Consider the following 56,856-nt stretch of genomic DNA (forward strand, 5'->3'; position numbering starts at 1 on the left):
CCCGCATCATCTTCCTCGACGAACCCACCACCGGCCTCGACCCCCGCTCACGCCACAACATGTGGCAGATCATCCGCCGCCTCGTCTCCGACGGCGTCACCGTCCTGCTCACCACCCAGTACCTCGACGAAGCCGACGAACTCGCCGACCGCATCGCCGTACTGCACAACGGAAAGATCGCCGCCGAAGGCACCGCCGAAGAACTCAAACGCATCGTCCCCGGCGGACACGTCCGGCTCCGCTTCACCGACCCCGCCACCTACCGGTCCGCCACCGCCGCCCTGCGCGAGGCCACCCCCGACGACGAGGCCCTCTCCCTGCACATCCCCAGCGGCGGCACCCAGCGCGAACTGCGCGCCATCCTCGACTGGCTCGACACCGCCGGCATCGAGGCCGACGAACTGACCGTGCACACCCCCGACCTCGACGACGTGTTCTTCGCCCTGACCAGCGCCGCCACCCTGCCGAGCCAGACCGACCAGCCCAAGGAGACAGCCCGATGAGCGCCCTCGCCCTCGCCGTCCGCGACTCGTCCACGATGCTGCGCCGCAATCTCCTGCACGCCCGGCGCTACCCCTCGATGACCCTGAACCTGCTCCTCACACCGATCATGCTGCTCCTGCTCTTCGTCTACATCTTCGGCGACGTCATGAGCGCCGGCATCGGCGGCGGAAGTGCCGACCGGTCCGCCTACATCGCCTACATCGTCCCCGGTCTCCTGCTCATGACCATCGGCAGCACCACCATCGGCACCGCCGTCTCCGTCTCCAACGACATGACCGAAGGCATCATCGCCCGCTTCCGCACGATGGCCATCCACCGCGCCTCCGTACTCATCGGGCACGTCGTCGGCAGCGTCCTGCAATGTGTGGCCAGCGTGGTCCTCGTCGGCGCCGTCGGCGTGGCCATCGGCTTCCGGTCCACGGACGCCACCGCCCTGGAGTGGCTCGCCGCGTTCGGGCTGCTCGTCCTCTTCGCCACCGCATTCACCTGGATCGCCGTCGGTATGGGCCTCATCAGCCCCAACGCCGAAGCCGCCAGCAACAACGCACTGCCCATGATCCTGCTGCCGCTCCTGTCCAGTGCCTTCATCCCCGTCGACACCATGCCGGGCTGGTTCCGGCCGATCGCCGAGTACCAGCCCTTCACCCCCGCCATCGAAACCCTCCGGGGCCTGCTCCTCGGCACCGAGATCGGCAACAACGGGTGGATCGCCATCGGCTGGTGCCTGGGCCTCACCGTCCTCGGCTACTTCTGGTCGGTCTCGAAGTTCAACAGCGACCCGAGCTGACGACGCGGGCACCCACGACCGGATCACCCTGCCGGCAGGTCACGGTGGGTGGTCACGCTGATGGGAGGCCGCCGTTGGTCCCCGGCGCCTCCGGCACGGCTCCGCGGCGCTACTCGGTCTCTCGTTGCGGTTCCTCCACGGGGAAGTGGATCGGGCTCAGCAGATACTGCGCCCGCTCGGGGTTCGGCCGGTTGAACAGTTTCGGGGCGATGGCCGCGCGCAGCTCGGCGATCAGTTCGTCGAGCTCCCCCGGGCTGAGCCAGAGAGCATGCTGCCGGTAGCCCACCCGGTCGGCGACGGGGTCGGCCCCGTCGCGGTCGAGATAGCCGTCGAACTCGGCGAGCAGCGCCGTCATCGCAGTGGCGAAAGCCTGCCGGTGGTCGTCCGGGGTGAGGTCGCGGACCGCATCGGAACCGATCACGGCACGGTCCCGGCGCAGCCGGTAGTGGCGCTGGACGGCACCTCGCACCCTCTGCTCCTCAGCCACCTCCAGGACCCCTGCTGCCGCCAGGAGGTCGACATGGCGGTACACCGTGGCCTTGGACGCCTCGGGGATCCGGGCACAGATCTGCGTGGTCGTCATCACCCTTCCCCCACCCATCGCGTGAATGACCCTCAGCCGGATGGGGTGGGCGAGCAGCTTCAGGGAGTTCATGCCCGCACTTTCTCATGGCTGCTACCTTTCTCAATCATGCGAACGGATGAAGTGAAGGCGCTCGGTGTGGCTCAGGGCTTCGCCGCGCTGCTGCGGGCGGAGCGTTTCGCCGAGATGGCGGAGTTGTTCGCGCCTCCCTTGCGCGCTGCCGTGTCCGCTGAGGCGTTGCGGCTCGCGTGGGCGGCCGAGTCGGCAGGGCGGGGCGGGCCCGGGAAGATCGGAACGCCGGTCCGGGCGCCCGGTGACGCCGTTCCGGTGCGCGTGCGCATTCCCGTGACGTGCCCCGGCGGAAGCTTCACCGTGGTGACGTCGGTGGGCGACGACGGACTGCTGCACGGTCTGCGATTCGATGCCGACGGTGGCGGCGCGTGGCAGCCCCCGCCCTACGCGCAACCGGACCGGTTCACCGAGCGGGACGTCGTGGTCGGCACCGGGCCGCTCGCCGTGCCGGGAACGCTGAGCCTGCCCGCAGGCCCCGGGCCGTGGCCCGCCGTGGTGCTGCTCGGCGGCGGCGGCGCGTTCGACCGGGACGAGAGCAGTGGCCCCAACAAGCCGCTCAAGGACCTTGCTTGGGGACTCGCCTCACGGCAGGTGGCCGTGCTGCGGTTCGACAAGATCACCTTCGCGCGGCCGGGCGGTCTGCCGCCGGACTTCACGATGGCCGACGAGTACCTGCCGTATGCGCTCGCCGCCGTCCGGATGCTCCGCCGGCAGCCCGGGGTGGACGCCGGCCGCGTCCACCTCCTCGGCCACAGCATGGGCGGCAAGGTGGCACCCAGGGCCGCCGCAGCAGACCCGTCGCTCGCCGGCCTCATCCTGCTCGCGGCGGATGCCCAGCCGATGCACGAAGCGGCCGTACGGGTGGCCCGCCGCCTTGCCGCCATGGCGCCCGGCCCGGCCATGGACGCGGCAGTCGAGGCGCTCACCCGGCAGGCGGCTCTGGTGGCGGACCCCGGTCTCGGGCCCGACACACCGTCGGAGCTGCTGCCCTTCGGCTTCTCCGGCTCGTACTGGCTCGACCTGCGGACCTACGATCCGGTGGCCACGGCGGCGGGACTCTCCTGCCCGATGCTGATCCTTCAGGGCGGCCGGGACTACCAGGTGACCGTCGCCGACGACCTGACGCACTGGCAGCGGGCACTGGCGGAGCGGCCCGACGTGGTGATCCGGGTCCATCCGGACGCCGACCACTTCTTCTTCGGCGGCCGGGAGCCGTCCGCCCCCGCCCAGTACGCCCGGCCGGGTCACGTCGACGTCACGGTGGTGGACGAGATCGCGGACTGGCTGGCGCGGCGCTAGGGCTTGTATCGAGTCGTGATCAATCCGTGGGACTCTCCCGCGCGGTGCCGGGCCTACTGATGGATCGCTTTCATGACGCGAGCGCAACTGAGCGATGTGGAACGGGAGTTCATCGCGCCGTATCTACCGACAGGCAGGTGCGGCCCGTACCCCGAGCGGCTGCGGCAGCAGTTCGAGGGGGTGATCTGGCGGTTCGGGCCGGGCGGGCAGTGGCGGGAGATGCCGTCCGAGTTCGGCCCCTGACCCACCGTCCACAACCGTTTCCGCCAATGGCGGGACGCCGGGGTCTTCGAGGCCCTGATGGAGGGCCTGATCGCCGAGGCCGCCAAGAGGGGCGAGGTGGGCTTGTGGCTGGTCAGCGTGGACTCCACCACAGCCCGCGCCCACCACGACGCCGCCGGGATGCACCTGGACGACGAAGTCCTGGCCGCCTTGGAGAAGGCCGCCGCAGAGGAGGAGAAGGCCCGCCAAAAGGGGGTAGCACGGAAGGACAAGCCGGACATGACACCGAAAGCGACCCCGCCCGCGAAGAACGAAGACGCATCCGGCGTCGGCACAGGGTCCGACTGAAGGCCGCGCGGCTGGGACGCTCGCGCGGCGGGCAGACCAGCAAGGTCCACGTCGCCGTCGGCCGCAAGTGCCGCCCACTGGCGATCATCCTGACCACCGGACAAGCCGCCGACAGCCCTCAGTTCATCCCCGTGCTGCAGAAGATCCGGGTGCGCGGCCCCCTCGGGCGTCCGCGCACCCGGCCGGATGCGGTCGCCGGGGACAAGGCGTACTCCTCCCGCGGTAACCGCTCCTACCTGCGCGAACGCCGGATCAAGGCCGTCATCCCGGTGAAGAGGGACCAGGCCGCCAACCGGAAGAAGAAGGGCAGCCGGGGCGGCCGCCCGGTCGGTCACGACGCTGAGCTCTACAAGGCGAGGAACACCGTCGAGCGCCTGATCAACAAGCTGAAAGCCTGGCGCGGCATTGCCACCCGCTATGACAAGACCCCCGAGAGCTACCAGGCCGGCCTCCACCTCCACGCCTCCACGATCTGGGTCGAAGAGCTCACGCGGAGCACGTGATCACGACTGGCCGAGGCGTACCCTGCGCGAGTGCTCGATGGTCTCGCGGGCCACGCGGACGAGGGCGGCGTTGTCCGGGGCAGGAGTGCCATCGGGAAGGTGGAGCACGTCTTCCAGGCCGATTCGGATGCCCAGGCCGCGGGAGGCCCCGAGGCGGAGGATGGGCCAGGCAGCGCCTTCTTCGCCGTGCAGGAGGACTGGCGTGGCGGCTGATCCGAGTTCGCCCAGCAGTCCGGCAGCGGTGTGGACCGCATCTTGCGGGGCGGTCTCGGTGATCTCGGCCAGGATGCGCAGGACTCGGTGGGATTCGGGCCAGTCCAGGAACCGTCGCGCCGCGGGAGTACCGGAGTAGATGCCGGCTTCGATACCGACCTCCCGATCCAGCAAGGCCGCGGCCACGTCGGTTGCGCCGTCCTCATGCCAGTTGACGGAGGCGTGGTCGGGGAGCACGTTCCAGTCCCGGACCTGCGCAGCGCGGGCCTGAGGGTCCGCCGTGGCCCACGCGCCGGTGGTGACCCCGACGGGGACGCCCGGGACTGCGGCCCGGACCGCGTTGAGAGCGGCGGCGACGGCGGCGGCGTCCAGCGTGTCCCGGCCGTCGCGGTCCTTGGGGTGCAGATGGATGTCCTCGGCGCCGGCGGCGACAGCCTCACGGGCAGCTGTCGCCAGTTCGTCGGGGGTCACCGGGAGATGGGAACACTCGGCGCGGCTTCGAGCGCCGTTGAGACATACCTGCAGCATGGTGTCATCTTCGCAGGTCGCGACTGGGACGTTTCGAAGCAGGTGACCGGACTCAGACCTAGTTCGACTCTCACGGAATGATCACGACTCGATACGCGCCCCAGTGCGGGGCCGGGCCGGCGCGACGGACCCGGGCCATGGCGCCGGGCCGGTCAGGACGTACGTACCACCTGCCCCCCTGCCACGCACGTGCCGGCGCCCATGCCACCGGGGCGAGCGCGGGGACTCGTCCGGGCCGTGTTCACCGGCTGCCGGCTGTCATCTCCGCGCGGAACGCCCGGATCAGCTCACCGTCCGCGCCGCGCCGCCGACGCCCCGCGCCGCCAGTAGTTCGGACACCCGGTCCAGCGGCAGCGCCGGGACGTGATGCCCGGCGCGGCCGGTCATCGCGTGCGCGCCCGTGAGCACGTTGAGGACCGCCTCCTCCACGGACTCGACCACCGCGCCGTAGAAGCGGTCCATCCGGCCCCATGGCACGAAACGCATGGACTCGTACGGGGCGCTGCCGTCGTCCTCGGGGAACGTACTGGTCAGGGCGCCCGAGTTGGCCGTGGAGAAGGCCAGGAAGATGTCGCCGGAGAAGTGGCTGCCTGTGGTACCGGTGCGGGCGAGGCCGAGGGTCGCCCGCCGTGCCAGCGCCTTGCACTGGCCCGGCAGCAGGGGTGCGTCGGTGGCGACGACCACGATCACCGAGCCGGCCCCGGGCGGGACCTGGCGCTCGCCGTCCGGCTCCGGCCCGGGCCCGTCGGGCAGTTCGCGGCCCACCGGGACTCCGGCCACCACCAGTTCGCGCCGTGCGCCGAAGTTGGCCTGCACGAAGGCGCCCACGGTGTAGCGGTCCTCGCCGTGGTCCACCACCCGCGAAGCGGTCCCCGAGCCGCCCTTGAAGCCGTAGCAGCGCATGCCCGTACCGCCGCCGACGCACCCCTCCTCGACCGGTCCCGAGGACGCCGCCTCGATGGCGTCCGCCGCGTGGCGGGGCTCCACCGCCGCGCCGTGGATGTCGTTGAGGTGGCCGTCCCAGGTCTCGGTGACCACCGGCAGCAGCCACTCGGGGGCCATGTCGCGGCGGTTGGCGCGCACCCATTCGACGACGCCGCGGTGGACCGGGCCGACCGCGTAGGTGTTGGTGATGACCACGGGGACGGCGAGCGATCCGCTCTCCTCGATCCAGGCGGTGCCGGTCATCTCGCCGTTGCCGTTGAACGAGTGCCAGCCGGCCGAGCAGGGCGTGCCCACGCCGTCCCTGCCGCGCGGGAGGAGGGCGGTGACTCCGGTGCGTACGTCGTCGCCCTCGCAGAGGGTCACATAGCCCACCTCGACGCCGGGGACATCCGTGATCGCGTTCCAGGGGCCGGTTTCGCCGGTGAGGGGCAGGCCCAACTCGCGTGCCCTCATTCGGTTGTCGTCCACTGGTTCCTCCCGCGCGCTGTCGTCACCGTGCGGGCAGAGGCTACGGGAACACCGTTGGGCCCGGAACAGCGCGGGCAGGGTGCGCCGCCCGTCAGGCCCTGTCGCTTCCGACCGGCTCGGGGACGACCTCGCCGTGACTCAGCCACGGCCGCGCGAGCAGAACGAGGCAGACGCCCGCCAGGGCGAGGGAGATGAGAATGACGGCAGCCATGGGAGTCGCGCTGTCCTCGCCGAAGAGGCCGACGAGGGGCGAGGCCGCGGCGCCGAACAGGAACTGGAGTCCGCCGATGAGCGCCGAGGCGGCACCCGGTGCGCTGCGGCCCAGGCTCTGGCCGATGCTCATGGTCGAGGGGAAGATCACCGCGATGCCGGAGATGGCGACGAAGAGGCAGATCCAGCTGACGGCCAGGTTCTCCCCCGCCACCGGCGGGAGGACGAGCAGGGCCACGGCTCCGATGCCGGAGATGCCGAGCCCGGCGACCAGGAGCGTGTTCAGCCGGACCCGAACGGAGAGCCGCGCGAAGGTGACTCCGGCGATCAGCATGCCCACGGCGTTCGACGCGAAGATCAGCGAATAGGCGGTGGGCGACACACCGTGCACGTTCTGGAAGACGAAACTGGAGCCGCTGATGTAGGCGAACAGGGCCGCCGAGGTGAAGCCGAGCACCAGGACGTACCCCATGAAGGCGCGGTGCTTGAGCAGCGTGCCCATGGTGCGGAAGGTGCCGCCGAGCCCTCCGCCGTGCCGGCGTTCGGGCGGCAGCGTCTCGGGGACCTTCTTCACTACGGCGAACACCAGCAGCGCGCCGAGAACGGCGAGGACGACGAAGACGGCACGCCAGGTCGAGAGCGACAGGACCGCGCCGCCGATGACGGGCGCGGCGATCGGCGCGATGCCGAGGATCTGCGAGAGCAGCGCGAAGTAGCGGGGTACGTCCGCCCCGCGGAAGCAGTCGGTGATCACCGCGCGGGCGAGCACCATGCCGGCCGCACCGGCGAACCCCTGGAGGAAGCGGCCGGCGGTGAGCAGTTCCACGTTCGGTGCGAGGGCGCACAGCAGGGAGAAGAGGACGAAGCCGGCCGATCCGGCGAGCAGGAGCCTGCGGCGGCCCCAGCCGTCGCTCAGCGGGCCGATCAGCAGCTGGCCCACGACCATGCCGACCAGGAAGGACGTCAGCGTGAGCTGCACGGCCGGACTGCTCGCGTGCAGCGTGGTGCCCATCGAGGGGAATCCGGGCACGTACATGTCGGTGGCCAGCGGGGCCACGGCGGTGAGCGCGCCCAGTACGGCGATCAGCGCACCGGCCTGCCGGGGGGAGACGGACGGGGCTGACGGCTGCGGGCCGGACGAGGTCCGGGCAGCCCGGGACACCGCCTCGTCGGAGGCGGGGGAAGGGGATAGCATGAACAGAAAGATAACTGATGGTTCACTGGTTAACAAAGGAGTGCTGGTGCAGTCCCATCCCGATGGTGTCCGCGACGACTGGGTCCGTCACAATCCTGGGCTCGACGCCTCCGCCATGGAGGTCGTGGGCCTCGTCAAGCAGGTGTCCGCGCTCTTCGACCGTGCCCTGGAGCCGGTCTACGAGGGCGCTCCCCTGACCATTCCCGAGGCCGATCTGCTCATCCCGCTCCGCCACGCGACCGAGCCGGCCATCGCCCGCCGGCTGGCCGACAACATGGGGATGTCGCGCGCCGGGGTCAGCAAGACGCTGGCCAAGCTGGAGAAGCGCGGCCACATCGAACGCACTCCGAACCCCGCCGACCGGCGCGCCGCATTCGTGACGATCACGGAGTCGGGAAAGCAGGCGATCGACCGGATGTTCCCGCTCCAGCTCACCACCGAGGCGGAACTGCTGGCCGGTCTCGGCGAGGACCGGGCCAGGGTGGTCGACGCCCTCGCCCTCCTCGCCGAGGTGATGGAGGACGGCCTGGCCAACGGCGGACGCGGACGCGACATCGGTCTCGGCCTCAGCAAGCTCCGCGGGCCCCAGGACGACGCGGCCGAACGGGAGTAGCCGAGGCACCCCCGGGGGCAGACACCCGCCCGTCCCCCGGCCGCCCCGGGGTCCGCCCCACCCGCGTCACCTGTTCGGGCCACGCCGGTCGCCGTTCCGCGGCGGCCGTTCGACGATCGGGATTCGGTCGAGCGAGGGGAGAGGTCTGTCATGGACCCACAGGACGGTTACGAGTGGCAGTCGCAGCGGACCGGATACGTACCGCCCCAGAACCGGCCCCGGCCGCAGGCCCCCCGTGTCGACGCGGGACGGCTGTGGGCGGGCGGTGCCATGACCGCCGTCGTGGCCGCGCTCACCGCCGTCGTCGGGGTGCTGCTGATCCGCGGTGTGCTGGGGATTCCCGTCTTCGCGCCGGAAGGTGACGGTGCGATGGGCGACGCCTCGACCGGGGTGCTGGCCACGGGCGCGGCGCTCGCCGCCCTGGTGGCCACGGCTCTGCTGCACGTGCTCATGCTGGCGACACCGCAGCCGGGCACGTTCTTCGTGTGGATCGTCTCGCTCGCCACCGCCGTCATGGTGCTGCTGCCCTTCACCACCTCCGCCCCGCTGGACGCCAGGATCGGCTCGGCGGCGCTGTATCTCGTCATCGGGATCGCGATCGGCTCCCTGCTGTCCGCCGCCGGGCGCAGCGCGATGCGCCCGCAGTACTGACGGGCTCAGCACGAAGCGCCCGCAGTACGGACCGGCTCAGCTCTCCTCGGTGAGCTGCTCGTCGAGTTCGTCGAAGAGCAGCTCGCTGTGGTCGATCTGGCCCGTGCGGTACGCGGAGCGCGCGACCAGGTGCGCTGCCACCGGTCCCGTCATCAGCTGGAAGAAGCCGATCAGTGCCAGCGTCGCGAGGTCCATGCCGCTGCGCAGCCGCAGCGCGACCCCGGCCAGCACCAGCAGCAGGCCCAGGGACTGCGGCTTGGTCGCCGCGTGGCTGCGGGACAGGACGTCCGGCAGCCGCAGCATGCCGATCACGCCGAGCAGGCAGACGGCCGCGCCGATCAGCACCAGGACCGCGCCCGCCGTGTCGGCGATCTGAAGCCAGAGACTCACGGTGCCTCCTTGCCGTTCCGCCGGTCGCCGTCCGTGCCGGGGCGGCCCGGCGGCCGGTCGCGTACCGCGATGAAGCGCGCGATGCCGACCGATCCGGTGAAGCCGAGGAAGGCCAGCACCAGCATGATCGGGAAGTAGAACGGGTCCCGCGCGAAGGCCGACTTGGCGCCGAGCCCGGCGATGATGAGCGCCGCGCAGACATCCAGTGAGAGCGCCCTGTCCAGCATCGAGGGACCGCGCCGGATACGGAGCAGCAGACCCGCCCCGGCGACGACGATCAGCACGACGGCCGCGGTCAGCAGGACCCGGTCGACGGTCTCCGGTGCGCTCATGCGCCCTCCTCCTGGTCTCCCGGCCGCTCGCCGGTGTGCGGTGCGGACGGGGGCGGCCCGGCGACCCGGTCGATCTCGTCGCGGGTGCCGAAGGCCCGGACGGTCAGTTCCTCCATGCGCCATACGGAACGCCGCGCCGCGACCAGTTCGGCGGGCCGGTCCGCGTCGAGGACGTGCACGAAGACGGTGGCGGTGGCACGGCGCACCTCGACGACCGAGCCGCCCGGCACGTTCGACACCGCCACGGCGGTCGCGGTGAGCATCAGGTCCGAGCGGCAGCGCAGGGGCACGGCGATGACGGCGGGCCGGTGGGGGTGGTCCGCGAAGATCTGCCGGGTCACCTTCACGCCGGAGGTGTACATGTCGTAGAGCAGATAGGCGGCCAGCCGCAGGATGCCCCAGGGGTGCAGCCGCAGCCCCAGATCGACCTGCGGCAGGGGGAAGGCCAGACAGACGACCACCGCGACCACCACACCGGTGAGCACGTTGGCCCAGTTCAGGCTGGACCAGAGCAGGACCCAGATGACGGTGAGCCAGGCGATCAGCGGGAGGTCGAGGACACGCGGCCGGCGGGTGCCGAACTCCAGGCTGAGGGGTGGCAGGTTCTTGTTCCGGTAGGGGAACGTGATCAGGCGTTTCACCGGCCGAGCACCGCCTCGATGTAGGGGACGCGCGCGATGAGTTCGGCGGCCGACCGGTCGGTGTACGAGGTCAGCGGTCCGGCGAACACGGTGAAGGCGAGGCCCAGTGCGACCGTGGCGGCGGTGGCCCAGATCATCAGGTGCGGCAGCTTGGTCGTGGTGGTGACGGCATGGCCGTGGAGGGTGGCCGCGACCGCGCGCCCGGCCGGCTCGTGGCGGGGGCGTACCCCTTCGTCGCCGGTGCCGGGCATCCGGTCCGGGCCCTCGTCGCTGTCGTCGTCGCCACTGTCGTCGTCCGACTCCAGGACCGTGCCGTCCGCGGCCTGGCCGGGAGGTGCGGCCCGCCAGAACGCGAGGTTCCAGACCTTGGCCATCACGTACAGGGTGAGCAGGCTGGTCGCCGTGGACCCGATGACGAGGATCCAGGCCCAGACGCTGCCGTCGGCGACACCGGCCCGCATGAGTCCGAGCTTCCCGATGAAGCCGGAGAGCGGGGGGATGCCGGCCAGGTTCATCGCGGGTACGAAGAAGAGGACGGCCAGCAGCGGAGCGGCTCTGGCGAGGCCGCCCAGCCGGGTCAGCTCGGTGGTGCCGCCCCGGCGTTCGATCAGTCCGGCCACCAGGAACAGCGTGGTCTGGACGGTGATGTGGTGGACGACGTAGACGATGGCGCCGCCGTACGCCTGCCGGGTGGCGAGGCCGATCCCGAAGACCATGTAGCCGATGTGGCTGATGAGGGTGAAGGAGAGCAGCCTCTTCAGGTCGGTCTGTGCGACGGCGCCCAGGATGCCGACGACCATCGAGGCGAGTGCAGCGGTCATCAGCAGGTCGCCGAGCCGGTTGCCGGGGAAGAGCAGGGTCTCGGTACGCAGCATGCAGTAGACGCCGACCTTGGTCAGCAGCCCGGCGAAGACCGCGGTGACGGGGGCGGGCGCGGTCGGGTAGGAGTCGGGGAGCCAGGCGGCGAGGGGGAAGACCGCGGCCTTGATGGCGAAGACGGTCAGCAGCATCGCCTGGATCAGGGTCTGGACGCCCAGCGGGAGTCCGGCGAGGCGGCCGGCCAGCTGGGCGAAGTTGGCGGTGCCGGTGGCCGCGTACGTCATGGCGATGGCGGTGAGGAAGAGCATCGAGGAGAACAGGGAGATGATCACGTACGTGGAGCCCGCCCGGATCCGCGGGCCGGTGCCGCCGAGGGTGAGCAGGACGAAGCTGGCGACCAGCATGATCTCGAAGCCGACGTACAGGTTGACGAGGTCACCGGCGAGGAAGGTGCAGGAGACGCCGGCGACCAGGATCAGGTAGGCGGGGTGGAAGACGGCGACCGGTGTCTCCTCGTCCCGGTCGGCCATGCCCTGGCCCAGGGAGTAGACGAGGACGCAGAGGGTGACGGCCGAGGAGACGGTCAGCATCAGTCCGGAGAGCCGGTCCGCGACCAGGGTGATGCCGAGCGGCGGGGCGAAGTCGCCGAGGTGCACGGTGAGCGGGCCGTTCGTGTCGGCGCCGATTATCAGGGCGACGGAGAGTCCCAGTACGGCGGTGAGTACGGCGACGCTGATGAAGCGCTGGAACTGTTTGAGCCGGGTGCCGAAGGCGAGGCTCAGGCCGGTGGCGCAGAGCGGCAGCAGCACCGGCAGCGGGACGAGTGCGTTCACCCGGTGTCTCCTCGGTTCGCGTCGTCGGGGGCGGTGGGGGTCTCGGGCCCCTGAGCGGACTGTTGCGCCGCGTAGTCCTCCGGGTCCGCGCCCAGGACGTCGTGCCACAGGTCCCCGCTCGCGTCCCGGCCGCGGGCCTGGAGGGCGCGGTCGGCGCGCAGTCTGGCCCGCAGGCGGCGGCGCTCCTCGCGGTAGCGGCGGCGGGCCTCGGCCGTGCGCTCGGACTCGGCCCGGTACTGCTGGCGCAGTTCGTCGCGCTCCCCCAGGACCTCGGCGCGCAGCACGATGCGCCGGTCCTCGTCGTCGTCGTGCACCTCGTCCGTGCCGGTCAGCTGGTGGCTGCGGTAGGCCATGGCGAGGAGGAACGCGGTGGTGGCCAGCGTGATGACGATCGCGGTGAGGGCGATGGCCTGGGGCAGCGGGTCGGTGACCCGGCTCAGGTCGACGCCGTAGAGCAGGGGTTCGCGGCCGGCCGATCCGGTGGCGGACAGGACGAGCAGGTTGATGCCGTTGCCCGCGATCACCGCGCCCAGCAGGATCCGGGTGAGGGGACGGGTGAGCATGAGGATGCCGCCGACCGCGCACAGGACCGCGGCGGTGGCGAGGAGCGAGGCGCTGACGGTCATGGGGTGGCGCCTCCCGTTTCGGGGGCGGGGCCGGCCTCGCGCCCTGCGGCCGCCTGCTCGGCGGCGGCGCGCTCGATCTGGCGGTCGACCTTGGCTCCGAGGGCCCGCACGATGTCCAGCACCACGCCCAGGACCAGCAGATAGACCCCGCAGTCGAAGATCACCGGGGTACCGAAGTGGTAGTCGCCGATCAGCGGGAGGTGTCCGTGGTGGGTCCAGGCGTGCAGGACCGTGCCGTCGGTGAGGCCGAGCAGGGCCACTCCGGTGGACAGGAACAGGCCGAGGCCCGTGAACAGTCCGGGCTGCAGGGGCGCGGCCTCGGCGAGTTCGAAGCGGCCGCCCGCCAGGTAGCGGGTGATCAGCGCGACCCCGGCGACCAGTCCGGCGACGAATCCGCCGCCCGGCATGTTCTCGGCGCAGAACAGCAGATAGACCGAGAGCACCAGGATCGGGTGGAACAGCAGCCGGGCCACCACCTCGAACACGACGGAGCGGTGCTCGGGGGCGAGCGTGGCGCCGGCCGCCAGCCAGCTGCGCTCCGGCGCTCCTTCGTCGCCGTGCGGCAGTCCCGTCAGCCGGGTCGTGGTGTCCGACCAGGCGGTGAGTCCCTGCAGCTCGGGCGGCGCCGCCGCTCCCTCGGCGCGGCGGTGCAGGTAGATCAGGCTCGTCACGCCGATCGCCGCGGCGGCCAGAACGGCGGACTCCCCCATCGTGTCCCAGGCCCGCAGGTCCACCAGGATCGTGGCCACCACGTCCTTGAGGCCGTGGTGCGCGGTCTCCTCGACCATGGCGGCGCCCGCCGGTTCCGCGGTGCGCGCGGCCGCCGCGACCCACACCACCACACTCAGGGTGGCCGCTGCGGCCAGCGCCACCGGGATGCGGACGGCACGCCGCCAGGTGCTCATCGACTCCTGGAAGTGCACCGGCATCCGCCGCAGCACGAGCACGAACACGATCATCGACACGGTCTCCACGCAGAACTGCGTGAGCGCCAGGTCCGGTGCACCCTGGACGACGAAGAGCAACGCGGTCCCGTATCCGGTGAGTCCGGCCAGCACCACGGCCTTCATGCGCCGCCTGACGGTCAGGCAGAAGAGCGCCGCCGCACAGGTCAGCGCCGCGACGGCGCCCTGCAGCGGTACGTCCCAGAGCCGCGGTGCCGGAGCGCCGCGCCAGGGCCGGTCGGCGCCGAGCACGGCGAGCTGGCCGGCGAGCATCACGAGCAGGGTGGTGGCGAGGTAGACGGAGAGCGAGCCGCGCTGGACGAAACCGGTGATCTGGAGCGAGAGCCGTTCGAGGCCGAGCAGCAGATGGCCGAAGACGCTGTCCGCGGTCGGCCAGGCGATCCGCCGGGAGAGGCGGGTGACCGGGCCGCGCGCGGCGAAGAGCACCGCACCGCCCGCCGTGGCGACGGCCGACAGCAGCAGCGCGGTGCCCCAGCCGTGCCAGAGCGCGAGGTGGTACGGGTGGGCGGAGGCGGGGAAGGAGTCGGCGTACGCGCTCAGCAGCCGGTCGGTCCACCCGACGCCGGGGCCCAGCACCAGTCCGCAGGCGGCGAGCAGGCCGGGCGGGGTGAGGAAGGCCCAGCCGACCCGGTGGACCGGGGTGTCGGCGACACCGGGCTTGCGCCAGAAGGCGCCCCAGACGAAGCGGACGGTGTACGCGACGGTCAGCATCGAGCCCGCCACCGTGACGGCCAGCGCCCAGCGGTCCGCGGTGTCGCCGTGCATCAACGCGTCGAAGGCGGCCTCTTTCGCGGCGAAGCCGAGCAGCGGGGGCAGTGCGGCCATGGAGGCGGCGGCGATCACGGCGACGGCGCACACGTGCGGCAGCGACCGCCCCACGCCGGAGAGTCTGCGCAGGTCCCTGGTGCCCGCGGCGTGGTCGACGATGCCGGTGACGAGGAACAGCGGCGCCTTGAACAGGGCGTGACCGAGGATCATGACGGCGGCGGCCAGCGCCGCATCGCGGTTGCCGACGCCGGCGAGCAGGGTGAGGAAGCCGAGCTGGCTGACGGTGCCGTAGGCCAGGACGAGCTTCAGGTCGTGGAGCCGCAGGGCCCGCCAGCCGCCGAGCAGCATCGTCGCGGCGCCGAGGATCATCACGACGGGCCGCCAGACGGGTACGTCGGCGAAGCCGGGAGCCAGCCGGGCAACCAGGTAGACGCCGGCCTTGACCATGGCCGCGGCGTGCAGGTACGCGCTGACGGGTGTGGGCGCGGCCATGGCGTTCGGGAGCCAGAGGCTGAACGGCCAGATCGCCGATTTCGACAGGGCACCGCACAGGATCAGGACCACGGCCACGGAGACGGCGAGGCTCGCTCCTGGCGGGTCGGCGACGATCGCGGAGACGCGGTAGGTGCCCGCCACCTGACCGATGATCAGGAAGCCGACCAGCATGGCCAGTCCGCCGAAGGTGGTGACGGTGAGCGCCTGGAGTGCGGAGCGACGGCTGTGCCGCTGCTCGCTGTCGAATCCGATCAGCAGGTAGGAGAAGACCGTGGTCAGCTCCCAGAACACATAGAGCGAGATCAGGTCGTCACTGAGGACGAGGGCGAGCATGGCACCGGCGAAGGCGAGCAGGTTTCCCGCGAATCCCGCCAGTCGCGGGGTGTCGTCGCTGAAGTAGGAGGCGCAGTAGAGCAGGACGAGCGTGCCGACGCCCGCCGCGAGCAGCACCATGAGTTCGGCGAGCGCGTCCAGGCGCAGGGCGACGGAGACGTCGTACGCGGGGATCCAGGTCCACGACCAGCTGACCGAGGCGCCCGAGGCGGCGGTGTCCCACTGGGCGAACGCCCAGCAGGTGGTGGCTGCGGGAGGCAGCGCGAGGACCACGAAGGCGCGCGCGCCGAGCCACCGCACCAGCGGGCGGGCGCACGCGGCGAGGACGAAGTGGCAGATGACGAGCGCGGTCATGCGGCCTCGCGGCGTGCCCCGCGCCCGTCCGGCGAGGAGGCCCGGGGCCCTGCCACCCGTGCCGCACCGGGCGATGCGGCACGAGGGTCTGCCGCACGGCGGATCACGGCACGGCGGGTCACGGGCACTGTGGTGGTCGCGGTCTCCGCACGACGGGACACGGCACCGGAGGTCGCCGCGCGACCGGTCGCGGCACCGGGGGGTGTGGCACGAGAAGGCACAGAACAGACAATGAGCACTAAGTACAGATATATCCCCGGCCCCGCTTCACCCGTACGGCGCGCCGCGCCCGCTGCCGCGCACTGGGATCAGTTGCGGCCGACCCTCCTCCGACCCGCCCCGGACGGACGGGCGGGAGTGGAGCCGACGAGTGTGGACACATGGGCACGGATACACACGGACGCGGGCGACGGCGTCTGACGCACCGGGCGGTGATGGGCCGTCATCCCCGTTCCCGTGCGGACTCCCCCACGCCTCCCCTCATCGACGCGACCGCCCCGTGCAGCCGACGCCGTAACGTCACTTTCCGGACAGCTCCGCGCGTTGATGGTGATTCTGTGAGTGATCGGTGTTGCACATGTGAGCCCGCTTCCTTTCCTTTTTTGCAGTGTGACTAATATCTATCTGTCGAAGTTTCCAACGGATTTGGCCAGTCGCGAGGCTGGCATCACGTCAAGGAGCATGCCCTGCGCACGCGCGCGTCACGGCGGAGCGACTCGACCACAATGTCGCTGCGGACGGCCCTGCTCGTCTTGGCCATCGTCCCCGGTGTAGCACTGGCCGCCCTCTGGGCCGTCACCAGTGGTCAGACTCTGCTCGACTTCCAGAGGCAGGCAGCCCAGGGGCAGTTGGCCCAGAAGGCCGGCCAGCCGTCCAACATCGTCTACTACAACCTGCAGGAGGAACGGCGGCTCAGCGCCGAGGCTCTGGCCAGGCACGGAGGTGTCACCGACGCACTGCGCAAGCAGCGCGGGCTCACCGACGAAGCGATCGCCGGCTTCCAGTCCCTCTCCGACATCGCCACCGACGACGCCCCCGACGAGGTCCGGGAGGCGGTCGTCCAGGCACGGACGGCGATCACCCAACTCCCGGCGCAGCGCACCCTCGTCGACGAGGGCGACAACGACCAGCAGAAGGCCGTGTACCGCTACTACACGGACCTGATCTCCGTCGACCTGAAGCTCTTCACCGCGCTCAGCCATGTGGACAACGGCCAGATCACCACGCTCTCGCAGCCGCTGGTCGACCTGTTCTGGGCCAAGGAGATGATCTCGCGCTCGGACGCGCTGCTGGCCCGTGGCTGGCCCCAGGGCAAGCTGAGCACGGAGGACCTCCAGGAGGTGCGGCAGGCCGTTTCCGGCCAGTCCTTCCAGTACGCCACGAAGGTCGTCCCCTACCTTCCGGCGGACGAGAAGGCCATGTGGGAGGAGATCGCGGCCAGTTCGGCCTGGAAGACCAAGACCCAGGTGGAGACCGAGGTGCTGCGGCCCGCCGATCCGGACAGCTCCGGCTTCGTGCGCCTCGGTGCCCAGGAGAAGACCTGGCGCGGCGCGATGGACGAGGTCACGCCCCAACTGGTCAAGCTCATGGAGCACCGCACCGATCTGGTCGTCGCGAACGGCAAGGACAGTGTCATCTCCCTGCTGATCCGGATCGTGATCACCACGGTCGTCGGCCTGCTCGCCGTCGTCGCGGTCATCTGGATCACCTGGCGCCTCACCCGCAACCTGCGCCGCCGGATCGGCCGGCTGCAGGAGCGCGCCGAGGAACTGGAGAAGTCGCTGCCCGACGTCGTCGAGCGGCTCTCCAAGGGCGAACGCATCGATGTCGAGGCCGAGGCCCGTGCCATCGGGCACGACCGCAAGGCCGACAGCAAGTCCGACGAGCTGACCCAGCTCGGTGACGCGCTCGACCTGGCACGCACCAGTGCGCTTCAGGCCGCCGTCAAACAGGCCGACCAGCACCGCGGCTTCGAGCGGCTGCTGCAGCGCATCGCGCGCCGCACCCAGCAGCTGATCGGCCAGCAGCTGAAGAAGCTGGACGAGCTGGAGCGCAAGCACGAGGACCCCGAGGTGCTGGACGGCCTCTTCGACCTCGACCACCTCACCGCCCGCCTCCGGCGCTACGAGGAGAACCTCGTGATCCTCGCGGGCGGCTCCCCGCACCGGCGCTGGCGCAAGCCCGTACCGCTGCTGGACGTCATGCGCTCCGCCCAGGGCGAAGTGCAGGACTACCGGCGCGTGGTGCTCGATCTGGACGGCGCGCCATGGCTCTCGGAGCGGGCCGTCGGCCCGGTCTCCCATGTGCTGGCGGAGCTGATCGAGAACGCCCTCACCTTCTCCAAGCCGCCCAGTCCCGTCGAGGTCAGGGCTGCCCGGGTCAGCCGGGGCCTGGCCATCGAGGTCGAGGACCGCGGGCTCGGCATGGAGGAGGACCAGCTCGCCGAGGCCAACGAGCTGATGAACAGGCCGCCCCGGATGGACGTGCTGGCGCACTCCGACGACATCCGGCTCGGTCTGTACGTGATCGCTCGCCTCGCCGACCAGCACGGCCTGCGGGTGGAGTTCCGTCACTCGGCCTTCGGCGGCACCCGGGTCGTCGTGCTCGTCCCCGACGCGCTCACCGTCCCCGGTCCGCACTCGGGTCCGGTGGCCGTGCCGTCCCCCGAGGACATGGGCGCCGAACCGGCCCCGGTCCCCGCCCCGACCCGCGACGCCGACGCACTGCCCAGCCGCGGTCGCGGTCAGGCGCTCGCCGGGGTCACGGCACTGCACGCCGCGAGCGCACCGTTCGAGACCACCGGTGCGCCGTACACGGTGGCGGACGAGCCCTTCCCCGACCGGGAGGAGCAGCCGCAGCCGGCCCCCGCCGACGACCTGTTCGGTAACCTGGGGACCGCGTACACGCCCTACGCCGGAGGCACGACGGGGAGTACGTACGACCTCGGCGCGCCGGCGTCCCCGTACGGCGGCGCGGAACCGAACGGGTACGGCAACCGGGGCGGGTCCGCGTACGGCGGCTCCCCCCAGGACCCGTACGCCGGTGCCGAGGAGCCGTACATGAAGGCCGAAGGCCAGTACCCGGTTCCGCACCAGCCCTACCGGACGCCCGAGGAGCCGTACATGACTGCGCACCAGTCGCTCCCGGGACCGTACGGGGCGGGCGTCCCCGACCGGACCGGCTTCCCGGTCCCCGGGCCCCGGCAGCCGGAACCGGCCGCCGGACATCCGGGGCGGCTGCCGGTGGCCGAACCCGACCATCCGGCACCCCCGGTTGCGGGCACGACCGGCCGGGAGAGCGGGCCGGGGCGGCCCGCGCTGCCGGCGGCACCCGCCGCGGAACCCCCGTTGCCGCGCCGGGTACGACAGGCCAGCCTCGCGGACGAACTGCGGATCGACCCGGCCTCCGGGCCTGCCGCGCCTCAGCCGCCGAGCCGGTCCGAGACCCCGGTGCCCCGGCCGGCCCCCCGCCGCGCCGGTGCCGCCATCGGAGCCTTCCAGCGTCGGTCCCGCGCCGCCCGCGCGACCGACGAGCCGCCGACGCAGCCCGCCCCTCCCGCACCCCTCCCCACGAGAGAAGAACGGCCATGACACGCACAACCGCCACTCACCAGGACCTCGACTGGCTGCTCGACGGTCTGGTGGACTCGGTGGCCGAGACCCTCAATGCCGTGCTGCTCTCCGACGACGGCCTGGTGGTGAGCCACTCGCGCACCGTCGAGCGGTCCGACGCCGAGCGGCTGGCCGCCATCTGCACCGGCCAGCAGAGCCTGGCCCGCGGTGTGGGCCAGCTCTTCAACGGTGGTGGCGTGCACCAGGTGATCGTCGAGCTGTCGGATCTGTGGCTCTTCATCATCTCGGCCGCCCAGGGCACCCATCTGGCCGTCGTCGCCTCCCAGGAGGTGGACGCCGAGATCATGTCGCTCGCCATGCACAACCTCGTCCAGCAGGTCGGCCAGAAGCTCACCACTCCCGTGCGGAACGACTTCAACGCCTTCGGCGGCGGGGACGGGCCGCGCCCGTGACCCCGCCCTGGGAGGACGAGGAGGCCGATGAGGGCTGGGCGGACGGGGAGGACGGGGCGGGCACCATGGTGCGCCCGTACACCATCACCCGTGGCCGGACCGCGCCCGAGCGGGACGACCTGACCCTCATCACCGTGCTGACCACCGCGAACGACCCCCGGGACGGGCACGGCGCGGCGGTCCATCCGGGCAGGCTCCAGCCGGAGCACCGGATGATCCTGGACCGCTGCCGGCACCCTGCCGCCGTCGCCGAGGTCTCCGCGGACCTCAACCTCCCGGTCACGGTGACCAAGATCCTGCTGGCGGACCTGGTCGCCCAGGGCCTGCTGCTCGCCCGTGCGCCCCTTTCGGTGGCCCGGGCGGCCGGCGGCGCCGACATGGGAATGCTGGCCGCCCTTCGCGACGGACTCGGGAGACTCTGAGCCAAGATGACCATCAGTCAGGCGGCCCCCGCCGCCGTAAAGATCCTTGTCGCCGGCGGCTTCGGCGTCGGCAAGACCACCCTCGTGGGCGCCGTCAGCGAGGTCGCGCCCCTGCGCACCGAGGAGTTCCTGACCAAGGCCAGCATCGGCGTCGACGACCTCGCCGGTGTCGGACAGAAGGACACGACCACCGTGGCCCTGGACTTCGGCCGGATCTCGGTCAGTCCGGAGCTCGTCGTCTACCTGTTCGGCACGCCGGGCCAGGAACGCTTCTGGTTCATGTGGAACGACCTGGTCAACGGGGCCCTCGGTGGCGTCGTGATCGCCGACACCCGGCGGCTGGAGACCAGCTTCGCCTCGATCGACTTCTTCGAGAGCCGGGACATCCCGTTCGTCGTGGCGATCAACTGCTTCCACGGCCACAACACCCGCACGCAGGAAGAGATCAGGGCCGCTCTCGACCTGGATCCGCATGTCCCCCTGCTGGTAGGCGACGTACGCGAGCGGCCCTTCGGCCGCGACGTGCTGCTGGCCCTCGTGGACCACCTGATGAGCCTGCCCGTCGCGGCCGGCTGATCCCCCTCCCCCGACACCTCGCACTTTTCCCGCACTGGAGAGATCCGATATGGCAACACCTCTGCGCGTCCTGATCCACGGCGGCGGCATCGGCGGACTGACGCTCGCCACCGCCCTGGCCCGGCGCGGCCACACCGTCGAGGTCGCCGAACTGCGCGACGAACTGGAGGCCCTGGGGGTCGGCATCATCCAGCCGTCCAACGCCCTGCACGTCATGCGGGAGATCGGGGTCCTCGACGACTGCCTCAAGGCGGGCTTCGAATGGGAGGTCCTGACCATCGCCGACCCGGCCGGCAACACCCTGGCCGAGATCCCGCAGCCCCGCATGGGCGACGCCCCGTCGAACAACGGCATCCCGCGCCCCGCGCTCGCCCAGATCCTCGGCGCCGCGGCCACGTCGGCCGGGGCGACGATCCGCTTCGGCGCGACCATCACGGAGCTCACCGACGACGGCGAGGGCGTGGACGTCGCCCTGTCCGACGGCTCGGCCGCGCGCTGGGACCTGGTCGTCGGCTTCGACGGCATCGGCTCGCCGTTGCGCACCCGGCTGTACGGAGACCGGTACGTGCCGGAGTACACCGGCTTCGCCAACTGGCGTGTCACCATGCCCCGCCAGGAGCAGGTCAAGGGTGTCGTCATGGGCACCGCGGGCCAGGCCGCCAAGGCACTGCTCACCCCGATCACGGACGAACTGATGTACCTGGGAACGGTGTTCGCCGAGGCCGAGGACTTCCGGCCCGACGCCGAGAAGGCGCACGAGCAGCTCAAGGAGCGGCTGCCGATGTTCTCCGGCCCGGTCGCCGAGGCCCTCGCCGCCGTCAGCGGACCGGAGGCGGTCGTCTACTCGCGCATCTCCCAGGTGACCGTCGAGGAGCCGTGGCACGTCGGCCGGGTGGTCCTGGCCGGTGACGCCGCGCACGCGAGCACCCCGCACATCGCGCAGGGCGCGGCGATGGCCGTGGAGGACGCGCTGGTGCTCGCCGAGTCGCTGGACTCCGAGGCGGACGTGGCGGCCGCGCTCGACGCGTGGGAGGCGCGGCGCCGCCCCCGCGCCATGTGGGTGCAGGCCATGTCGCGTGCCGTGCTCAAGCAGGAGACGGGCGGCGAGACGACGCCCGAGGAGGACGAGCTGCTGAAGGTCGGCATCCCGGGTGCGGCGCACGTGCTGGTGCAGCCGTACTGATCACGGGCCGAGCGCTTTGAACGCGCCGCGGACGTCCCGTCCCGGCCCGGGTTCCCGGGCCGGGACGGGGCGTTCGTGCCGTCAGGGCAGGACCGCCACCCCGTCGATCTCGACCAGTGCCTGTTCGTCCCAGAGCCGCGCCGCTCCGATGACGGCCATCGCCGGGTAGTCGCGGCCGGCCAGCCGGCGCCAGATGCGGCCCAGTTCGGCGGCGTTGGCCCGGTAGTCGGCGACGTCCGTCGCGTAGACCGTGACCCGGGCCAGGTCGGCCGGGGCGCCGCCGGCCGCGCGCAGGGCGCCGAGGAGGTTGGTGAGCGCGGTGGTGAACTGCTCGGGCAGGGTGCTCCCGGTGATGTCGCCCCGCTGGTCCAGGGCGGTCTGCCCGGCGAGGAAGACAAGTTGGCTGCCGGTGGCGGTCACCGCGTGCGAGAAGCCGGTGGGCGGTGAGAGCTCGGCGGGGTTGATCCGGTGGATCGGGCTCATGCGGACGGCTCCCGGTTCGCGTACAGCTCCTTGGCGATGATGGTGCGCTGGACCTCGCTGGCGCCCTCGTAGATGCGCGGGGCGCGGACCTCCCGGTAGAGGTGTTCGAGCAGATGGCCTCGGCGCAGGGCTCGGGCGCCGTGCAGTTGGACGGCGGTGTCCACGACGTACTGCGCGGTCTCGGTGGCGTACAGCTTCGCCATCGCGGCCCGGCGGGGCACCCCCGGCTCGCCCGCGTCGTACGCCGCGGCGGCCGCGTACACGAGCAGCCGGGCCGCCTCGGTGCGGGTGGCCATCTCCGCGACCTGGTGGGAGACGGCCTGAAGGTCGCTCAGCGGCCCGCCGAACGCGGTGCGGGTGGCGGTGTGCTCCACGGTGGCGGCGAGGGCGGCGCGGGCCATGCCGAGGGCGAAGGCGCCGACGCTGGGCCGGAAGAGGTTGAGGGTGTTCATGGCCACCCGGAAGCCGCGGTCCGGTTCGCCGAGCACGTCGTCGGGGGTGACGGGGACACCGTCGAAGCGCAGGGCGCCGATCGGGTGCGGGGAGAGCATGTCCAGCGCGGTGCCGGTCAGCCCCGGACGGTCCGCGGGGACCAGGAACGCGGTGACCCCGCGCGCTCCGGCACCCTCGGTCGTCCGGGCGAAGACGGTGTAGAAGTCCGCCTCCGGGGCGTTGGAGATCCAGCACTTCTCACCGGTCAGCCGCCAGCCGTCGGGCGCGGGTGCGGCGTCGAGGGCCAGAGCCGCCGCGTCCGACCCCGCCCCCGGCTCGCTGAGCGCGAAGGCGGCGACGGCGCGGCCCGCACGGACCTCGGGAAGCCAGCGCTCGCGGTGGGCGGGGGTGCCCGCCTGGACGATCGGGTACGTCCCGAGGCCCTGGAGCGCGAGGGCGGTCTCGGCCTCCGTGCAGCCGCGGGCGAGTGACTCGCGCAGCAGGCACAGGTCGAGGGCGCCGGAGCCGAGCAGCCGGTCCAGCAGGCCGAGCTCGCCGAGCGCCGTGAGCAGGGGGCGGTTGACGTGCCCCGGCTCGCCCTTCTCGGCGAGCGGGCGCAGCCGCTCACCGGCCAGGGTGCGCAGTTCCTCGCACCAGGCGGTCTGTGCCGCATCGAGCGAGAATGCCGTCATACCGGCGCCTCTCCTGTCGAAAGCCCCGGGCCGTCCCTCACGGGCCGGCTCCGTTTATCGCGGACCGTTGACTACCGTCACCCAAACGATACGCTCCAAGGGCGACAAGGGGGCGATCCTTCATGGACCCGAATACCTCAGCGCACATAGACAGCTTTGCCGGAGAACATCTGCCACCCGCCGACCAGTGGCCGGAACTGGTCTTCGACCTGCCCGAGCTGCACTATCCGGACCGGCTCAACTGCGCGGCCGAGCTCCTGGACCGGACGGCCGAGCGGTTCGGACCGGACCGGCCCGCCTTCCGTACGCCCGACGGCGCGGTGCTGAGCTACGGAGAGCTGCGGGACCTGGTCGACCGGATCGCCCATGTCCTCACCTCGGACCTGGGGGTGGTACCCGGCAACCGGGTGCTGCTGCGCGGCCCCACCACACCGCACCTCGCCGCCTGCTGGCTGGCGGTGCTGAAGGCCGGCGCGATCGCCGTCACCGTACTGGCCCAGCAGCGGGCCGCCGAGCTCGCCACGATCTGCTCGATCGCCCGGATCAGCCACGCGCTGTGCGATGTGCGGTCGGTCGACGATCTGATGAGGGCACAGGTGCCGGGGCTGCGGATCACCGCCTACGGCGGTGACGCGTCCGACGACCTGCTGCGGCTGGCCGAGGACCGGCCGGGCCCCTACCGGGCCGTGGACACCGCGGCGGACGACGTGGCGCTGATCGCGTTCACCTCGGGAACCACCGGCCGCCCCAAGGGCTGCATGCATCTGCACCGCGATGTCCTCGCCGTCGCCGACACCTTCTCGCGGCATGTCCTGCGGCCGGTGCCCGACGACGTCTTCGCGGGCAGTCCGCCGCTCGGTTTCACCTTCGGGCTCGGCGGCCTGGTCGTCTTCCCGCTGCGGGCGGGTGCCTCGGCCCTGCTGCTGGAACAGGCCGGTCCCAAGCAGTTGCTGCCCGCACTGGCCGCGCACCGGGTCTCGGTGCTGTTCACCGCCCCGACGGCCTACCGGGTGATGCTCGACCAGCTCGACGTCCACGACCTGTCCGCGCTGCGCCGTTGCGTGTCGGCGGGCGAGAACCTGCCCGTCGCGACCTGGCACTCCTGGTACGAGCGGACCGGTCTGCGCATCATCAACGGCATCGGCGCCACCGAGCTGCTGCACATCTTCGTCTCCGCCGCCGACGAGGCGATCCGCCCGGGCACCACCGGCGTCCCGGTGCCCGGCTGGCAGGCCCGGGTGGTGGACCGGGACGGCCGGCCGGTGCCGGACGGCGAACCGGGACTGCTCGCCGTACGCGGACCGGTCGGCTGCCGCTACCTCGCCGACGCCCGGCAGCGGGAGTACGTGCGGCACGGCTGGAACCTCACCGGCGACACCTACGTGCGGGACGCGGACGGCTACTTCCGCTACGTGGCCCGCGCCGACGACATGATCATCTCCTCCGGGTACAACATCGCCGGCCCCGAGGTGGAGGACGCGCTGCTGCGCCATCCCGAGGTGGCGGAGGCCGCGGTGGTGGGCCGACAGGACGAGCTGCGCGGCAGTGTCGTGGCGGCGTACGTGGTGCGGCGCGAGGGCTCCGCCCTGTCGGCCGACGCGCTGCGCGCCTTCATGCGGTCCGAGCTGGCCCCGCACAAATGCCCCCGCCTCATCACGTTCCTGCCCGCACTCCCCCGTACCGCCACCGGCAAGCTGCAGCGGTTCCGGCTCCGCGCGGACGAACCCGGTGCGGACTCCGGTGCGGCGGACCGAGAATGATCACATGGTCGAACCGCACACCCCCCGCTCGCTGATCGTCACCCTCTACGGTGCGTACGGCCGCACCCCGGGCGACGCCCCGATGCCGGTGGCCGAACTCGTCCGGCTGCTCGGCGCCGTCGGTGTGGAGGCCCCCGCGGTACGGTCTTCCGTCTCGCGGCTGAAGCGGCGCGGGCTGCTCGTCGCGGCCCGGACGCCGGACGGGGCGGCCGGATACGCGCTCTCGGCCGACGCCCGCCAACTGCTCGACGACGGGGACCGGCGGATCTACCGGCATCCGGACCCGCGCGTCGAGGACGGCTGGGTCCTCGCCGTGTTCTCCGTGCCGGAGGCCGAACGCCACAAGCGGCACCTGCTGCGCTCACGGCTGTCCGGGCTCGGCTTCGGCACGGCCGCCCCCGGGGTCTGGATCGCGCCGGCCGCGCTCCACGACGAGACCCGGCACACCTTGGAGCGCCTCGGCCTCGCCCCGTACGTGGAGCTGTTCCGCGGGGACCACCTGGGTTTCGCGGCCACCGGGGAGTCGGTGGCGCGCTGGTGGGACCTCGACGCCGTGGCCCGGCTGCACGAGGCCTTCCTGGAGCGGCACGAGCCGGTGCTGCGGTCCTGGGAGGCCCGCCCGGACGCGCCGCCGGCCCCGGAGGCGGCGTACCGGGACTACCTGATGGCGCTGGACTCCTGGCGGCAGGTGCCGTACGCGGATCCGGGGCTGCCGAGGGAACTGCTGCCGGAGAACTGGCCGGGCGGCAGGTCGGCGGAGGTGTTCGGGCTGCTGCACGAGCGGCTGCGGGATGGCGGGGCGGAGTTCGTCGGCGGGTAATCCGCTACCCCGCCGGCGGCCCTCCCGGCAGAATGCCTCTGCATGACCTGGACCTTCACTGATGATGTCGAGGCCTTCCTCGACGCGGCCGGCGCGGCGCTGGCGGCGCGGCCGGCCGAGAGCACGGTCATGCTGACCGTCACCGCGGCCCTGCGCCGCCACGGCCCGCATGCCTATGGTGATCACGACCCGGTGTTCGGCTGGTGGCGCGGTGCCGACGGGGAGGTGGCGGGGACCATGCTCAGGACGCCGCCCTACCCCGCCTCGTTGATCGCACTCGCCCCTGAGGCGGTGGGGCCGTTGATGGCCGCCCTCCCGCTCACCCACGTCAACGCCGACCGGCCCACGGCCCTGGCGGTCGCGGCCCATTGGCCGGGGCACCGTGTCGACGAGGAGCAGCGGCTGTACCGGCTGGGCGAGCTGGTCCCCCCGTCGCCGGCTCCCGGCGGCCGGGCGAGGGCCGCGACCCCTGCGGACCGGGAGCTGCTGCTGCGCTGGTACGCCGCGTTCGCCGTCGAGATCGGCGGGCCCTCGGCCGGGCACGGCGAACGCCACGGGCGGGTGGTGGACGAGCGGACGACGGAGGGCCGGCTGACGCTCTGGGAGCACGAGGGGATCCCCGTGTCGATGGCCGGCATCTCACCGCAGATCGCGGGCACCGCCCGGGTCGCTCCGGTCTACACACCGCCGGAGCACCGTGGCCGAGGGTACGCGGCGGCGGTGACCGCCGAGGTCAGCGCCGCGGCCCGGGCAGCGGGCGCGGAAGAGGTGCTGCTGTTCACCGATCTCGCCAACCCGACGAGCAACGGCGTGTACACCCGCATCGGCTACCGGGCCGTCTCGGACCGGCTGGTGGTCAGCGCGCAGGAGGGTGGGGGATGACGTGACCCAGCCACTCCGGCTGGTCGTGGCGAACGTCGTCCTGTGGCGGCGGTACGGGGATCTCGGGCAGGAACTCCGGCCCGGCACCGAGGCGTTCCGGGGCGGGGCGAAGGTCTACGTCGTCGACACCCACCCCGGGAGGGGCACGCGCAGCTGACCGCGGTGGGCCGCGGCAGGCACACCGGGCGCTGGATCACCATCGACACGGGAACCCGCCATCTGCACACGTTCAGAGTCCTGTTGGTCTACATCCCGGCGGTTCTGGAGCGGTGCGGCCCCCGGCCTCGGACCCGCGAGGAGGCCGTGGAGCCGGCCGCGCTGCTGGAGCGGGTCGCGCGTCACGAGCGGGCACGCTCATCACGGCGCCCCGCATCCCGATGCGTGCCTCTGCCACGCGTGCCTGCCGCTCAGCCCAGGGTGAGCCGCGGCTTCGGCGCGTCCGTGCGGCCCGTCGGCGGGGTGCGGCTGCCCGTGCGGTACGGCAGCGGCCAGGGAGCGCCCGGTCCGGCGTAGCCCTGCTCGGCCGCCGCGTGGAGCGTCCAGTGGGGGTCGTACAGATGCGGCCGGGCCAGGGCGCAGAGGTCGGCGCGGCCCGCGAGCAGCAGGGAGTTGACGTCGTCCCAGGAGGAGATGGCCCCGACTGCGATGACGGGCACGCACAGGACGTTGCGGATCCGGTCGGCGTACGGGGTCTGGTACGAGCGCCCGTACTCGGGCCGCTCGGAGGGGACGACCTGGCCGGTGGAGACGTCGATGGCGTCGGCGCCGCGCGCGACGAAGGCGCGGGCGATCTCGACGGCGTCCTCACCCGTCGTGCCGCCCTCGGCCCAGTCCGTGGCGGAGATCCGGACGGTCATCGGCCGGTCGTCGGGCCACCGCTCGCGGACCGCGTCGAAGACTTCCAGCGGGAAGCGGAGCCGGTTCGCCAGGGTGCCGCCGTAGGCATCGGTGCGGTGGTTGGTGAGCGGGGAGAGGAATCCGGAGAGCAGATAGCCGTGGGCGCAGTGGAGTTCGAGGAGGTCGAACCCGCAGGTGTCGGCCCGCTCGGCGGCGGACGCGAACTGCTCCCTGACGGTGTCCAGGCCGGCCCGGTCCAGGGCGTGCGGGATCTGGTTGACGCCGGGAGCGTACGCGAGCGGGGAGGCGGCGGCGAGGGGCCAGTTGCCGCCGGCGAGCGGCTGGTCGATGCCTTCCCACATGAGCCGGGTGGAGCCCTTGCGGCCGGAGTGGCCCAGCTGGACCCCGATCGCGGTGCCGGGCGATCCGGCGTGCACGAAGTCGGTGATCCTGGTCCAGGCGGCCGCCTGCTCGTCGGTGTAGAGGCCGGTGCAGCCGGGGGTGATCCGGCCCTCGGGGCTCACGCACACCATTTCCGTCATGACCAGCCCGGCGCCTCCGAGCGCGCGTGCCCCGAGGTGGACGAGGTGGAAGTCGCCCGGGACTCCGTCGGTGGCGGAGTACATGTCCATGGGCGAGACGATCACCCGGTTGCGCAGCTCCAGGCTCCGCAGCCGCAGCGGGGTGAACATCGGCGGGGTGCCGGCCGCGCAGCCGAACTCGTCCTCCACGGCCGCGGTGAACGAGGCGTCGCGCAGCCGCAGGTTGTCGTGGGTGACGCGGCGGCTGCGGGTGAGGAGGTTGAAGGCGAACTGGCGGGGCGGCTGGTCGACGTAGGTGCCCAGTTCCTCGAACCAGCGCAGGCTGGCCGCGGCGGCGCGCTGCGTCGACGCGACGACGGGGCGGCGCTCGCTCTCGTACGCGGCGAGGGCGTCGGCCAGGACGGGCTGTTCCTCGACGCAGGCGGCGAGGGCGAGGGCGTCCTCGACGGCGAGTTTGGTACCGGAGCCGATGGAGAAGTGCGCCGTGTGGGCGGCGTCGCCGATGAGGACGGTGTTCCCGTGCGACCAGTGCTTGTTGACGACCGTACGGAAGATGAGCCAGGAGGAGTTGTTGGAGCGCAGCGGCCGGTGGCCGAGGGCGTCGGCGAAGATCTTGGCGCAGTGCCGGGTCGACTCGGCAGGATCGCAGGTGTCGAATCCGGCCGCGCGCCAGACCTCTTCGCGCATCTCGACGATGACGGTCGAGGCCTCGGGGGAGAAGGGGTAGGCGTGCAGCTGCATCACGCCGTACGCCGTCTCGGCGGTCTCGAAGCGGAAGGCGTCCAGGGCGAAGTCGGCGGCGAGCCAGATGTAGCGGCAGCGGTGGGTGGTGACGGTGGGCCCGAAGGCGTCCGCGTGCGCGTCGCGGGTGGGGCTGTGCACACCGTCGGCCGCGATCACCAGGTCGTGGGAGACGGCGAGTTCGGCCGCCGGGGGCGCCTCTGTGCGGAAGCGGAGGTCCACCCCGAGCCCGGCACAGCGTTCGTGGAGGATCTCCAGGAGCCGGCGGCGGCCGAGTGCGGCGAAGCCGTGGCCGCCGGAGGTCTGGATGTGGCCGCGGTGGACGATGTCGATGTCGTCCCAGCGGACGAACTCGCGCTGGAGGGCGGCGTGGACGGCGGGGTCGGCGTGCTCGATACCGCCGAGGGTCTCGTCGGAGAGGACGACGCCGAAGCCGAAGGTGTCGTCGGGGGCGTTGCGCTCCCAGAGGGTGATCTCGCGTTCCGGGCCGAGCCGCTTGAGCAGGGCGGCGGCGTAGAGCCCGCCTGGTCCACCGCCGATCACGGCGATCCGGTGAGGTGCGTTCGCCTCTCCGCCGGGGTGCGGGGAGGCGGGGCGGCGGGCTTCGGGGGGCGGGGGGCCGGGGCGGCGGGCTTCGGGGGGCGTCACCCGGATCACCGGCCCTGCCATTTCGGCGGCCGTTTCTCGGTGAAGGCGGCGTGGAACTCGGCGTAGTCCTCGCCGTGCATCAGCAGGGCCTGGGTGGCGGCGTCCATCTCCACGGCGGCGGCCAGCGGCATGTCGAGCTCCGCGGTGAGCAGTGCCTTGGTCTGGGCGAGGGCGAGCGCGGGTCCGTCCGCGAGGCGGCGGGCGAGCGCGGCGGCCTGCTCGTCGGCCCGGCCCTCCTCGGCCAGTTCGCTGATCAGTCCGATCCGTTCGGCCTCGGGGGCGCGCACCGGCTCCCCCAGCATCAGCAGCCGGGTGGCGTGGCCGAGCCCGACGACCCGGGGCAGCAGATAGGCCGCGCCCATGTCCCCGCCGGAGAGTCCGACGCGGGTGAAGAGGAAGGCGAACTTCGCCGAGGGGTCGGCCACCCGGAAGTCGGCGGCCAGAGCGAGCACGGCGCCCGCTCCGGCGGCGACCCCGTGCACGGCCGCGATCACGGGGAACGGGCACTCCCGCAGGGCCCGTACGACCTGCCCGGTCATCCGGTTGAAGTCCAGCAGCTGGGCGGTGTCCATCGCGAGCGTGGCGCCGATGATCTCGTCCACGTCGCCGCCCGAGCAGAAGCCGCGCCCCTCACCGGCCATCACCAGGGCGCGCACGGACCGCTCCCGCGTCAGCTCGGCCAGGAGGTCGCGCAGATCCGCGTAGGCGCCGAAGGTCAGCGCGTTCAGCTTCTCGGGCCGGGCGAGGGTGACGGCGGCGACGCCGTCCCGCGTGGTGACCCGCAGATGGCGCCAGTTCTCCGTGGGGGACGCGGAACTGGGAAACGGACTCATCGAGGGTGGTCCCCTTCGGCCGTCGGGCTGCTGCCTGACCCCGAATTTATCACTCGTACGTGACTTCCGTCATGAGTACGCGATAAGCGGAGCGTGAATTCGGAGTGACGAACGTCCCCTTCCTACCGGTCGGCAGGCCCTTGCCCGTGTCATGGGGATTCGTATGGTTGAAACCAAGAAGTTTTGAGCTCCGGAACCCTTGAGCCCAGGACTGTCCACGCTCTCCCGAACGGAAGCCCTGCCGTGCCGTCCGATGCTCCCGCGCCCCCCACCTGGCGCATCGCACTGCCGCACTCCGCGGCAGCCGTGCCGATCGCCCGCGCGCTGATCCGTTCGGTGCTGGCGTCCATCGACGGGGACTCCGACACGGCCTCCGACAGCGACACCGCCGAACTGCTGACCGCGGAGCTGGTCGCGAACGCCGTCGAGCACACTCCCGGCGACGAACCGATCGAGCTGGTGGTGGAGCTCCTGCCGACCGGCTGCCAGGTGGAGGTGCACGACGGAGATCCGGCCCCGCCGGGTGATCTCTCCCGTCCGGAGCCGGACTGGACACCCGATCCGTGGCAGGAGCACGGCCGGGGGCTGCTGCTGATCCGCACCCTCAGCTCGTCCTGCGGCCACCGCACGACGGAACGCGGCAAGGCGGTGTGGTTCACCCTGCCGTCCGGCCCCCGTCCGACGCCCTGACCGTAGGGATCGCCCAGCCGCCGGCCCCTTCAGCCGCCGGCCCGGCCCGCCAGCCGTGAACGGCTGCGCCCGTAGCCGGCGTACACCCCCGCGCCGACCACCAGGAACACCGCGAACTGCACCCAGGTCGACCAGCCGGTCCCGTACATCAGGTACACGCAGAAGGCGACGCCGAGGAGCGGGCTGACCGGGTAGAGCGGGACCCGGAACGAGCCCTTCACCTCCGGATTGCGGCGGCGCAGCACGATCACGGCGACGTTCACGGCGACCATCGTGGCCAGCGTCCCGATGGTGGTCAGGTTCACCACCACGTCGAGCGAGGAGAAGGCCGCCGGAACGGCGAAGACGACGGCGACGATCCAGGTGTTGGCGACCGGTGTGGCGGTGCGCGGCGAGACCCGTTCGAAGACCCGCGGGACCAGGCCGTCGCGCGACATGGACATCAGGATGCGGGTCTGGCCGTACATCACGGCGAGGACGACGGAGGCGATGGCGACGACCGCGCCGAACGCGATGATCCCGCCGCCGACCGTCGAGTCGGTGACCTGGTCGACGATCAGCGAGAGCGCGGCCGGCTTGTCGGAGACGGCGTCCGGGCCGAGGGCGCCGATCGCGGCGAGGGCGACCGCGCAGTAGAGCAGCGTGACCAGGCCGATGCAGATCATGATCGCGATCGGGATGTTCCGCCGGGGGTTCTTGACCTCCTCGCCCGTGGTGGTGATGGCGTCGAACCCGATGTACGAGAAGAACGCCAGCGAGGCGCCCGCGGTGACGCCGCCCGCGCCGTGGGCCATGAACGGCGTGAGGTTGCCGTGCTCGAAGGCGGTGAAGGCGATGACGCAGAACATGATCAGGATGGCGATCTTGAGGACGGCCATCGCGGCCGTGGCCCCGGCACTCTCCCGGATGCCGCGCACCAGCAGCGTCGCGGCCATCATCACCACGAGGACGGCGGGCAGGTTGATCGCACCGCCGTCGCCGGGACCGGCGGAGAGCGCATCCGGCAGCTGCCATCCGAAGAGACTGTCGAGCAGTTCGTTGACGTACTGGCTCCAGCCCACCGCCACCGCGGACACGGACACGCCGTACTCCAGGAGCAGGCACCAGCCGACGAGGAAGGCCGTGCGCTCGCCGAGGGTGGCGTAGGCGAAGGAGTACGAGCTGCCGGAGACGGGGATGGCGCTGCCCAGCTCGGCGAACGAGAACGCGGTGAAGATGCAGGTGACGGCCGCGAGGACGAAGGACAGCACGACGGCGGGGCCGGCCTCGGCCACGCTGTCGGACAGACCGACGAAGATTCCGGTACCGACGACCGCGCCGACCCCGAAGCACACCAGCTGGAAGAGTCCCATGGTGCGCTTGAGCCCGTGGCCCTCCAGGTCGGCGCCGGACTCGGCGATCAGCTGGTGCGGGTCCTTGACGCGGAGTGGCGGGCCGGGCAGGCGCAGGGGGCTCACGGCGGTGGTCTCATCTCTGGCGGTACAGGTGGGGGGTGGTGCTGCGGCGACGGCAGTGGGGGCCGGTCGCCGGGCACGAAAATGGGGTTCGAGCGTGCGAGCTCGAACCCCACCAACGGGGACCATAGTAGGCGCCCCTGCGCATGTTCACCCAATCGGGTGCATGATCATGCGGTATGACCAGTCAGTGCTTCGCCATCGTGGCCACCAGTACGGCCTTGATCGTGTGCATCCGGTTCTCCGCCTCGTCGAAGACGACCGAGTGCGCGGATTCGAAGACCTCGTCACTGACCTCCAGCTCCGTCAGGCCGTGCCGGGCGTGGATCTCCCGCCCCACCTTGGTGCCGAGGTCGTGGAAGGCCGGGAGGCAGTGCAGGAACTTCACGTCGGCGTTGCCCGTGGCCCGCAGGACGTCCATGGTGACGGCGTACGGCGCGAGGGCGGCGATGCGCTCGTCCCAGACCTCCTTGGGCTCGCCCATGGAGACCCAGACGTCGGTGGCGACGAAGTCGGCGCCGCGCACCCCTTCGGCGATGTCCTCGGTGAGCGTGACCGTCGCCCCGCTCGCCGCGGCGAGCTCACGGGCCTGCGCCACGACAGGTTCGGCGGGCCAGTAGGCCTTCGGCGCGACGATCCGTACGTCCATCCCCAGCAGGGCCCCGGTGACGAGGTAGGAGTTGCCCATGTTGAACCGGGCGTCGCCGAGGTAGGCGAAGGCGATGCGCTCCAGCGGCTTCGCGCTGTGCTCGGTCATCGTGAGGACGTCGGCGAGCATCTGTGTGGGGTGCCAGTCGTCGGTCAGCCCGTTGAAGACCGGCACACCGCCGTAGGCAGCCAGCTCCTCGACGGCGTCCTGGCTGTCACCGCGGTACTCGATCCCGTCGAACATCCGGCCGAGGACGCGGGCCGTGTCCTTCACGGACTCCTTGTGCCCCATCTGTGAACCGGAGGGGTCGAGGTAGGTGGTGGAGGCACCCTGGTCGGCGGCGGCCACCTCGAACGCGCAGCGGGTGCGGGTCGAGGTCTTCTCGAAGATCAGCGCGATGTTCCTGCCGCGCAGCTGCTGAACCTCGGTCCCCGACTTCTTCGCGGCCTTGAGCTCGGCGGCCAGGTCGATCAGGCCGCGGAACTCCGCGCCCGTGAAGTCCAGCTCCTTGAGGAAGTGGCGGCCTGCGAGATCTATGGCCATGGTGACTGCTCCTGGGTCGGACGGGGACGCATACGGTAACCCTGGAAGTCTATACGATGCAATGCATCGCTATACAGAGCTTCGACGGGGCTCCGGTACACCGGCCGGCCATCGGCGCCGCGCCGCCCTCCTACACCGGGTCCCGGACCACCGGGCAGCTCATGCAGCGGGGCCCGCCCCGGCCCCGGCCCAGCTCACTGCCGCGGATCTCGATGACCTCGATGCCCTCCTTGCGCAGATGGGTGTTGGTGGTGGCGTTGCGCTCATAGGCGACGACGACACCGGGTTCGACGGCCAGCACGTTGCAGCCGTCGTCCCACTGCTCGCGCGCGGCCGCGTGCACGTCCTGGGTGGCGGTCAGGACACGGATCGACTCCAGTCCCAGAGCCTCGGCGATGGCGCGGTGCATGTGCTCGGGCGGATGGTCGGTGACCTTGAGATCGCGCGGTCCGTCCCCGGGTTCGATGGTGTACGAGCGCAGCATGCCCAGGCCCGCGTACTTGGTGAAGGTGTCCCCGTCGACCATCGTCATCACCGTGTCGAGGTGCATGAAGGCCCGGCTCTTGGGCATGTCGAGTGCCACGATCGTGCGGGCCGACCCGGCATCGAAGAGGCCGCGGGCCAGCATCTCCACCGCCTGCGGGGTCGTGCGCTCGCTCATCCCGATGAGCACGGCGCCGTTGCCGATGACGAGGACGTCGCCGCCCTCGATGGTGGAGGGGTAGTCGTCCTGGCCCTCCGACCAGTGGTGGAAGGCGCCCGCCTCGGGGCTCGTGAAGAGCGGGTGGTGGCGGTAGATCGCCTCGAAGTGGACCGTCTCGCGCTGCCGGGCCGGCCAGCGCATGGCGTTGATGGAGACGCCGTCGTAGATCCAGGCCGAGGTGTCACGGGTGAAGAGATGGTTGGGCAGCGGTCCGAGCAGGAAGTCGTCCAGGTCCATGACGTGGAAGCGCACGGACGTCGGCTCGCGGAACCGCTCCAGGAACTCCCGTTTGGTCATTCCGCCGACGAGTGCTTCACAGAGATCCGCGGTGGCCAGCTCCTCGAAGGCGGCCCGCAGATGCTCGGTGGCCAGCGGTCCGTACTCCTTCTCCTCGAAGACCCGGTCCAGCACGAGCCTTCGGGCCACCGGAATCTCCAGCGACTCCCGGAGCAGGTCACCGAAGAGGTGCACCTCCACTCCGCGGTCGCGGAGCACGTCCGCGAAGCCGTCGTGCTCCTGGCGGGCCCGGCGCACCCAGAGCACGTCGTCGAAGAGCAGCGCGTCCTTGTTGGCCGGGGTGAGCCGTTTCAGTTCCAGATCGGGGCGGTGCAGGATGACGCGGCGCAGCCGCCCGGCCTCGGAGTCGACATGGAATCCCATGCCCTCATCCTCACCGCGCGGGGCGCCGTTCACCCGGCGAATCGCCAGTCGGTTCTGCCGGCGGGCCCGGACCTCTGCGGTCCGGGCCCGCCGGTGCGGCGCTACAGCCGCGGGTCCACCGGCTCAGACTCCAGCGCCAGGACCGCGAACACCGCCTCGTGGACCCGCCACAGCGGCTCCCCCTCGGCGAGCCGGTCCAGGGCTTCCAGGCCCAGGGCGTACTCGCGCAGGGCGAGGGAGCGCTTGTGGCCGAGGAAGCGTCCGCGCAGCCGGTCCAGGTTCTCCGGGCGGGTGTACTCGGGACCGTAGATGATCCGCAGGTACTCCCGGCCCCGCACCTTGATCCCGGGCTGCACGAGACGGTCCTTCCCGTCCCTGACGAGCGCGCCGAGCGGCTTGACGACCATGCCCTCGCCGCCGCGGCCGGTCATCTCCAGCCACCAGTCGACGCCCGAGCGGACCGAGGCCTCGTCGGCGGTGTCGACGACGAGGCGCCGGGTGACCTGGAGCAGACCGGTGGGGTCGTGCTCCACCAGCCGGTCCAGCCAGGCCAGCTGCTCGTCATGGGGTACGGACGCGAGCGAGCGGCCCTGCACGGCGAGGATCTGGAACGGTGCGAGACGCACCCCGTCCAGCCCTTCGGTGCTCCAGCAGTAGCGGCGGTAGGCCTCGGTGAACGCGGCCGCGTCCTCGGCCCGCCCCCGCTGCCGCTCCGCGAGCGCGCCGACGTCGACGCCGCGGGCCGCCGCTGCCGCGAGCGCCCCGGTGGCCGCGGGGAGGACCGCGCCGGAAGCGGCACCGACCGCGGCGTACTGCGAGCGCAGCAGTCCGGCCGCCTTCAGGGACCAGGGCATCAGCTCGGCGTCGAGCAGCACCCAGTCGGTGTCCCACTCCTCCCACAGCCCGGCGGCGGTGACGGCCGCACGCAGCCGGCCCAGCACGGTCTCGGTGAGCGCGGCGTCGTCCAGGAACGGCCGACCGGTGCGGGTGTGCAGCGCACCCGTCGGGCCGTCCTTGCCGGCGTCACCGGCCCCGAAGCGCTCCCGTGCCGCGTCCGCGTCCCGGCAGACCAGGGCGACGGCCCGGGAGCCCATGTGCTTCTCCTCGCACACGACCCTGGCCACACCGTCCGCCCGGTACTGCGCGAACGCCTCGGCCGGGTGCTCCAGATAGCCCTCCTCATGCGAGGTGGCGGTCGGCGCCATGGTCGGCGGAAGGTAGGCGAGCAGCCTGGGGTCGACGGCGAACCGGCTCATGACCTCCAGCGCGGCCGCCGCGTTCTCCTCCCGTACCGCGACCCGGCCCATGTGCCGGGTCTCCACGACCCGGCGGCCCTGCACATCGGCGAGGTCCAGCGGCCGGCCCTCCCGTCCGCCCGGCGCCTGCGTGGTCAGCGGCCTCACGGGCTCGTACCAGACCTGCTCGGCCGGCACGTCGACGAGCTCGCGCTCGGGCCAGCGCAGCGCGGTCATCTTCCCGCCGAACACGGCCCCGGTGTCCAGGCAGATGGTGTTGTTGATCCAGGAGGTGGTGGGCACGGGGGTGTGGCCGTAGACCACGGTGGCACGGCCTCGGTAGTCCTCCGCCCACGGGTAGCGCACCGGCAGTCCGAACTCGTCGGTCTCGCCCGTGGTCTCGCCGTAGAGCGCGTGCGAGCGGACCCGCCCGGACGTGCGCCCGTGGTACTTCTCGGGCAGACCTGCGTGGCAGACGACGAGCTTGCCGTCGTCCAGCACGTAGTGGCTGACGAGGCCGTCGATGAACTCCCTGACGCGCTCCCGGAATTCCGGGTCCCTGGTGTCCTCCCGCTCCAGCTGCTCGATGGTCTCGGCGAGCCCGTGCGTCTGCTGGACCTTGCGGCCCTTGAGGTAGCGGCCGAGCTTGTTCTCGTGGTTGCCGGGAACGCAGAGCGCGGTGCCGGCCGAGACCATGGACATGACGCGGCGCAGCACGCCGGGGCTGTCGGGCCCGCGGTCGACGAGGTCGCCCACGAACACCGCCGTGCGTCCTTCGGGGTGCGAGCCGTCCACGTAACCGAGCTTGCCGAGGAGGGTCTCCAGCTCGGAGCTGCAGCCATGGATGTCACCGATGATGTCGAAGGGGCCGGTGAGGTGGCGGAGGTCGTTGTACCGGCGCTCCAGGACCACTTCGGCGTGCTCGGCCTCCTCCTCGGTACGCAGGATGTGGACCTTGCGGAAGCCCTCGCGCTCCAGGCCACGCAGCGAGCGGCGCAGCTCACGGCGGTGGCGCTGGACGACGTGGCGGGGCATGTCGGCACGGTCCGGGCGGGCCGCGTTGCGCGCGAGGCAGACCTCTTCGGGCAGGTCGAGGACGATCGCGATGGGCAGCACGTCGTGCTCCCGGGCCAGCTGCACCAGCTGGCGGCGGCTCTCCGACTGGACGTTGGTGGCGTCGACGACGGTCAGCCGTCCTGCGGCCAGGCGCTTGCCCGCGATGTAGTGCAGGACGTCGAAGGCGTCCCGGCTGGCGCTCTGGTCGTTCTCGTCGTCCGCGACCAGGCCCCGGCAGAAGTCCGAGGAGATGATCTCGGTCGGCTTGAAGTGCCCGCGCGCGAAAGTGGACTTGCCCGAGCCGCTGGCGCCGATGAGGACGACGAGGGAGAGGTCGGTCACGGGCAGGACGCGCCCGGTTCGCCCGGCGCTGTCACGCGTGCTGTCACTGGTCCCGCTCATGCGGCTTTCGCCTCCTTCTCGGCCCTGCCGGCCTCGGCCGGCGCGTCGGACGTGTCGGTGTCACCGGCCGCGGTCATCGTGAACACGGCCAGCTGGGTGGGCGGACCCACCTCGGGGTCGTCGGGGCCCACCGGGACGAACTCCACCCCGTACCCGTGCCTGCGGGCCACTGCGCCCGCCCACTCCCGGAATTCGGCCCGGGTCCATTCGAAGCGGTGGTCGCCGTGCCGGACGTGCCCGGCCGGGAGGGTGTCCCAGCGGACGTTGTACTCGACGTTCGGCGTGGTCACGAGCACCGTGCGGGGGCGGGCCACGCCGAACACCGCGTACTCCAGGGCCGGCAGCCGCGGCAGGTCGAGGTGCTCGACGACCTCGCTCAGCACCGCCGCGTCGTACCCCTTCAGCTGCTTGTCCGTGTACGTGAGCGAGCCCTGTCTGAGCGTCACGCGGGAGGCCTGCCGCTCCCCCATCCGGTCCAGCTTCAGCCGACGCGAGGCGATCGTCAGCGCGCGCATCGAGACGTCGACGCCGACGATCTCGGTGAAGCGCACGTCCTTCAGCAGGGCCTGTACCAACTGCCCCTGACCGCATCCCAGGTCGAGTACCCGGCTCGCCCCGGCAGCGGTCAGCGCCGCGACGATCGTGGCCCTGCGCTGCTCAGCGAGCGGCACCGGCCGCTCCTCGGTGTCGGCCGTCTCGTCGACGGCGTTGTCGATGCTCTCGACGTCGAGGTCGTCGGACTCCGCGAGCCGCACCAGTTCCAGCCGCTGCATCGCCTGCCGGGTCAGCCCCCAGCGCCGCGACAGATAGCGGCTGGCGATCAGCTTCTGCTCGGGGTGGTCGGCCAGCCAGCCCTCGCCGGCCCGCAGCAGCTTGTCCACCTCGTCCGGCGCCACCCAGTAGTGCTTGGCGTCGTCGAGGACCGGCAGCAGGATGTACAGCTGCCGGAGCGCGTCCACGAGCTTCAACTCGCCCTCCAGCACGAGCCGTACGTACCGCGAGTCCCCCCACTCGGGGAACCGCTCGTCCAGCGGTACGGCCACCGCCTCCACCCGCGACCATCCGAGCGGCCCGAAGAGTCCCCGCACCAGCTCGGCACCACCACGGGCCGGCAGCGCGGGCACCTCGATCCGCAGTGGCATCGGCGCCGCCGCGCGCTCGGGCATCGCCTTGCAGGTGCCGCTCAGGGCGGACTTGAAGACGGTGCTCATCGCGACGGAAAGGAGCGAGGACGCCGCGTAGGGACGGTCGTTGACGTACTGCGCGAGCGCCGCGTCAGGGGCGCCACCACGGCCCTTGCCCTTGCCCCGCCGTACCAGCGCCACGGGATCCACCTCCAGCAGCAGCGCCGCCGTGCAGCGGTCCGCGGACGCTTCGGGGTAGAAGACGTGCGCGGTGCCATGGGAGGTGGAGAACGTCTGCGCCTTCTCGGGATGCTTGTGCAGCAGGAAGCCGAGATCTGTGGCGGGACGCTCCGGGGTGCCGGTGGTACTGATCGTCAGGAACACACGTCCGAGTATGGTCCGGTTCACTCCCCCTCACCAGGAATTTTCGCCTCATCCGGGCTCTCCTGTCCCTCCTGCGCCGAGCCGCGCGGCCAGCTCCGCGATGGTGGCAGGGCCCACGCGGCAGCAGCCGCCGACCAGCCGCGCTCCGGCGTCCTGCCAGGCCCGGACCCGGCCGGGGTCGAACGTGGCTCCCCCGACCCACCTCCGTCCGTTCGCGTCCCAGCGTTCGCCGCTGTTCGGATAGACGACGACCGGCTTACCGGTCGCCTCCGCCGCCGCCCCTACCGCCCCGTCCACCTCGACGGGGTCGCAGCAGTTCACTCCTGTCGCCACCACCTGCGCCTCTCCGTCGACGAGGGCGAACGCCTCCTCCAGCCGTTGTCCGGCCCTGGTCCGGCCTCCGGCCACGGTGTAGGAGAGCCAGACCGGCAGCCCGCACTCCCCCGCCACCCGCAACAGCGCCTGTGCCTCATCCACATCCGGGACCGTCTCCAGCGCCAGCACATCAGGGCCGGCGGCGGCCAGTGCCTCGATCCGGGGGCGGTGGAAGCGCTCCAGCTCCCGGACCGTGAGCCCGTAACGGCCGCGATACTCGGCACCGTCCGCCGTCGCCGCCCCGTACGGGCCGACCGAGGCGGCGACCCAGACCTCCCGGTCCACCGCCCCTGCCGCCCGGCGGGCCAGCTCCACGCTGCGGGCGAAGAGCCCGGCCGCCTCCGCCCGCCCGATCCCGCGCTGCCGGAATCCTTCGAAACTCGCCTGGTAACTGGCCGTGATGAGCACCTGCGCACCCGCCCGCACATACGCCGTGTGCGCCGCCTCGATCTGTCCCGGCCCGTCGGCGAGCAGCCGGGCCGACCACAGCGCGTCGGACAGATCGCAGCCCTGCGCCTCCAACTGGTTGGAGAGTCCGCCGTCGAGCAGGACCGGGCCCTTCCCGAGCGCTGCGGCGAGAGCGAGGGAGGGCCTCCCGGCAGGACGGCCCGAAGGGCCGCCGGAGGGCCCTGGCGCTCCGGAAGGCACGGACGCTCCGGGAGGGACAGGCACTCCGGGAGGGCGGCCGGAAGGGACAGGCGCTCCGGACGGACGGGCGGGAGGCACAGGCGCTCCTCTCTCAGTCGAGCTGGGACTGGACCTGCGACGAGATCAGCTCCAGGTGCTCCAGGTCGTCGAGGTCGAGCACCTGGAGGTAGATGCGCGACGCTCCGATCGCACCGAACCGGCCGATCTTGTCGACCACCTCGGCGGGCGATCCGGCCAGTCCGTTCGCCTTCAGCTCCGCCACGTCCCGTCCGATGACGGCGGCCCGGCGCGCCACCTCGGCGTCGTCCTTGCCGACGCAGACGACCAGAGCGTTGGAGTACACCAGGTCGTCGGGCCCTCTGCCCGCCTCCGCGGCCGCGGCCCTGACCCGGCCGAACTGCTTCTCGCTGTCCTCCAGCGAGGCGAACGGGATATTGAACTCATCGGCATACTGAGCGGCCAGCCGCGGCGTCCGCTTGGCGCCGTGTCCGCCGATCAGCACCGGCACCTTGGCCTGCGCGGGCTTGGGCAGCGCGGGAGAGTCCGTGAGCTGGTAGTACGTGCCGTCGTAGCTGAACGTCCTGCCGACCTCGGTGGCCCACAGACCGGTGACGATCGCCAGCTGCTCCTCCAGCCGGCCGAACTTCTCCTTGGGGAAGGGGATGCCGTACGCCTTGTGCTCCTCCTCGAACCAGCCGGCTCCCAGGCCCAGTTCGACGCGGCCACCGGACATCTGGTCGACCTGCGCCACCTGGATGGCGAGCACGCCGGGAAGCCGGAACGTCCCGGCCGTCATCAGTGTGCCGAGGCGGATCCGCTTGGTCTCGCGCGCCAGCCCCGCCAGCGTGATCCACGCGTCCGTCGGGCCGGGGAGGCCGTCGCCCTGCCCCATGCGCAGATAGTGGTCGGAGCGGTAGAAGGCATCGAAGCCGAGGTCCTCGGCCGCCTTCGCGACGGTGAGCAGTGTGTCGTAGCTCGCCCCTTGCTGGGGCTCGGTGAAGATTCGAAGATCCATGCATCCATCCTGCACCTCCGGACGCCACGCGTTTCTCTCCGGTCGCCCTCCCCGCGCCGTCACGCCCCGGCGTCCCGGATGCCGGACACTCAGCCGGTGTCGGCGGCGGGTCCCACCGGTCCGTGCAGCACACCGTGCGGGCCGTCCCGCTCCCGGCCGCGCTCCAGATCCTCCTGGCGCTCCCGGTCGCGCTCGTCGAGCAGCCGGAGCATGCCGTGCACCCGGTCCGTCGACTCGTCAGCGGCGTCGATCGCCTCCATGCACTGCCAGTACAGGCCCTGCTCATCGGTCTCGCACGCCACCCCGACCAGGGCTATCCCCACTTCCCCCAGCAGCACGCCGAGCCCGGTCAGGGCCACTCGCGGATCGGCGACCTCGGAGAGCTGAGCGGCCCGCGCCACGCCGGCCCGGGCCGCCGGGTGGTCCAGCGCGCCGTTGCTCCGCCCCCCGATCTCGCTGAGTCCGCTCGCCTCGCCCCGTAACTCCTTGGGCCCGCTCGCCGCCAGCCGACTCCCGATCGCCTGCGCCAGCGCCTGGGCCTGCCAGGCCTCGGCGATGATGTCCGGCGTGCCCCGGCTGTGCGCCAACGCCCTCCGGATGACTGCTACAAGCCGCTCCGCTTCCATCCCCTTGCCCCCGTTCGATCCGAAAACCCGCTCACCTCTTCCATTACCCACAGTGAGGGTGCTGGTACCGAAAGGCCAGAGGATTTCGGAAATCTGTGGACACGAAGCCGCATGTGAACAAGTCGATCACTCCGAAGAGTGACGGATGGGCGGATCCGGTGGCGACGGCACCGGGAAGCGCCCCTCGTTCCGCTCGATCTTGGCCGCCAGCGCCGCCAGCACATCGATGCCCAGCACCTCGCAGAACTGCAGCAGATAGGCGAGAACGTCCGCGACCTCGTCCGCGACCCGGGGCGCCGTACCGGGGTCCTCCATGACCCGGGCCGACTGCTCCGGCGTCAGCCACTGGAAGATCTCCATGAGTTCGGCGGCCTCGACGCTCAGCGCCGACGCGAGGTTCTTCGGGGTGTGGTACTGCTCCCAGTCCCGGGCGGCCGCGAATGCGACGAGCCGTTGCTGGAGCGCCTGTACGTCGAGTTCTGTCACGCCCCCAGGTCTACCATCGCCGCACCGGCGGCCCCGCGGGACAGCCCTGCAAGACGCGGGCTCCGTGGGTGCGGCCCTGCGGGACGAAGGCCCGGCGGGTGCGAACCCCCACGGGACGAGCCCCGCGGTTCCCGAAGCGGCGGCCCGGGGTGCCGCGGCCCGGTCCTGGTGCCACGGCCACCCCGCCGGAAGACCGGCTACACCCCCGGAACGCCCGCCGCCGTCACGCCCTCGACCTCCATGCCGATGGGCGACAGGAGGAAGACATTGCGGTCGACGCGATGCATTCCGCTGCCCAGCCCGAACACGACCCCGCTGGTGAAGTCCAGGATCCGCTTGGCCACGTCGGTCTCGGCGCTGGTCAGGTCGAGGAGTACCGGAATCTGGGCGACCAGGTACTCGGCGACCTCGCGCGCATCCGCGAAGATCTGGACCCGCAGCACCACCATGCGCCGCTGCTCGGCGCTCTCCCGCTCGTCCGAAACCGTGCGGTGATCGACCCGGGAAGGCCACTCGTTGCGACTGCGCAGCGGTACGACCTGGGCCAGCCCCTCCCACTGCTCGTCCGTGACGTCATACCTGTCGTACCTGCTCACCGGACCACCCCGTCTGTGCATCGGTTGGCGTTGCGCCGGCTGCGCTCACTGTTCATCGGGCAATTCTCTCGCCCCTCACCCGTTCGGCCTACCAGCGACACGGTTCAGAGGGCGATCGGAACCGCCGAATGCCCGGCGGACTCCCGCTCCGGGCCCGTGGACGCCGTGGTGTCCAGGGGGGCGAAACGTACCGGAAGGTGCACCAGGGCCCGGTGGAACGGGCCCGGTCGCCAGAGGAGTTCACCCACCGGAACAGCAAGTTCCGCATCGCACAGCTGACTCGTGAGCTGCTCGATCGCGGTCATCGCGATGAGCAGGGCGGGCTGCTTCGCGGGGCACCGGTGGGGACCTGCCGACCAGGCGAGATGGGCGCTGCCCCCAGACCGGACGACGGCGTCCGAACCGGACGCCGGCGACTGGGTGTTGGCCGCGCCGAAGGAGACCAGGACGAGCTGTCCGGCGCGCAGCCGGACCCCGTGGAACTCGGTGTCCTCACGCGGGTAGTGCGCCGCCAGATTGACGATCGGCGGATCCTGCCACAAGACCTCGTTGATGGCCTCGTGGGCGGTCATCGCACCCCCGTGCAGCGAGCCCGCGTACCGCTCGTCGGTGAGCATGTGCAGGATCGCGTTGCCGATCAGGTTGGTGGTCGGATCATGGCCCGCACTCATCAGCAGCGTGATCTGACGCACAGTCTCGTCGTCGTCGAGATGAGCCGGGTGGGCGAGGAAGTACGAGGTCAGATCGCGGCGCGGCCGGGCACGCCGGTCGGCGACGAGCCGGGTGACGACGTCGACGAGGTCGGCGTACGCGGCTGCGGCGCCCTTCCCCGGGTTCATCATGCCGGCGGCGCCGTCGACGAGGCGTTCGCCGTCCGCGGGATCGACGCCGAACCAGGTGACGAAGACGTGGAGCGGCAGCCGCCGGGCGTACTGCGCGATGAGATCGCCGCTGCCGGTGGCGGCGAACTCGCCGATGAGCTGCTGGGCGACCCTGGCCACCTCGGCGCGCAGGACGTGCGGTTCGATCAGGGCCAGGGTGTCGTTGATGGCGTCCCGGTATCGGGCGTGCTCCGCGCCGTCGCTGAACAGCGCGGTCGGGCGGTGTCCGAGCACGGGCAGCACCGGGGAGTCCGCGGGCACCGTGGCCTGCCAGGCGCGCGGGTCCTTGCTGAAGGTGTGGGTGTCGCGCAGCAGGTCGACGGCGGCCTGGTAGTCGGTGACGAGCATCGCCTCGACCCCGGGAGCGATCCGGACCGGGGCGAGGGGGCCGTCTTCCCGCAGTCTGCGGTAGTGGCCGTGCGGGTCGGCGGCGAAGTCGGGGCCGTACAGCGCCACGGGCTGCGGCGGCTGCGGATGCGGTGTCATGACGGTTCCTCGGGCTTCGGGTCCTCGGGCTTCGGCAGCCGGGTCAGCACGTGTTCGGCCAGCGCGATCAGGGCGTCGATGCTGCCGCGTCGCTCCCGCGCGTCGCACTGGACCAGCGGGGTCCCGGCGGCGAGGTCGAGGTGCTGACGCAGGACCTCGTCGCTGTGGGTGGGGGCGTCGGGGAAGCGGTTGACCGCGACGGCGTACGGCAGCCCCTGCTCCTCGACCATGTCCATGACGGCGAACGAGTCGGCGAGCCGACGGGTGTCCACCAGGACCAGGGCGCCCAGCGCCCCGCGCGCGATGTCCTCCCACAGCGGCAGGAAGCGTTCCTGGCCGGGGGTGCCGAACATGTACAGCACGAGATCGTCCGGGACGGTGAGGCGTCCGAAGTCGATGGCGACCGTGGTCGTGGTCTTGTCGGGGAGTCCGGCGGTGTCGTCGAGCGAGGTGCTGGACTGGGTCATCGCCTCTTCGGTGTGGAGTGTGGGGATCTCCGAGAGGGTACGGATCAGGGTCGTCTTGCCCACGCCGAAGGGACCCGTGACGACGAGCTTCATCAGGGTCCGGGCGGTTGCCGGCAGATAGCCGACGTCCGTCCGGTCAGTGGAGGGAGCGGAGTCCAACGAGCAGCCTCTCGACGAGCGACCGGTCGATCTCCCCGGCACTGGGTATCGGCGGTCGCGTGAGCAGAAGTCCGGCGGCCGCGAGGTCCGTGGCCAGGAATACGGTGGCGCTGACCGGCAGGTCCAGATGGGCCGCGCACTCGACGACGGTGAGGGCGCCGGGCTCCAGCAGTTCGCACAGCCTGCGCTGCTCGGAGCCGGTGTCCTGCGGCAGGTCCTCGTCGGTGCGCACGAGCACGGCGAGCCGGTCGAGCGTGGGGCCGGTGGGCCGTGGCCGGCCTCCGGTGACGAGGTAGGCGGGGATCAGGCGGCGCCCTGGGCCGGCGGTCATGGCCGGGCGGCGGTGCCCGGTTGGCGGGCCGGTGCGTGCATCGCCCGCGTCAGCGCGGTGACCTGCACCTGCATCTGGTAGGCGATGTCGCCGAGCTTGGCACCGGGTTCGGCGAACAGGGCGAGCGTGGTGTTCTTCCCCGCCGGTACGACGATGGCGAAGCCCAGGTCCGACTCGACGACGGTCTGGGCCAGTTGCGGGGCCTCCGCGTTGGTGAAGGCGGTGGTGAAGGCGCGGGCCGCGGCATGCAGCGTGGCCGTCATCGCGGCGACGCGTTCGCCGGACGCACGGTCGAGTCCGGGCGAGGCGCCCTCGACGAGACCGTCGCCGGTGGCGACCACGGCGTGCTGGACTCCGGGCAGTTCAAGCAGCGGGGTCAGCACCCATGCGAGGTCACCGGTGGTGGGGCTGGGGGCGCTCACTTCTCTTCATCTCCTTGGTCGTCCTGGTCGCCCAGGTGGTCGTGGGCGTCCGCATCCGGTGCGGGGGCCCGCCCGGCGACGCTCCTGCCGATCAGGGTGCCCTGCTGGAGTGCCGCCCAGGAAGACTCGGCCTGTTCAGGTGTACGGGACACCTGTCCGGCGGGCGGGGCGGCCGGGGCCGCGGCGGCCGGCGCGGGACGCGGCGCGCGCCGCCGTCTGCTGGGCAGCCCCGAACCCGCAGCGGCGGGCTTCGGTTTCTCCGGTCCGGGTTCCACCGGGATGACCGGCCGCTCCGGGACGGGGGCCGCCGAGACGGGCACCGGGGCCAGGACGGAGAGGGTGTGGTCGTCCTCCAGCACGGTCAGCAGATGGGCGGGGACGCGCAGGATCGTACGCATGCCGCCGAACGGCGATTCCTCGATGTGGCAGTCGAAGCCGTACTGCACCACCAGTCGGCCGACGACCGCGAACCCGGTCTGCGGCGGGTCTCCCAGCTCGGTCAGGAGGACCTCGGAGGACCCGGCCAGCAGGGCCCGGGCCCGGTCCAGCGCGTCCTCGTCCATGCCGATGCCCGCGTCGTCGACCACCAGGAACGCGCCGCGGCCGCCGCTCTGCTGGACCGTCACCTGCACGTCGGTGTCGGGGTGCGAGTAGGCGGTGGCGTTGGCGAGCAGTTCGGCGAGCGCGATCGCGAGGGGCTCGGCAGCCCGGGCTGCGAGCGCGAGCCGCTCGTCGCGCAGGTGGTTGGCCACCTTGATGCGCTCGTAGCCGGCGACCCGGGACTGAGCGCCCAGCACGATCTCGACGAGGGGCGAACGCTGCCGGGCGAGGCCCGGCCACGCGTCGCACAGCACGGCGGTGGCCTGGGTGCGGCGCAGCGCGAGTTCGTTGCGGAAGTCGAGTTGCAGGATGCGCGGGTCGTCGTACTCGTGCTGGAGCTCGTGAAGCAGCTGCTGGGACTGGTTGAGCAGGGACTGGATCTTGGCCGAGGTGCCGCGCATGGCGGCGCGGGCGGCCGCGTCGACGCGCTGCCGTTCCTCCATGACCGCGGTCCTGGCCGCCTGCACGGCCTCGGTGAGCAGCCGGGCCGCGCCGCCGTCGACCTCGGCCGCCTCCCGCAGCCCGGGAACCTGGGCGCTGGGGTGGGAGAGGGCGAGCGCGGCGGCCGGGATCCGCTTGCGCGCCAGCTGCCGGATCTCGTCGACGAGGGCCGCGGTACGGACCTCGGCCGCCTTCGCCTGGCGTTCGGCGAGCTCGGCGTGGGCCACGGCCAGCTGTTCCGAGCGGGCGGCCCGGTAGGAGCGTGCCGTTGCTGCCACGGCGGCTATGACGGCGATCACCGCCACGATCCATGCCATGCCGTTACCGCGTTTCTGTCGTCGGGTCGGTCCTGTGCCCGGGGCGGCCGAAGCCGGTCCCGGGGCCGGGGTGGCGGAGGACCGGGGGGTCAGTCGGCCCGGCCTGCCGTCTCACGGGCCTGCTCCACTTCTTGCGCGACCGCTGCGACGTCGGTCATGACCTGGAGCACGCCGGGGAGTTCGGAATCGTCGAGCTGCCGGTACTCGCTGCCGATCGTGACCACGAGGCGTTCGGGGAGGCCCAGTTCGGGGTGGCGCCCCTCCCGGATCAACCGGCGGGCCGCTTCCAGGGCGGGCACCCCGGCGGCGTGGAAGGCGTGTGCGCGCTCCCGCACGTACTCCAGGTAGACGATGTGGTCCCGCACCCCGGCCCGGTCCAGCACCGGTCCGTGGCCCGGCACGACGGTCTCCGCGCCGGTGGCCAGTATCTGTTCGCAGGCGGCGATCACGTTGCTCAGCGGGCCGGCCCAGTGGATCGGGTGGTCGCCGGGCTGCTGCGGGGTCGAGGAGAAGATGATGTCGCCGCTGAACACGGCGTCCTGCACGGGCAGGTGGACCATGAGGTCGCCGGTCGTGTGCGCGGACGGCAGGGCCGTGATCCGGACGGGGTACTCCCCCAGAGTCAGTTCGAGCTCTCCGGTGAAGTAGGTCGTCGGCCGGACCGGGTCGGTCTGCGACCAGTCGAAGGGGCCGAAGTGCCGCGCGAGGTAGGCGCCGAGCGGGGTGGCCGGATCGCTGCCGTTGACCAGGGCGTGCTGCTGCTGCGGCGTGGGCTCGTAGTGGATGTGTTCCCGGGCCTCGCGGGTCGCGATGATCTCCGCGTCCGGAAGCACTCCGGCGCCCCAGAAGTGGTCCCCGTTGGCGTGCGTGACGACCACCCGGTCGATGGAGACACCCTCGGGGAGCAGCTTCGTGCTCTCGGCCAGGAACTGTCCCGCCAGCACCGTGTCGTACGGGGTGTCGATCCAGAGCGCGCCACGGGGTGACACGAGCAGGCCGCAGTTGGCCAGGCCCCAACCCCGTTTCGGCGGGAGCCATGCGTACAGGCCCCGGCCCAGGTCAACGACGTCTCCACCTGTGATCGACATGGACGCGATTATGCCGACCGCGATCCGGTCGCGCGTTCGAACCCGGCCATGAAGGCCCACCGTTGGCGCAAAATCGACGGTTGACCGGTCCGGCGATGTCCGGCCGGTGACCGTGCGAGAGCAACCACACCGGTCATCTTCGGAAATGACCAGAACATTTCCGAAGAAATAACCCTTCTATTCTCGCCCGGTCACGGATGCACGGCACCACGTCGTCAAACCGACAGCGGCCGATTACCCACTGAGCATGGCTGGAAACAGACGCCGAAAGCCCCCGGGTGAGACCGCTGGCGGCGGCCTGCCGGGGGCTCGTGGCTCACGGTTCGGACCGTTCGGCCCTGCGGGCTAGTAGGTCGCGGGCACGTTCCACTGCTGGTTGGCACCGCCGTGGCAGTCCCAGAGCCCCAGAGCGGTCCCGTCCGTGGTGTCGCTTCCCGGGACGTCGAGGCAGCGCCCGGACGCCTTGTTGACGAGTGCGTGCGTGGAAGCGCTGTACGTCCATTGCCGGGCCGGGTCGGTGACCGCGCCGCCCGCGCCCGTTCCGGCACAGTCGCGTACGCGCACGGCGGCCCCGTTTCCCGTGCCCTCCGCGGTCAGGCAGTAGTCGGACGGAAGCCGCAGGGTGCCGTCGGCCGCTCTCACCCAGGCCTGGTTGGCAGCGCCCGAGCAGGAGTACAGGTCGGCCGCCACGCCGTCCGCGACTCCCCCGAAGGCGTCCAGGCACTTCCCGGCGGGCCCGGTCACCGGGCCGCGTACCGAGTTGCCGACGGAGAGGTTCTGCACGGTGGAGCCGGCGGCGACGTCGATCCGGGTCGCGCAGGCGTTGTCGCTGCTCGACGTGGAGGAGACCGTGCCGGTGACCGTACCGCCGTTACCGGTGGGCACCCCGAAGCGGGCGTCGCTGAACGGCTGGTCGTAACAGGTGGCGCGAGGGTTGTTCCACTCGAAGTACTCGGTCCAGTCGACCATGCCGGAGGATGAGATGGCGGTGGCCGGGGTCTTGATGCTGCCGAGCTTGTACGAGGCGCCGGTGGCGGTGTCCGCGACGGTGGCGCCGAACCAGCCGTCCCCCTCGGCCGCTACCCCGAACGTGTAGCGATGGCCCGCGGTCCAGTCGAGGTTCATCCGGCAGCTCATGCCTTCGCCCTCACCCCCGAACTCCTGGCACCAGCTTCCGGTGGAGCCGGCGGTCGCCTCGGAGACATCCCAGACGGAGAAGAGGAACGTCCGCTTCGACCCTCCGTTGGACTGCATCCCGAAGTAGGCGCCACTGCCCTTGTCGAAGCCGAACTGATGGCTCCAGAAGATGTTCGCCCGGTACCCGGGGTCGTGCAGGACCGTGGTGGACCAGGTGACGTCGGTCAGCGCCGGAGCTCCGGCGAAGGAGTAATTGGTGTAGGTGCCGGGCGTCGTGCCGAGCTCCGCGGCCCGGACGGGGGCGGTGGTGCCGGCTTCCGCGGCCCGCGTGGGGGCGGCCGTGCCGAACAGTGCCAGGGCGGCGGCCAGTGCGGTGGCCGTGACGGCAGCGGCGATCGTGCCTGATAAGTGGCGCAGGGTCATGCGTTGCACCTGCTTCCGGTGGGGGGAAGGGGGATCGTTGCTCTTGCACGCACCGGCCTCCATGGGGCCCGGTGCATCTGTTGCGGTGAAACCCGCCGGGCGGGGCCGCGGCCCCGCCCGGACTCTCCCGGTCAGGTCACTGGGTTCGGACCTGCCCGCGTTCGAAGTACGCGACCAGCTCGGGGTCGAGGGCCGGCACGTCGTACGGTGCACCGCCCTCCCGCAGGGAGCGGGTCGCGAGGACACCGGCGGCGACGCTCATCCGGGCGGCGACCGGCGAGGTGTCGGTGACACCCCCGTCCCGCACGAACCGGCAGAACTCCTCCATGATCCGGGTGTCGCCACCGCCGTGCGAGCCGCCGGCCTCCGGCACCCGGTAGGTGATGTCGGCGTCGGCGCGGTATCCGCTCGGGCCGGTGTTCCAGACCTTGACCTCGTCACCGGGACCGTCCCCGAAGTTCTCCAGCCGCCCCTCGGTGCCGATGACGGTGTAGTTGCGCCAGTAGTCCGGAGTGAAGTGGCACTGCTGGTAGGCGGCCACCACCCCGTTGTCGAGCTGCATGTTCATCACCGAGACGTCCTCGACGTCGACGATGTGGTGCAGGTCCTTGCGGGCCGTCGGCGGCCAGTCGAACTCCCGCAGCCAGTTGTCCGGGCGCGGGGTGTCCGCCTCGCGGCGCGGCAGGCCGCCGTAGACGAGGAGGTCGCCCAGCGCGTTGACGCGCCGCGTGTAGCCGCCCGCCAGCCAGTGCAGCACGTCGATGTCGTGCGCGGCCTTCTGGAGGAGCAGACCGGTGGTCCGGTTCCGGTCCGCGTGCCAGTCCTTGAAGTAGTAGTCGCCGCCGTAGCCCACGAAGTGGCGCACCCAGACGGCCTTGGGCTCCCCGATGTCGCCACGGGCGATGATGTCGCGCATCAGCCGCACGACGCCCATGTGCCGCATGTTGTGACCGACGTAGAGCCGGGTACCCGTCTCGTACGCGGCACGCAGGACGTTGTCGCAGCTCTCGACGGTGATGCCCAGCGGCTTCTCCACGAAGACCGCCTTGCCCGCGCGCAGTGCGTCGACGGCGATGGCCTCGTGGGTGTCGTCCGGCGTGGCGATGACGATCGCGTCCAGGTCGTCCCGGTCGAGGAGCAGCTTGTAGTCCTCGACGGCGACATCGGTGGCGAAGGCCTCGGCCTCGCGCCGGCGCACCTCGGGGTCGAGGTCGCAGACGGCGGTGATCGCCGATCCCCGTCCGGGGTGGTGGGCGGACGTCGCGATGGAACGGCGCAGGCCGAGCCCGATGACGCCGAGTCGCAGGTCTGACACGGGAGTCCCTTCTGTACGTACGGTCGTGCGGGCGAAGGCGGCCTGCGACGGCGGGCGGCACGGCGTCCGGGACCGGCGGCGCGGGAGAGCGCGCCGCCCGGACGGACGGACCGCACCGGTGCAGGCAGGCCGAAGCCTCCTTCGCGGCGACAGCCTCATAGTTCACGACCGCGCACCCTCATGGCAAGAGTTGTTCGTTTAGGGGTGCTGGCGAACATCTCTTGACATTCATCGAGCGCTGTCAGCGCTCGGGAGAGCCCCTGAGGACCGGACATCGGGCGCGACGGGGCCCGGAAACACGGCGAACCGCAGCGGAACGGGCCGCCGCGAGCAGGTCAGACCGCGATGACGGTGACGCCGGCCTCGGTGAAGCGCGCGGTGGCCTCCGACGTGACGCCCTTGTCGGTGACCAGGAAATCGACCAGCCCCAGGTCGCAGACCCGGGCGAAGGCCCGCTTGCCGATCTTCGACGAGTCGGCGGCCACCACCACCCGCTGGGCCTGCTGGGCGAGGAGACGGTTGATGCTGGCCTCGCCCTCGTGGTGGACGTACGCGCCGCGCTCGGTGTCGATCGCGTTGACGCCCAGCACGGCTACGTCCAGGGTGATCTCACCCAGCACGCCGCTGGCCAGCGGGCCCGTCAGCTCGTACGACTGGGGCCTGGCCACGCCGCCGGTCACCACGATCTTGATCTGCGGCCGGATGACCAGTTCATTGGCGATGTTGAGGGCGTTGGTGACCACCGTCAGGGTCGGCTGACCGGACGTCCCGCCCGCACCCTCGCCCACCAGGTCGGACCGCACGGCGAGCGAGCGCGCCACCTCCGTGATGGTGGTACCGCCGGTCAGTCCCACCACCTCGCCGACCGCGACCAGTTCGGCGACGGCGCGGCCGATGGCCTGCTTCTCCGGAGCGTTGCGCCCCGTCTTGTAGCGCAGGGCCAGCTCGTAGCTGACGCCGTGGGCGACCGCGCCGCCACGGGTCCGGGTGAGCAACTGCTGCTCGGCCAGCTGGTCCAGGTCACGGCGGATGGTCGCGGCCGACACGTCCAGCGTCCTGGCGGCGTCCTCGACGTCCACCCGGCCGTGCTTGCCGACGAGTTCCAGCAGTTCGTTCCACCGGGCATCCCTGGACAAGACAACTCTCCTTACGGGCCCGGCCTGCGGGCACCCGTCCCCTGGGGCGCGATCACCGGACACGCGCAAGCGTCGCACAAGGCTCTGTCGAGTCAAGCCGCGTGCACGCTCAATGCTTGATAATGCTTACTGAGGGCGAGTAACGTGCGTAATCGAGCATCCCATCCCCAGTACGGAGTGCAAAAGTGTCATTTGTCGAGATCGAGACAGCCAGCCAGCCGGACTGCTGGCGCCGCGCCGCAGACCTCGCTCCGAGCCATGCCGCCGCGCTGCCCGCCCCCGGCGAGCGCATCGCCGTGGTCGGCTGCGGCACCTCGTTCTACATGGCTCAGGCATACGCCTCGCTCCGCGAGGAGTCGGGACAGGGTGAGTCCGATGCCTTCGCAGCCTCGGAGTTCCCCGCCCGGCGCCGCTACGACCGGGTCGTCGCCCTCACCCGCTCGGGCACCACGACCGAGGTGCTCGAACTGCTCGACCGGCTGCGCGGGACCACTCCCACCGTGGCCATCACCGCCGACCCGAACACGCCGGTGATGACGTCGGCCGACGCCGTCGTGGTGCTCGACTTCGCGGACGAGCAGTCCGTGGTGCAGACCCGGTTCGCCACCACCGTGCTCACGCTGCTCCGCGCCCACCTCGGCCTGCACACCGACGCCGTGGTCCGCGACGCGGAGGCCGCACTGGCCGAGCCGCTGCCGGAAGAGTTGCTGGACTGCACCCAGTTCACCTTCCTCGGCCGCGGCTGGACGGCCGGTCTCGCCAACGAGGCGGCGCTGAAGATGAAGGAGGCCTCGCTGTCCTGGACGGAGGCGTACGCCTCGATGGAGTACCGCCACGGCCCCATCAGCATCGCCACCACCGGCACGGCGACCTGGACGTTCGGCGCCGCCCCCGAGGGACTGCGCGAGCAGGTTCTCGCCACCGGCGCCCGCTGGGTGGAGAGCGGCCTGGACCCGCTGGCGGACCTGGTCCGTGTCCAGCGCCTGGCCGTCGCCCGCGCCGCCGCCCGCGGTCTGGACCCGGACAGCCCGCGCCACCTCACGCGTTCGGTGGTTCTGGCGGAGGCCTGATACCGGCACCGGCCGGACGGCGGGCCCGCCCCGGTTCCCGGCGGGGGCGGGCGGAGCCTGCGGTCCGTCGCCGGCACCGCCTGCCGCGGCGCCGCCACCGGGCAGTGGGCGCAGGCCTGTCGCGGGAGGCGACCACTCGATGGGACCCTCCCCGCGGTGCGCCGGGGAGGACCGGCCGCCCGTCCCGGGGTGGCCGGTCTCCCCGTACATCCGCTCACCCGCACCGAAGCGGGAACGCCTCCGGCCACCCGGCACGGGCCTCGGAGCCCCGCACGCCTCAGGATTCCTCGAAGTAGGCGTCGAGGACCGCGTCGAAGCCCTCCGTCCACTCCTTGAGGTCACTCCTGGCGGGCGCCTCGACCTCCGCGTTGAACCAGCGCCGGGTCGACATGTGCACGGTGATCGTGAACCGGCGGCCGAACCGGGCCGGCTTGAGTTCGACGGCGCCGATCTCGTCCCAGTGGAAGTCGGCCTCCTGGTCGTCCAGCGTGAACCGGATGCCCTCCCGGTCCGCGGAGATCGAACCACGCCGGTCGCTCACTTCGAACGACGGGCCCTCCGCGGCCCCGTCCTCGGACGAAGGGCGGTCGACCGCCCCGTCCTTGTCCTCGTTCTCGTCCTCCTCGTCGTCCGACGCCGGAACGGCGTCGGGCTCGCCGTCGGGCACCGCATCCTCGAATGCGGCCTCCACGACGGCATCCTCGGGCGCGGCACCCTCGGGTGCCGGCTCCTCGGTCTGCTCCGGTTCCTCGTCCGCCTTCGCGACGGTTCGGGGGGCCGTGAGACCAGGGATGTACGCCGGGTCTGTCCCTGCGGCGTACGCGGGCTGAGTCTTCGGATCTATGCGCTGCTCCACGGCGGGCAGTATGGCCGACGAACCTGTACGGGGCCAGTGAGGCAGTCGTGTACCGGGCCGGGGACACGCGCGGCAAGGGGCGGACCCACCCGCTCGGCCCGCCCCTCCCCCCGTCCCCTCCCGGCCCGTCGGTCAGCCGGTGGTGCAGGCCTCGTCGCCCAGGGCGAACGCGGCCGGTGCGCTGTTGCCCCCCGTCAGGGTGCCGGTGAAGCCGAAGCCCACCGAGCCTCCCGGCGCCACCTTCCCGTTCCAGGAGATGCTGGCGGCCTTCACCTTCGCCCCGTCCTGTGTCGGTGTCGCGTTCCACATCTGGGTGACCTTCTGCCCGTCAGCAAACGTCCAGCCGAGCTGCCAGCCGTCCAGGGCCGCGGTCCCGGTGTTGGTGAGCGTCACATCGGCCTGGAAACCGCCGGACCACTGGTTGGTGACCTTGTACGTCACCGAACAGGCGGCGTCCTGCGGCGGGTTACCCGGGTCGGTCCCGGGGTCCGTACCCGGGTCGGTGCCGCCCCCGTCACTGTCCGAGGAGTCGCCGTACATGATGCCGCGCCCGTTGGTCGATACGTACACCCGCCCGTAGATCCGCGGGTCACCGGTGATGGAGGCGCCGATCCAGCCCCACTGGTGTGCGTCGTCGTTGATCCGGGTCCAGGTCGCACCCGCGTCCGTGGAACGGAAGACACCGCGCACACCGCCGATCTTCGCGGTGACGAAGAGCGTCTGGTACGAGGCTCCCGCGGCCGCCTTGCCGAAGCCGACCGAGTCCGCCTGCTCGACCCCGGACAGCTTGGTGAACGTCGCGCCCGAGTCGGTGGAGTGCCACAGCCCGTAGGCCCCCGTCGCGCTGCCGCCCGCGAGCCACACATCGCCCTCGGTCCCCGGTACGGCCTTGAAGCGGACGTTGCCCTCGGCGGGCAGCCCGCTGGACGCCTTCGCGGTGAAGGTGGCGCCGCCATCCGTGGACACGTAGAAGGTGCCGGCCTTGTACCCGTAGAACTTCTTCGGGTTCTTCCGGTCGGACTCGACCGTCGCCCCGGCCGGGATCCCGGTGGACGCCGACCACGCGTTCCCGTACCCGGTGGTGTGCTGCACGCCCACACCCTCCGGGCTCCAGACGAAACCGCCGGCGTCGGCCGCGGCCGCGACCGTGCCGCCGCCGGTGACCCCGGAGGGCTCGGAACCCTGGAACCAGTTGGACCCGTTGTCCGTGGAGAAGCCGATGTGCGGGGCGGCGTCGGCGCTGCCGACCCGTACCACCGTGTTGGGGCTGCTCTCCGCGAAGTCGAGGCTGGTGGTCGAGGTGAGGTTGGGCGAGGTGAACATCATGGCCGGCACGGCGTTGAGATCGGTGTGCCGGAAGCCCCCGATGTCGCCGAGCGCGCTGAGCAGCGGGGCTCCGGACGGCGGGCTCGCCAGGTCGTTGACGGCCGTCTCCTCCAGGCCCTTCACCATCGGGGTGATCTTGAACTGGCTGCCAGAGTCCCAGTTCTTGAGGTTCTCGGTGCCGTAGATCGTGGCGCCGGTGCCATACATCATCCGGTTCGAGTCGAACGGGTCGATCTCCAGCGCCTCCGTCATCCAGCCCAGCTTGGGCGAGGTCTCCGGCGGCGTCGGATTGGCACCCCAGGTCAGCCAGGGCACGGACGAGACGTCCTGGGTGAAGCGGTTGGTGCGGTTCGGATAGCTGCTGTAGTCCCAGGCCTGCGTCCACGTCGCCCCGCTGTCCGTGGAGCGGAAGATCTGGGTGTCCGGCCACCAGGAGCTGTAGGCGGTCGCCATCAGGGTCCCGGGCTTCTGCCGGTCCACGGACAGTCCGCTGAACCCGTAGTAGGTGTCCGCCTCGGCGACCGGACTGACGTCCTTCCACTCACCGGTGGCCGTGGTGTAACGCCAGATCCGTCCCTTGCCGCCGTCGTACGGGCCGCCGGTGTCGCTCAGCGTCAGATACAGATATCCGTTGTCCGAGTCGAGCACCCCCTTGTGGGCCAGGTATCCGGTCGGCTGCCCGGCGATCCGTGACCAGGTGACGCCGCCGTCGGTGGAGCGGTAGACCGTGTTCTCCTTGTCGGCGACCCCGACGTAGATGTCCTTCGTCGCACTGCCCGCGCTGCCGGTGCGCTCGTCGAAGGTCACCCAGACGATGCCCTGGTTGTCGTTGCCGTATCCGCTGGTGTCGGTGGGGTCCTGGGAGTAGTTGCCCGGGTTCGGGAAGGCCGTCACCTGCGACCAGGTGACCCCCGAGTCGGTGGAGCGCCACAGGCCCTTGCCGCTGGGCGCACCCAGGTACAGCACGGAGTTCTTGTTCGGGTCGACCGCGAGGCGTTCCCCCATGCCGCGGCCCGGCATGTTGCCGCCGAGCTTGAAGGGGAGGGTGCTGGCCTTCCAGCTGGCGCCCCGGTCCGAGGAGCGCAGGACCGCGCCGTTGGTCGGGTCCCAGCTGTTGGTGTACGTGCCCACGGCGGCGTACACGTTGTCCGGGTCGGCCGAGTCGGAGGCGAGGCTCACCACG

The 56,856-nt window shown here is 71.7% G+C and carries 49 protein-coding genes and 3 pseudogenes (1 of these 52 only partly in view); 17 read left to right on the forward strand and 35 right to left on the reverse strand.

Features of this window, described 5'->3' with window-relative positions; genetic code table 11:
- Positions 1-503 (forward strand): annotated as a pseudogene (locus tag ACGFZA_RS39620) (ABC transporter); the annotation flags it as partial.
- Positions 500-1,291: an ABC transporter permease gene (locus ACGFZA_RS39625; protein WP_393685678.1), complete on the forward strand. Its 792-nt coding sequence runs from the start codon at positions 500-502 to the stop codon at positions 1,289-1,291. The pseudogene ACGFZA_RS39620 and the gene ACGFZA_RS39625, both read left to right, overlap by 4 nt.
- Before the next feature lie 109 nt (positions 1,292-1,400).
- Here the strand turns inward: ACGFZA_RS39625 and ACGFZA_RS39630 are convergent, their stop codons facing one another.
- Positions 1,401-1,946 carry a helix-turn-helix domain-containing protein gene (locus ACGFZA_RS39630; RefSeq protein ID WP_385285766.1) on the reverse strand — a complete coding sequence of 182 codons (546 nt, stop codon included), beginning with the start codon at positions 1,944-1,946 and terminating at the stop codon, positions 1,401-1,403.
- Positions 1,947-1,982: 36 nt separating this feature from the next.
- Between ACGFZA_RS39630 and ACGFZA_RS39635 the strand changes: the two genes are divergently transcribed.
- Positions 1,983-3,245 carry an alpha/beta hydrolase family protein gene (locus ACGFZA_RS39635; protein WP_393685681.1) on the forward strand — a complete coding sequence of 421 codons (1,263 nt, stop codon included), beginning with the start codon at positions 1,983-1,985 and terminating at the stop codon, positions 3,243-3,245.
- Positions 3,246-3,317: 72 nt separating this feature from the next.
- Positions 3,318-4,318: pseudogene (locus ACGFZA_RS39640) on the forward strand (IS5 family transposase).
- On the opposite strand, the gene ACGFZA_RS39645 reads toward ACGFZA_RS39640, so the two are convergent.
- The 3 genes from ACGFZA_RS39645 to ACGFZA_RS39655 all read right to left on the reverse strand — a co-directional run bounded on the left by ACGFZA_RS39645 (position 4,319) and on the right by ACGFZA_RS39655 (position 7,877).
- The gene (locus ACGFZA_RS39645) at positions 4,319-5,059 is read right to left on the reverse strand and encodes a 3-keto-5-aminohexanoate cleavage protein (protein WP_393685683.1); all 741 of its coding nucleotides are present in this window, start codon (positions 5,057-5,059) and stop codon (positions 4,319-4,321) included.
- 282 nt (positions 5,060-5,341) lie between these two features.
- Positions 5,342-6,457 (reverse strand): P1 family peptidase, encoded by a 1,116-nt coding sequence (locus ACGFZA_RS39650; protein ID WP_393685750.1) that lies wholly within the window; start codon positions 6,455-6,457, stop codon positions 5,342-5,344.
- 106 nt (positions 6,458-6,563) lie between these two features.
- Positions 6,564-7,877, reverse strand: a complete 1,314-nt coding sequence (locus ACGFZA_RS39655) for a multidrug effflux MFS transporter (RefSeq protein WP_393685685.1) — start codon at positions 7,875-7,877, stop codon at positions 6,564-6,566.
- A gap of 46 nt (positions 7,878-7,923) precedes the next feature.
- Between ACGFZA_RS39655 and ACGFZA_RS39660 the strand changes: the two genes are divergently transcribed.
- A complete protein-coding gene (locus ACGFZA_RS39660) occupies positions 7,924-8,490 on the forward strand; it encodes a MarR family winged helix-turn-helix transcriptional regulator (RefSeq protein WP_385285760.1) in 567 nt (188 codons plus the stop codon).
- Positions 8,491-8,640: 150 nt separating this feature from the next.
- The gene (locus tag ACGFZA_RS39665) at positions 8,641-9,141 is read left to right on the forward strand and encodes a DUF6069 family protein (RefSeq protein ID WP_393685687.1); all 501 of its coding nucleotides are present in this window, start codon (positions 8,641-8,643) and stop codon (positions 9,139-9,141) included.
- A 36-nt stretch (positions 9,142-9,177) separates the two neighbouring features.
- Here ACGFZA_RS39665 and mnhG read toward each other — a convergent pair whose 3' ends face one another.
- The 6 genes from mnhG to ACGFZA_RS39695 are packed head-to-tail and all read right to left on the reverse strand — an operon-like array spanning position 9,178 to position 15,697.
- Positions 9,178-9,531 (reverse strand): monovalent cation/H(+) antiporter subunit G, encoded by a 354-nt coding sequence (gene mnhG, locus ACGFZA_RS39670; RefSeq protein WP_385285758.1) that lies wholly within the window; start codon positions 9,529-9,531, stop codon positions 9,178-9,180.
- The gene (locus tag ACGFZA_RS39675) at positions 9,528-9,863 is read right to left on the reverse strand and encodes a monovalent cation/H+ antiporter complex subunit F (protein WP_385285756.1); all 336 of its coding nucleotides are present in this window, start codon (positions 9,861-9,863) and stop codon (positions 9,528-9,530) included. The genes mnhG and ACGFZA_RS39675 overlap by 4 nt, the downstream gene beginning before the upstream one ends.
- A complete protein-coding gene (locus ACGFZA_RS39680) occupies positions 9,860-10,504 on the reverse strand; it encodes a Na+/H+ antiporter subunit E (protein ID WP_385285754.1) in 645 nt (214 codons plus the stop codon). Before ACGFZA_RS39680 ends, ACGFZA_RS39675 begins: the two co-directional genes overlap by 4 nt.
- Positions 10,501-12,156, reverse strand: coding sequence for a Na+/H+ antiporter subunit D (locus ACGFZA_RS39685; RefSeq protein ID WP_393685690.1), 1,656 nt, complete (start codon positions 12,154-12,156; stop codon positions 10,501-10,503). The genes ACGFZA_RS39680 and ACGFZA_RS39685 overlap by 4 nt, the downstream gene beginning before the upstream one ends.
- The gene (locus ACGFZA_RS39690) at positions 12,153-12,782 is read right to left on the reverse strand and encodes a Na(+)/H(+) antiporter subunit C (RefSeq protein WP_385285750.1); all 630 of its coding nucleotides are present in this window, start codon (positions 12,780-12,782) and stop codon (positions 12,153-12,155) included. The genes ACGFZA_RS39685 and ACGFZA_RS39690 overlap by 4 nt, the downstream gene beginning before the upstream one ends.
- On the reverse strand, positions 12,779-15,697 hold the full coding sequence (locus ACGFZA_RS39695) for a Na+/H+ antiporter subunit A (protein WP_385285748.1): 2,919 nt from the start codon (positions 15,695-15,697) through the stop codon (positions 12,779-12,781). The genes ACGFZA_RS39690 and ACGFZA_RS39695 overlap by 4 nt, the downstream gene beginning before the upstream one ends.
- A 725-nt stretch (positions 15,698-16,422) precedes the next feature.
- Here ACGFZA_RS39695 and ACGFZA_RS39700 point away from each other — a divergent pair.
- Genes ACGFZA_RS39700 through ACGFZA_RS39720 form a run of 5 tightly spaced genes read left to right on the forward strand, consistent with a single transcriptional unit; the run spans position 16,423 to position 21,902 of the window.
- Positions 16,423-19,287 carry a nitrate- and nitrite sensing domain-containing protein gene (locus ACGFZA_RS39700; protein ID WP_393685693.1) on the forward strand — a complete coding sequence of 955 codons (2,865 nt, stop codon included), beginning with the start codon at positions 16,423-16,425 and terminating at the stop codon, positions 19,285-19,287.
- Positions 19,284-19,721, forward strand: a complete 438-nt coding sequence (locus ACGFZA_RS39705) for a roadblock/LC7 domain-containing protein (RefSeq protein WP_385285745.1) — start codon at positions 19,284-19,286, stop codon at positions 19,719-19,721. Before ACGFZA_RS39700 ends, ACGFZA_RS39705 begins: the two co-directional genes overlap by 4 nt.
- Positions 19,718-20,143, forward strand: coding sequence for a DUF742 domain-containing protein (locus tag ACGFZA_RS39710; RefSeq protein ID WP_393685695.1), 426 nt, complete (start codon positions 19,718-19,720; stop codon positions 20,141-20,143). Before ACGFZA_RS39705 ends, ACGFZA_RS39710 begins: the two co-directional genes overlap by 4 nt.
- 6 nt (positions 20,144-20,149) lie before the next feature.
- Positions 20,150-20,719 carry an ATP/GTP-binding protein gene (locus ACGFZA_RS39715; protein WP_385285742.1) on the forward strand — a complete coding sequence of 190 codons (570 nt, stop codon included), beginning with the start codon at positions 20,150-20,152 and terminating at the stop codon, positions 20,717-20,719.
- Between the two features lie 49 nt (positions 20,720-20,768).
- Positions 20,769-21,902: an FAD-dependent monooxygenase gene (locus tag ACGFZA_RS39720; RefSeq protein ID WP_393685697.1), complete on the forward strand. Its 1,134-nt coding sequence runs from the start codon at positions 20,769-20,771 to the stop codon at positions 21,900-21,902.
- A gap of 81 nt (positions 21,903-21,983) precedes the next feature.
- On the opposite strand, the gene ACGFZA_RS39725 is transcribed toward ACGFZA_RS39720, so the two are convergent.
- Positions 21,984-22,385, reverse strand: coding sequence for a RidA family protein (locus ACGFZA_RS39725; protein ID WP_330825341.1), 402 nt, complete (start codon positions 22,383-22,385; stop codon positions 21,984-21,986).
- On the reverse strand, positions 22,382-23,509 hold the full coding sequence (locus ACGFZA_RS39730) for an acyl-CoA dehydrogenase family protein (RefSeq protein ID WP_385285737.1): 1,128 nt from the start codon (positions 23,507-23,509) through the stop codon (positions 22,382-22,384). The genes ACGFZA_RS39725 and ACGFZA_RS39730 overlap by 4 nt, the downstream gene beginning before the upstream one ends.
- Positions 23,510-23,631: 122 nt before the next feature.
- Here ACGFZA_RS39730 and ACGFZA_RS39735 point away from each other — a divergent pair, with 122 nt between their 5' ends.
- The 4 genes and pseudogenes from ACGFZA_RS39735 (at position 23,632) to ACGFZA_RS39750 (ending at position 27,392) form a co-directional block, all read left to right on the forward strand.
- A complete protein-coding gene (locus tag ACGFZA_RS39735) occupies positions 23,632-25,269 on the forward strand; it encodes an AMP-binding protein (protein ID WP_393685700.1) in 1,638 nt (545 codons plus the stop codon).
- Positions 25,270-25,273: 4 nt separating this feature from the next.
- The gene (locus ACGFZA_RS39740) at positions 25,274-26,089 is read left to right on the forward strand and encodes a PaaX family transcriptional regulator C-terminal domain-containing protein (RefSeq protein ID WP_393685702.1); all 816 of its coding nucleotides are present in this window, start codon (positions 25,274-25,276) and stop codon (positions 26,087-26,089) included.
- A gap of 42 nt (positions 26,090-26,131) precedes the next feature.
- Positions 26,132-26,971, forward strand: coding sequence for a GNAT family N-acetyltransferase (locus ACGFZA_RS39745; RefSeq protein ID WP_393685704.1), 840 nt, complete (start codon positions 26,132-26,134; stop codon positions 26,969-26,971).
- Positions 26,961-27,392 (forward strand): annotated as a pseudogene (locus ACGFZA_RS39750) (hypothetical protein). Before ACGFZA_RS39745 ends, ACGFZA_RS39750 begins: the two are co-directional and overlap by 11 nt.
- On the opposite strand, the gene ACGFZA_RS39755 reads toward ACGFZA_RS39750, so the two are convergent.
- Both ACGFZA_RS39755 and ACGFZA_RS39760 read right to left on the reverse strand, forming a co-directional pair.
- Positions 27,379-29,760: a bifunctional salicylyl-CoA 5-hydroxylase/oxidoreductase gene (locus ACGFZA_RS39755; protein WP_393685706.1), complete on the reverse strand. Its 2,382-nt coding sequence runs from the start codon at positions 29,758-29,760 to the stop codon at positions 27,379-27,381. The pseudogene ACGFZA_RS39750 and the gene ACGFZA_RS39755 overlap by 14 nt on opposite strands.
- Positions 29,745-30,572, reverse strand: a complete 828-nt coding sequence (locus ACGFZA_RS39760; protein WP_393685708.1) for an enoyl-CoA hydratase family protein — start codon at positions 30,570-30,572, stop codon at positions 29,745-29,747. Before ACGFZA_RS39760 ends, ACGFZA_RS39755 begins: the two co-directional genes overlap by 16 nt.
- A gap of 243 nt (positions 30,573-30,815) precedes the next feature.
- Here ACGFZA_RS39760 and ACGFZA_RS39765 point away from each other — a divergent pair, with 243 nt between their 5' ends.
- Positions 30,816-31,262, forward strand: coding sequence for an ATP-binding protein (locus ACGFZA_RS39765; protein ID WP_385285727.1), 447 nt, complete (start codon positions 30,816-30,818; stop codon positions 31,260-31,262).
- A 29-nt stretch (positions 31,263-31,291) separates the two neighbouring features.
- On the opposite strand, the gene ACGFZA_RS39770 is transcribed toward ACGFZA_RS39765, so the two are convergent.
- The 19 genes from ACGFZA_RS39770 to ACGFZA_RS39860 all read right to left on the reverse strand — a co-directional run bounded on the left by ACGFZA_RS39770 (position 31,292) and on the right by ACGFZA_RS39860 (position 52,421).
- The gene (locus tag ACGFZA_RS39770; RefSeq protein ID WP_385285726.1) at positions 31,292-32,719 is read right to left on the reverse strand and encodes an amino acid permease; all 1,428 of its coding nucleotides are present in this window, start codon (positions 32,717-32,719) and stop codon (positions 31,292-31,294) included.
- A 184-nt stretch (positions 32,720-32,903) separates the two neighbouring features.
- Complete coding sequence (gene argF / locus ACGFZA_RS39775) at positions 32,904-33,908, reverse strand: ornithine carbamoyltransferase (protein ID WP_393685711.1); 1,005 nt, start codon at positions 33,906-33,908, stop codon at positions 32,904-32,906.
- 130 nt (positions 33,909-34,038) lie between these two features.
- Entirely contained in the window at positions 34,039-35,271 is a 1,233-nt protein-coding gene (locus ACGFZA_RS39780) for an arginine deiminase (RefSeq protein WP_393685713.1), read from the reverse strand.
- Positions 35,272-35,372: 101 nt separating this feature from the next.
- Positions 35,373-37,964, reverse strand: a complete 2,592-nt coding sequence (locus ACGFZA_RS39785) for a polynucleotide kinase-phosphatase (protein WP_393685715.1) — start codon at positions 37,962-37,964, stop codon at positions 35,373-35,375.
- Positions 37,961-39,472 carry a 3' terminal RNA ribose 2'-O-methyltransferase Hen1 gene (locus tag ACGFZA_RS39790; protein WP_393685717.1) on the reverse strand — a complete coding sequence of 504 codons (1,512 nt, stop codon included), beginning with the start codon at positions 39,470-39,472 and terminating at the stop codon, positions 37,961-37,963. The genes ACGFZA_RS39785 and ACGFZA_RS39790 overlap by 4 nt, the downstream gene beginning before the upstream one ends.
- A 48-nt stretch (positions 39,473-39,520) precedes the next feature.
- On the reverse strand, positions 39,521-40,495 hold the full coding sequence (mmuM, locus tag ACGFZA_RS39795) for a homocysteine S-methyltransferase (protein ID WP_393685719.1): 975 nt from the start codon (positions 40,493-40,495) through the stop codon (positions 39,521-39,523).
- Positions 40,496-40,586: 91 nt separating this feature from the next.
- Positions 40,587-41,510 carry an LLM class F420-dependent oxidoreductase gene (locus ACGFZA_RS39800; RefSeq protein WP_385285716.1) on the reverse strand — a complete coding sequence of 308 codons (924 nt, stop codon included), beginning with the start codon at positions 41,508-41,510 and terminating at the stop codon, positions 40,587-40,589.
- An 89-nt stretch (positions 41,511-41,599) separates the two neighbouring features.
- Entirely contained in the window at positions 41,600-42,136 is a 537-nt protein-coding gene (locus ACGFZA_RS39805; protein WP_385285715.1) for a DUF6099 family protein, read from the reverse strand.
- A 126-nt stretch (positions 42,137-42,262) separates the two neighbouring features.
- Positions 42,263-42,622: a nucleotide pyrophosphohydrolase gene (locus tag ACGFZA_RS39810; protein ID WP_385285713.1), complete on the reverse strand. Its 360-nt coding sequence runs from the start codon at positions 42,620-42,622 to the stop codon at positions 42,263-42,265.
- A 197-nt stretch (positions 42,623-42,819) separates the two neighbouring features.
- Positions 42,820-43,218 (reverse strand): cell division protein SepF, encoded by a 399-nt coding sequence (locus ACGFZA_RS39815; RefSeq protein ID WP_385285711.1) that lies wholly within the window; start codon positions 43,216-43,218, stop codon positions 42,820-42,822.
- Positions 43,219-43,322: 104 nt separating this feature from the next.
- The gene (locus tag ACGFZA_RS39820; RefSeq protein ID WP_393685723.1) at positions 43,323-44,585 is read right to left on the reverse strand and encodes a cytochrome P450; all 1,263 of its coding nucleotides are present in this window, start codon (positions 44,583-44,585) and stop codon (positions 43,323-43,325) included.
- On the reverse strand, positions 44,582-45,211 hold the full coding sequence (locus ACGFZA_RS39825; RefSeq protein ID WP_385285708.1) for an ATP/GTP-binding protein: 630 nt from the start codon (positions 45,209-45,211) through the stop codon (positions 44,582-44,584). Before ACGFZA_RS39825 ends, ACGFZA_RS39820 begins: the two co-directional genes overlap by 4 nt.
- Positions 45,189-45,542 (reverse strand): DUF742 domain-containing protein, encoded by a 354-nt coding sequence (locus ACGFZA_RS39830; protein WP_385285707.1) that lies wholly within the window; start codon positions 45,540-45,542, stop codon positions 45,189-45,191. Before ACGFZA_RS39830 ends, ACGFZA_RS39825 begins: the two co-directional genes overlap by 23 nt.
- Positions 45,539-45,964, reverse strand: a complete 426-nt coding sequence (locus ACGFZA_RS39835) for a roadblock/LC7 domain-containing protein (protein ID WP_385285705.1) — start codon at positions 45,962-45,964, stop codon at positions 45,539-45,541. The genes ACGFZA_RS39830 and ACGFZA_RS39835 overlap by 4 nt, the downstream gene beginning before the upstream one ends.
- Positions 45,961-47,322: an ATP-binding protein gene (locus ACGFZA_RS39840; RefSeq protein ID WP_393685726.1), complete on the reverse strand. Its 1,362-nt coding sequence runs from the start codon at positions 47,320-47,322 to the stop codon at positions 45,961-45,963. Before ACGFZA_RS39840 ends, ACGFZA_RS39835 begins: the two co-directional genes overlap by 4 nt.
- 89 nt (positions 47,323-47,411) lie before the next feature.
- Complete coding sequence (locus ACGFZA_RS39845; RefSeq protein WP_385285702.1) at positions 47,412-48,410, reverse strand: MBL fold metallo-hydrolase; 999 nt, start codon at positions 48,408-48,410, stop codon at positions 47,412-47,414.
- A gap of 345 nt (positions 48,411-48,755) precedes the next feature.
- A complete protein-coding gene (locus ACGFZA_RS39850; RefSeq protein ID WP_393685729.1) occupies positions 48,756-49,970 on the reverse strand; it encodes a ricin-type beta-trefoil lectin domain protein in 1,215 nt (404 codons plus the stop codon).
- A gap of 136 nt (positions 49,971-50,106) precedes the next feature.
- A complete protein-coding gene (locus ACGFZA_RS39855; protein WP_393685731.1) occupies positions 50,107-51,285 on the reverse strand; it encodes a Gfo/Idh/MocA family protein in 1,179 nt (392 codons plus the stop codon).
- Positions 51,286-51,620: 335 nt separating this feature from the next.
- Positions 51,621-52,421: a DeoR/GlpR family DNA-binding transcription regulator gene (locus ACGFZA_RS39860; RefSeq protein WP_385285696.1), complete on the reverse strand. Its 801-nt coding sequence runs from the start codon at positions 52,419-52,421 to the stop codon at positions 51,621-51,623.
- A gap of 185 nt (positions 52,422-52,606) precedes the next feature.
- Between ACGFZA_RS39860 and ACGFZA_RS39865 the strand changes: the two genes are divergently transcribed.
- Positions 52,607-53,491 (forward strand): SIS domain-containing protein, encoded by an 885-nt coding sequence (locus tag ACGFZA_RS39865; RefSeq protein WP_385285694.1) that lies wholly within the window; start codon positions 52,607-52,609, stop codon positions 53,489-53,491.
- 277 nt (positions 53,492-53,768) lie between these two features.
- Here ACGFZA_RS39865 and ACGFZA_RS39870 read toward each other — a convergent pair whose 3' ends face one another.
- Both ACGFZA_RS39870 and ACGFZA_RS39875 read right to left on the reverse strand, forming a co-directional pair.
- Complete coding sequence (locus ACGFZA_RS39870; protein WP_393685734.1) at positions 53,769-54,347, reverse strand: hypothetical protein; 579 nt, start codon at positions 54,345-54,347, stop codon at positions 53,769-53,771.
- A gap of 132 nt (positions 54,348-54,479) precedes the next feature.
- Positions 54,480-56,856, reverse strand: partial view of a cellulose binding domain-containing protein gene (locus tag ACGFZA_RS39875; protein ID WP_393685736.1) — the 3' portion only. Its footprint extends 335 nt past the window's final position; only the last 2,377 of its 2,712 coding nucleotides appear in the window; its start codon lies off the right edge, out of view — the gene reads right to left on this strand; it ends in the stop codon at positions 54,480-54,482.

This window comes from Streptomyces sp. NPDC048211, assembly GCF_043202315.1.
Classification (GTDB): Bacteria; Actinomycetota; Actinomycetes; order Streptomycetales; family Streptomycetaceae; genus Streptomyces.

Excerpts from the sequence above, each read along its gene's own strand:
- ACGFZA_RS39625 (WP_393685678.1), top strand. The coding sequence starts at position 500 with ATGAGCGCCCTCGCCCTCGCCGTCCGCGACTCGTCCACGATGCTGCGC.
- ACGFZA_RS39630 (WP_385285766.1), bottom strand. The coding sequence starts at position 1,946 with ATGAACTCCCTGAAGCTGCTCGCCCACCCCATCCGGCTGAGGGTCATT.
- ACGFZA_RS39635 (WP_393685681.1), top strand. The coding sequence starts at position 1,983 with ATGCGAACGGATGAAGTGAAGGCGCTCGGTGTGGCTCAGGGCTTCGCC.
- ACGFZA_RS39645 (WP_393685683.1), bottom strand. The coding sequence starts at position 5,059 with ATGCTGCAGGTATGTCTCAACGGCGCTCGAAGCCGCGCCGAGTGTTCC.
- ACGFZA_RS39650 (WP_393685750.1), bottom strand. The coding sequence starts at position 6,457 with ATGAGGGCACGCGAGTTGGGCCTGCCCCTCACCGGCGAAACCGGCCCC.
- ACGFZA_RS39655 (WP_393685685.1), bottom strand. The coding sequence starts at position 7,877 with ATGCTATCCCCTTCCCCCGCCTCCGACGAGGCGGTGTCCCGGGCTGCC.
- ACGFZA_RS39665 (WP_393685687.1), top strand. The coding sequence starts at position 8,641 with ATGGACCCACAGGACGGTTACGAGTGGCAGTCGCAGCGGACCGGATAC.
- ACGFZA_RS39675 (WP_385285756.1), bottom strand. The coding sequence starts at position 9,863 with ATGAGCGCACCGGAGACCGTCGACCGGGTCCTGCTGACCGCGGCCGTC.
- ACGFZA_RS39690 (WP_385285750.1), bottom strand. The coding sequence starts at position 12,782 with ATGACCGTCAGCGCCTCGCTCCTCGCCACCGCCGCGGTCCTGTGCGCG.
- ACGFZA_RS39695 (WP_385285748.1), bottom strand. The coding sequence starts at position 15,697 with ATGACCGCGCTCGTCATCTGCCACTTCGTCCTCGCCGCGTGCGCCCGC.
- ACGFZA_RS39700 (WP_393685693.1), top strand. The coding sequence starts at position 16,423 with ATGTCGCTGCGGACGGCCCTGCTCGTCTTGGCCATCGTCCCCGGTGTA.
- ACGFZA_RS39705 (WP_385285745.1), top strand. The coding sequence starts at position 19,284 with ATGACACGCACAACCGCCACTCACCAGGACCTCGACTGGCTGCTCGAC.
- ACGFZA_RS39715 (WP_385285742.1), top strand. The coding sequence starts at position 20,150 with ATGACCATCAGTCAGGCGGCCCCCGCCGCCGTAAAGATCCTTGTCGCC.
- ACGFZA_RS39720 (WP_393685697.1), top strand. The coding sequence starts at position 20,769 with ATGGCAACACCTCTGCGCGTCCTGATCCACGGCGGCGGCATCGGCGGA.
- ACGFZA_RS39725 (WP_330825341.1), bottom strand. The coding sequence starts at position 22,385 with ATGAGCCCGATCCACCGGATCAACCCCGCCGAGCTCTCACCGCCCACC.
- ACGFZA_RS39730 (WP_385285737.1), bottom strand. The coding sequence starts at position 23,509 with ATGACGGCATTCTCGCTCGATGCGGCACAGACCGCCTGGTGCGAGGAA.
- ACGFZA_RS39735 (WP_393685700.1), top strand. The coding sequence starts at position 23,632 with ATGGACCCGAATACCTCAGCGCACATAGACAGCTTTGCCGGAGAACAT.
- ACGFZA_RS39740 (WP_393685702.1), top strand. The coding sequence starts at position 25,274 with ATGGTCGAACCGCACACCCCCCGCTCGCTGATCGTCACCCTCTACGGT.
- ACGFZA_RS39745 (WP_393685704.1), top strand. The coding sequence starts at position 26,132 with ATGACCTGGACCTTCACTGATGATGTCGAGGCCTTCCTCGACGCGGCC.
- ACGFZA_RS39755 (WP_393685706.1), bottom strand. The coding sequence starts at position 29,760 with ATGGCAGGGCCGGTGATCCGGGTGACGCCCCCCGAAGCCCGCCGCCCC.
- ACGFZA_RS39760 (WP_393685708.1), bottom strand. The coding sequence starts at position 30,572 with ATGAGTCCGTTTCCCAGTTCCGCGTCCCCCACGGAGAACTGGCGCCAT.
- argF (WP_393685711.1), bottom strand. The coding sequence starts at position 33,908 with ATGGCCATAGATCTCGCAGGCCGCCACTTCCTCAAGGAGCTGGACTTC.
- ACGFZA_RS39780 (WP_393685713.1), bottom strand. The coding sequence starts at position 35,271 with ATGGGATTCCATGTCGACTCCGAGGCCGGGCGGCTGCGCCGCGTCATC.
- ACGFZA_RS39785 (WP_393685715.1), bottom strand. The coding sequence starts at position 37,964 with ATGAGCGGGACCAGTGACAGCACGCGTGACAGCGCCGGGCGAACCGGG.
- ACGFZA_RS39800 (WP_385285716.1), bottom strand. The coding sequence starts at position 41,510 with ATGGATCTTCGAATCTTCACCGAGCCCCAGCAAGGGGCGAGCTACGAC.
- ACGFZA_RS39805 (WP_385285715.1), bottom strand. The coding sequence starts at position 42,136 with ATGGAAGCGGAGCGGCTTGTAGCAGTCATCCGGAGGGCGTTGGCGCAC.
- ACGFZA_RS39820 (WP_393685723.1), bottom strand. The coding sequence starts at position 44,585 with ATGACACCGCATCCGCAGCCGCCGCAGCCCGTGGCGCTGTACGGCCCC.
- ACGFZA_RS39830 (WP_385285707.1), bottom strand. The coding sequence starts at position 45,542 with ATGACCGCCGGCCCAGGGCGCCGCCTGATCCCCGCCTACCTCGTCACC.
- ACGFZA_RS39840 (WP_393685726.1), bottom strand. The coding sequence starts at position 47,322 with ATGGCATGGATCGTGGCGGTGATCGCCGTCATAGCCGCCGTGGCAGCA.
- ACGFZA_RS39845 (WP_385285702.1), bottom strand. The coding sequence starts at position 48,410 with ATGTCGATCACAGGTGGAGACGTCGTTGACCTGGGCCGGGGCCTGTAC.
- ACGFZA_RS39850 (WP_393685729.1), bottom strand. The coding sequence starts at position 49,970 with ATGACCCTGCGCCACTTATCAGGCACGATCGCCGCTGCCGTCACGGCC.